Origin of the sequence: Vibrio sp. T3Y01, from assembly GCF_013114525.1 — a bacterium.
Taxonomy (GTDB): domain Bacteria; phylum Pseudomonadota; class Gammaproteobacteria; order Enterobacterales; family Vibrionaceae; genus Vibrio; species Vibrio chagasii_B.
In genome coordinates, this window is the sequence record NZ_VTXJ01000032.1 from 1 (window position 1) to 47,161 (window position 47,161).

Sequence of the window (47,161 nt, forward strand, 5' to 3'; positions counted from 1 at the left end):
CTCATAAATCCGTCGAGCAACAAGACATCCAATCTCTTATTCGAATGAGACGTCTGCTCGTCACTGAAAGAACTCGCATCGTTAATCAAGTGCGTGGCCTCATATCTGAATACGGCATCATTATGCCCAAAGGAGCCGCTGCCTTCAGAAAGGCCATACCCGAAATACTCGAGAACGATGAAAACCAACTGTCTTGTATATTAAGAGAGCTGCTATCCCATCAGTACGAACGATATTTATACATCGACGAACAAGTAAAATGGTTCGACGATAAACTTAACCAAACCATCAAGCAGTTCGAAAACGCAAAGCGACTCATGTCTATTCCAGGCTTTGGGCCACTCACTAGCCAAGCCGTTGCGGTATGGCTTGGCTCCGGACAACAGTTCAAAACCGGTAGAGATGCCTCCGCCGCAATGGGCCTTGTGCCGAAGCAAGATACCAGCGGTGACAAAGTCATTCTTCTTGGGATAACCAAAAGAGGCAACACGTATATCCGCTCCCTACTCGTTCATGGAGCAAGAGCAGCGCTGAGACGCGCCAAATTTAAATCCGATAATCTCAGTAAGTGGATGCTTGAACTCCAAGAGCGACGAGGACCAAACAGAGCCGCTGTCGCCTTGGCAAACAAACTCATGCGCATAGCGTGGGCCGTCATCACTAAAAATGAAGAGTATCGACCAACACAAAGCTAATGAGGATCACCAACCCTTTGCAAAGTACGTAGTAAGATGAATAACAGGACAAATCCTACACGTTGAAAACCTTATGCTCACACTGTCTTATAAAGTCGATAAGGTGATTAGGACTTCGTGTTCGACTTCCTCATCTTGGCCAAGGCAATAGCCGACTACTAAACCTAACGCAAAGTAAAAATGCCACGCGTTACGAATCACTCTTAAGCAACTTGTTAGCATTGTCCCAAAGTTTAAGCTCAACACTTTTGACATACTCATTGTCGTAAATCGTTAATAGCTCTTCTGCATATTTGATACTATGGGTGTCTGTCACTCTATAATATGCAACTCTGACCAGCATTCCACAAAATGCTGCCGAGACAAAACAGACAATCACGTTTGCCACACCGAATGTCGTTTTGAAAGGTTCTCCATCTAAAACTAGATAGAGTGATAACATACCTAATGCAACTGCTGGTAATGCTGCGATCATGTATAGAGCAAAATTTCGGAATGGTCTTACTACATACTCTTTCATTCGTTTTTTGGGGTCACGATACTTATAAACGAATGTAAATTTTTCACCATCACAATCCAAATATGTATGACTATCTTTATAAAGCTCGACTGCTTTTGTAGTTTTTGATGCTGATAGCAATAAACAAATATCCTCGAAGCTAGCAGAATATTTAAAAACAGAGCAAAACTGCTGCTCTACCATCAACTTCATAGAAGGGTTATTTGGCTCTCCGAAGCTTTGATGCAAAAGCTCTAAGTGTTTAACTTTAAAATGCTTATTAGACGAAATTAGCTCATGAAGAAACTTAATTAAGGGTAGAGTACTGACAGCAAGTGCAACTAAAGCACTCAGAGTCACCCAATCTTCATTGAAAAAGGACATTCTCTATCTCCAGAAATGCTAACGCTTTGTTAAGGTGTGACAAACGCTTACACATAACCAAAATGAAAGTGCCATAAACACAAAAAGGTGATTCAAACTGCGAATGCCACGCGTTTGGAATCACCTTGAACAATTTGTTATATGACTTTTTACTTAGAGTACTCTGGGTATGCCTTTCTAAAACGAATAGCCTCAGCTAACCATTCTAGAACGATAGGATTTGGATCACCATCAGGCAAATCTTTTGTAAGACGATGAGCCCCTTTTTCAATTAGAGCAATTAGATAAAAGACATGGATGCCGTTTGACTCAAAGTATGAGTATACAAGGTAGCTATTGGAGGTACATTCCCATTGTACTTTAGGACTTCCATCTTCATCTAACCATTCACAGTCATCGGTAAACAAATGTAAATGCGTGAGATCATCCTGCCTAGCATGTTGCGGATTTTTGAAAAAACGATCTCGTCCAAACTCTGCGATCAAACCTTCAGTTTCTTCTTGAACTTTACGGGAAGGAGTGGCGATTTCGTGGGGCTCACTGTTTTCTTTATAGTATTGGAATTTATTGAATAGATCGATAAAATCTGGGTCGTCAGACACTTTGTTTAAAGTGTCTGACAGACAAAAATCAAAAGACGACATTTATTGGATAATACCTTTTTCTTTTAATGACGCTAGCTCAAGTTGACTTGTTTTCTTAACTAACCGACTCATTTTAGAGCCAAAAACCTTCATCGAAGTAACATCACCGACACGGTTTGCTCTAGTCTTTTTCACTTTATTTTGTGTTTTGGCAGTCATAGTCTACCTCTCTGTTCCTTACAGGATGTATCGTAATGTAATAATGATACTGAGGTAATTTTAACTGATGTTCATGCACTAATCAATTTTCGAGTATTTTTTTCACGACATCAGTCATATAACGCCGCGTTAAGTAGTGAGCAACGCTGACCACCCAACCTAAACCATTGTGCCGTAAACACTAAATTCAAAGCAAACCGAAAATGCCAAGCGTTGGGAATCTGTCTTAAACGCTTTGTTAAGTGCCTGTTATCGCTTTAGTAAACCCGTACATATCAACTACTTTAGCTTTTGTATAAGGTAACGTAGTATCAACGCCTGAATTAAAGTCAACTGTCATTCTCTTTGATGAAACTTGGTCTATTACAGGTTTGTTTGATTGATAAAACCGACTTAAACAGTCCAATGACTTTGTATTAATCCTGCTGAAGCCACATTCGCCTTTGAAAATGTCTCCGAAAGTCTGTTTGAAAAAGCGATCATTTGCTGGCACAGAACCAAAAACACCAAGCATTATTTTTGTAACTAATGTCAGGTGGCTAGTATTTTGAGGAACTAAGATAGTTCTAATCTCGTTGTATTGTTCTAATAGAAACTCAATATTTTCACTAGTATAAGAGTCAACATCAATAGACCAAGCACACGAGTCTTGTGATGCTATATAACCCACTAAGCTTTCAAAGTTCTTCGCACTTTTCTCTAGCATAAAGCTTGAACCACGAAACATTCCCCAACTTGCGAGATAAAAACCAAGAGCTAGGCAACTTTTTTCCATATCACCCAATAGATCGTTCCCACTGCTTGGATGGAAATAGTTATAGCAGTAATCAAACGATGCATATCTCGCATACGGGTCATGCCTTTCCTCAAACCTTGAGACAAATTCTTGAATGTCACTTCTTTCTAAACTCATGTATTCCCCCAAGTCAATAAAGGCACTTAACGCCCAATTAAGGTGTGAGCCACGCTACCACGACACTCAAATTGAACGCCGTAAACACTGAATTTGACCCAAACCAAAAATGCCAAGCGTGGGGAATCACTCTTAAATTGTTTGTTATAGCGCATTTTCAAAGAAGCATGAGAAACAAATTCCACTTTTGCTATCCTGTAGCGTGCCCTCACAACCCAATTCTTCACAGTTACGCTCTATCACTTTGCCCTGATGGCTACATAGCTTACACAAATACTCATCAGAATCAGGTAACCTTTGGTAAGTTTTAGCACAATCATGAATGAACTCGTCATCCCAGAAATCCATGCGAGACACGGTATTAGCGCAACGAGGACAATGTAGGGACCTCGATTTCTTGTCGTAGCCTAAATAACTCTTGCATGCAGCAGGAGGCAAGACATCAGTAGCTAAGCGATAGTCAATTAAAAGTGAGTTGACTATATGCGACTCGTAATCTTCGTCGAGCTGGATACTCTTCATTGAGTTTACTGGCGTATTTTCAAGATATTTTCGTCTTGATTCAAACCAACACAATGAGCCTTGAAAGTAACTATGGGTATATAGAATAAAGCTGACCACTTCTTCAGGAGTTACAGTCAAAGACTTATCAACTGTATGCATCACCTTATTTCTAATTGTTCGCAAGTCATCATTCCATTGAAGGAACTGATCAGTAAAACGGTCGGGACAAACAGTGTCGTGAACTTTTATTAAATCTTGCGCATCCAAAGTACGAAATGTAGAAAATTCTATGTCCCTTTTGTTACACCCTTTTGGCCATGATTGTGGGTTTCCAGAAATGAGTAAATAAGGAGAAACATTAACGATTCGCCCTTTGATGTAAAATTCTACCGCTTGCTGTACTAATGCCGTAGCACTGACTAGTGTTTGCTTCGCAGAAGCCCAATAGCGTTTACTCTCATTTTCGTGGTCGCTACCATCAATCACACTATATAGGGTTTCAAATTCATGTAAGTGCGCAGTCACAGAATCCCATGAAGCATTGAGAAAACCATTGGCAGCACTATAAAAATCTTCTTTTGTTGGAAATTCTAAAATCACAAAATGCTCCGAAACTTGTTCTGCGCTATAACAGCTATTAGACAGAAAAATTCTGCATTTAAATACAGAGTTATTCTATCTAGTTTCATATGCATAGCACTCTAGCACAATTAATTTCATTATTTCAGTGACTTAAAACATAGATGAATGCATCGAATGACAAAATGTGGAATATTTCCATATAGTATGAATCCAGCGAAAACCCTCTCGCACTGTATGTACTCCCAGATCTACTAACCATGTTGAAAGCACAAAAAAGCCTGCCATCTATGCGAACATAAATGGCAGGCTTTATACGTTTATTAAGCTTTTGAGTGGCTAAATTACGCGGCTTCGAATGCGAGAGCTTTTTTCTCTACTTGGCGGAAGAGCAGCGTTAAAATGCCGTTTACTGCTAGGTAGAATGCGCCAGCAATGCCAAACACAGTAAGCGTGTCGTAGGTTTGGCCGTTAATACGCTGCGCATAGCCCATCAAATCCATAATGGTGATGGTACTTGCCAGTGATGTACCTTTGAAGACTAGAATCACTTCATTCGAGTATGCTGGAACAGCGCGGCGCAGAGCGTATGGCAATAGCACTTTAAGGGTCGCGATTTTGTCCATGCCTAGTGCACGACATGCTTCCCACTGCCCTGCAGGAATCGCGTTGAATGCACCTCTGAACAGTAGCGTGCTATATGCCGCCGTGTTCAAAGCCAATGCTAGCATTGCGCAGAACCAAGGTTGGCTGAGCCATGTCCACATGAAGCTTTCACGGATCCAATCGAACTGACCTGGGCCGTAATACACCAAGAAGATCTGAACCAGTAATGGTGTACCAGTGAACAAGGTGATGATGCCGCGTGTTACCCAGTGAATCGCTGGTAATCTTAGGATCAGTGTTACCGTCATCAGCAGCGACAAGATACAACCAACAAGCAGTGACGCGCCGGTGAGTTGAAGACTGGTCGCTAAACCTTCAAGCATTTGAGAGAGGTATTGTTGATTCATGCCATTGCCCCTTTGTTACCCAAACCTTGAATAGAGAACTTACCATCAATCACTTTTACTGCTCTTTGCGTAATCAATGTGATGATTAGGTAGATAGCTGCCGCCGTTGCGTACCAAGTAAATGCTTCGTGCGTTGCTGCTGATGTTAACTGCGCCTGCTTCAATAGATCGGTTACTCCAATCAGTGAAACCAGTGCGGTGTCTTTCAATAGAACCAACCACTGGTTCGTTAAGCCTGGTAGTGCGTGTCTTACTGCTTGTGGTAAAACAATTCTGAAGAATGCGTGCGATTGTGGAATACCCAATGCACTCGCCGCTTCTCTCTGCCCTTTACCTACCGCTTTCAACGCACCACGAATAGTTTGTGAAGCGTATGAAGCGAAAATAAGTGACAACGCAACAACACCAGATAAGAACGGGCTAACTTCAACAAAGTCACCAGTGATCATGAAGAGCACTTGTGTTGAGCCAAAGTAGATAAACAAAACCACCAAGATTTCTGGTAGACCACGTACGATCGTTACGAACGCGGTTGTCGGCCATTTGATTGCAATGCGACGAGACATTTCGCCGCCAGCAAACATTACCGCTAAAACTAATCCAACCAATAGGCTTACGAACGCAAGCTGAATAGTCATCCAGCTTGCCTCGACGAGCCCTAAAGAGTAACCCGTTAATTCCATAAATTACTTACCGAAGTACTTGTTGAAGATCTTGTCGTACTCGCCGTTTGCTTTAACTGCTGCAAGTGCTGTGTTCAGTTGTGCAACTAGCTCTGGGTTGCTCTTGTTTACTGCGATACCAAAACCATTACCAAAGTACTCTTGGTTTGTTACTTGGTCGCCAACGTACGTTAGGTTGTCTTCTTTCTTAAACCATTCTGCGACTACCGCTGTGTCACCGAATACTGAATCGATACGACCGTTTTTCATGTCGATGAATGCATCTTGGTAGCTTGAGTATGGAACAGCTGTCACACCTGGCAGTTGCTCCAGAAGGTAGCTTTGGTGAGTAGAACCGTTTTGAACACCGATACGCTTGCCTTCTAATGCTGCTTGGTCTGCTACTTTGCCTTCAATAGAGATGAATGCTGCAGAGTTGTCGTAGTAAGCGTCAGAGAAGTTTACTTGTTGAAGACGTGCTTCAGTGATGTCCATTGCAGAGATAGCCGCATCGTAACGTTTGAATTTAAGAGCTGGGATCAGGCTATCGAATGCTTGGTTGTGGAAAGTACACGTTGCTTTCATCTCTTCACAAAGTGCGTTTGCTAGATCAACGTCGAAGCCTTGGATTTGGTTGTTCTCATCCATGTATTCGAATGGTGCATAAGTCGCTTCCATTGCGAATTTGATTTCTTCTTGCGCTGCTGCATTGAAAGAAGCAAGGCCGATAAGTGAAGCTAGTAGAATCTTTTTCATTTTGTTACTCCGAATACTGTGTAATAGCGGCCTGTGGCCATTCTTATAATTTGATTGTTTTAATCGATGTTGTGTTTAGGTAAATCTAGTCAGTGACTTAGTGAGTCAAATACTCAGCAAACTCTGGAGTCTGCGGATTGATAAATGCGTCGCTGGTGCCGTGTTCCACGATGTAACCCTTCTCAAGGTAAAGAACGTGGCTCGCAATCTTCTTGGCGAAGTCTACTTCGTGAGTCACTACCACCTGAGTAATTCCAGTGCCGCTTAGCTCTTTAATGATGCTAACTACTTGGTTAGTGATCTCTGGGTCAAGAGCCGCTGTTGGTTCGTCAAACAGCAATACATCAGGCTTCATCATAAGAGCACGAGCAATGGCAACACGTTGTTGCTGACCACCTGATAGCTGTAACGGCCAAGCGTCTGCTTTATCTGCAAGCTGTAAAGTTTTCAAAACTGTTTGCGCTTGTTCGATCGCTTCTTGCTTATCTAGGCCTGCAACCTTTGTTGGTGCTTCAATCAAATTTTCCATTACCGTCATGTGTGGCCACAAGTTGTATTGTTGGAAAACCATGCCGACTTTACGACGTAGCTTAAGCCCCTGCTTCTCTTGGATCTGGCTTGAGAAATCAAATTGCTCGTTAGCAATGTTCAGTTCGCCATCGTCTGCGATTTCTAGCAGGTTCAAAACACGCAGTAGTGAACTCTTACCGGCGCCGCTTGGGCCAAGCAGGACCAAGGTTTCACCACTCTCACAGTTAAAACTGATGTCGTGAAGAACTTGGATATCGCCGTATGATTTATTGATGCTCTTTACTTGAATACTCATGCCAAAATACTGCATTAATTGTCATTTGTTGGTTATTCTATTTAAACTGAACTTTTATGCAAGAAAAATGTATAAAAAATTAATTTGTTGAATTTTTGTAACAAACATTGCGCAAAAAACAGCCTCATTAACTGCTCCTACCTCTTTTTCATCCAAGCTATTGAAAACTCGAATATGACACCAAAAAGCAAACGTTTTTATAAATCCCCCCCCCCTTAATCAGCGAAGGTAGTAGACTCTTAATTGAACCTATACACCTGAATAAAAATCAGGGATAACCACCCTATTATTACGCTGACAGCAGCGAATAAGTGTGCTTAATTTTCCTTTTGTTTAGCTTTCTACGTACGCATCGAATACACACGAGTTATTGAAAATTGAGTTTCCTAGGAAGCGTGACGCTCCAATAAATGCTTTAATGGCATCTATTCTCAATAACTAGCACTTGCCAGCGAACAAGACGTATTACAAGTAACCAGTCATCTATTCTTAAAGCGACAAACACTAAGGCAATCATATGCAAAACGATGTCTCTTCCACGCTTGAGGCTACTCAGCGACAGACTCAACAGAATCCAGAATCAAAACCAGAGAAGAAAAGCCTCAGCATTTTGCTTGAGCTGATTAAATTTATTCAACCTTACAAAGGCCGCGTGATTGCAGCTCTGATCGCTTTGATCTTCACAGCGAGCTTAACCCTTTCAGTGGGACACGGTATTCGCCTTCTTATTGACCAAGGTTTTAGCCAACAATCGTTATCAGACTTAGGTAGCGCAATCCAATTCATCATGGTTGTGGTGGTATTGATCTCTATTGGTACCTTCTTCCGCTTCTATTTGGTGTCTTCTGTAGGCGAACGCGTGAGTGCAGATATCCGCCTATCCGTCTTCAATCACGTGGTAACACTCCATCCGAGCTACTTTGAAACCAATGGCAGTGGCGACATCATGTCGCGCATTACAACAGACACCACCCTGCTTCAGAGTATCATCGGCTCTTCGTTCTCGATGGCGATGCGCAGCGCGCTAATGTGCCTTGGTGCAATCATCATGTTGTTTGCCACCAACATTAAACTCACGCTTATCGTGCTGGCATCGGTGCCGTTTATCTTGATTCCAATTTTGGTTTACGGGCGTCGTGTAAGAGCGCTATCACGTAAAAGCCAAGATTCGATGTCAGACGTCGGCTCTTATGCGGGCGAAGCGATTGAGCACATCAAAACCGTGCAGAGCTACAGCCGAGAAGCTCAAGAGAAAGCATCATTCGCGCTTGAAGTAGAAAAGGCTTATGAAATTGGTCGTCAACGCGTAAAACAGCGCGCGATTCTTATCTCTGGCGTGATTGTTATCGTGTTCAGTGCGATTGCAGGCATGCTTTGGGTGGGTGGTACTGATGTTATCAACGGCACAATGTCCGCCGGCGATCTGGCTGCATTTGTCTTTTACGCGATTATGGTCGCTTCATCCCTAGGGACAATTTCTGAAGTGATGGGCGAACTGCAACGTGCGGCAGGTGCCACCGAGCGTTTAATTGAGATTCTGCAAGTGGAAAGCCACATCGTTGCCCCAGTCGAGAATCCAACATCGCTCGATAACTTAACGCCAGAAGTCGCTTTTGATAATGTGACCTTCTGTTACCCGTCTAGACCTGATCAACCAGCAACAAGCAACCTGTCGTTAACCGCGCACGAAGGTAAAGTATTGGCGTTAGTTGGCCCATCTGGTGCAGGTAAAACCACCCTATTTGAATTACTGCAACGTTTCTACGACCCTCAAATAGGTAAAGTGACGCTTGGTGGTGTGGAACTGAATCAGTTTGACCCGAATGAACTAAGAAAACAGATGGCGCTTGTTCCTCAACAACCCGCTCTGTTCAGTAACGATGTATTCCATAACATTCGCTACGGCAACCCAGAAGCGACCGATGAACAAGTGATTGAAGCCGCGAAAAAAGCACACGCACATGAGTTTATTCAGAACCTACCCGATGGGTATCATAGCTTCCTCGGTGAGCGCGGTGTAAGGCTTTCCGGTGGTCAACGTCAGCGCATTGCGATTGCACGTGCCATCTTGAAAGATCCTAATATTCTGTTGTTAGATGAAGCGACAAGTGCTCTAGACAGTGAAAGTGAGCATCATGTTCAGCAAGCATTGGAAGAATTAATGCGTGGCAGAACGACGATCATCATCGCTCACCGTTTGTCGACAATCAAACACGCAGACCAAATTGCGGTGCTCGATCAAGGGCAGCTTGTAGACATCGGCAACCACCAGTCGCTCATCAACAGCTGTGAACTATACCAACGCTTGGTTGAACTCCAATTCAAACACCTGAGTGACGAACCAGCTAATAGCTAACAGCCAAGTCTCTGACAACGTGTGATTTCTAGCTTCAAAAACTTAAATCACACGTGTTGCAGTTTTGTTAAATTAGCGGTAGGGTTTTTAATCCAATGAAGGATAAATAACAATAAGAGAGTTCGCATGGAAGCACTATTATCTGACTACCCGGTAGTAACAGAAATCCCAGTCGCTTGGGGAGAAATGGACGCACTCAATCACGTCAACAACGCTGTGTATTTTCGCTACTTCGAAACCGCTCGCTTAGATTTCTTTAAGCACGTAGAGCTGATGGAAGAGATGGCAATCACCAAGGTTGGCCCTGTTCTTGGCGATACTTATTGTAAATATTTCCGACCTGTCACCTACCCTGATACTTTGATGGTGGGTTCACGAGTCACCGACATACAAGACGACCGCTTTACTATGGAATACGCGATCGTCAGTAAAGCCCAACAAAAACTTACTACTGTTGGTACAGCGACTATCGTGATGTTCGACTTTGCATCGAACCAAAAAGCGCTGCTGTCACTGCGCCTGACCAGTGAAATTGAACGCATGAATACGCTTAAAAGCCCATGCTTCAAACAAGAAGCAGTAACGGAATAAACGGTTCATTAATTCAAAACGAATCAGAAAACTCAGATATTAAAAAAGCCACTCGATTGAGTGGCTTTTTGTTTCTTTGTTCACAGCGCTTATAAGCGGTTAAGCCTTATAAACCTTGGACCCTTATAAGCCTTGCACGCTATAAACCTTGGACCCTATAAGCCTTGAACACTATAAACCTTGAACGTACTGAGCGTTAGTACGAATCTCGACAAGTTGCTCTAGGTGTTGCTGTGAGCCTTCAACGCCGTTGATTAAACCTTCGAAGTGCTTAATCAGCTCTACCTTGTCTTGAACTTCTTTTGAACCCGCGCCGATGTTGGTTAGGTCAATGAAGAATTCGTCAAACAGGCCAGAGAAATCCGTTACAGCGTCATGGTTTAGGAACTGCTCGTGGTTGTAAATGCTTGGGTAGCCACCCTTCTGCTTATCAACAGCGAACGAGATACCTTTCACGTTAGTAATCGTGGTAGCTTTCTCACACTTCAACATACAACCCGCTTCGATGCTTGGTTTGTTACAGCCTACTGTTCTTTGGAAGAAACATTGGCGGCTAGTCATCATCAAGATTGGGTGGTAAATGCTGTAGAACAGTTTGAAGTTCTCTGGGCGGCGAATATGACGAATCTGACCTTTGTTGATCTCGTTCGAAATGAACGCGCCCGCACAGTTTAGCTCTTCTTTAAGCGTCACTAGTGCGTGAGAGTTTGTCGTGTTCATGAATGGACCTGCAACCCACTCGATACCCATTTCGTAAGCCTTGTATGCGATACCCGTGTTATTAGTCACGATGCGAGCAGGCTTAACGACTTCCAGGATACGAACGGCTTCGTCGTAGTCCTTACCGATCAATACTGCAGGGAACCAAGGAATCAAACGTGGGTTTGCCGCTAAGATATCGATGTACTTGTTACAACGCTTTTTAAAACTTTCTGGTAGCTTGAAGTAAACGTCCGCATCCGTCACATCACATAGGTGCAGGTCTGCAACATCAGCGATAAGCATTGACATAGTCGGCTTTTCGTTCACTTTAGGATGCTGTGGCAGTGCTGGCACTTCAACGTGCTTAATCACTTCAACAGAGCCATTTAGAATGAAGTCGATCTCGTCTTTAAGGTCAGACACTTCTTTCAACGGAATCACTAGCCCAGAGTCCACTTCGCTGAAATCTTGGCTTTCTAGTGTGTGAACCGCACTCTTCACGTTTTTGAATCGCTTCTCAAGTAGCTCCTGAGTGATCGCTTTCTCTTCTGTTGCTGTAAGCAGCGATTTAGATTGCAGGGTGAAGTTCTCTTTTTCTGTCTTCACTGTCACCGTAAATGGCTGACCTGCTTTTGCGCTGAAAGACATAGCAACCGGCGTTTTACGGATATCAAGGAACTTAATCTTGTCACGCATTTCGTCACCAAGTACATCTTTCGCTTCATGCAGCTGTACTGTCGCTTCTTGAATCTGAACCACTGAGATTTCGTTGTTCTTCTCTTTCGCCTGCTCAACCGCATAGTTAATGCTGTTATCACGAGGGTTATCGATGAACATGTCTTTCGTTAAGTTGCCCTTAAGGAAAGAGTTCGTGAATTCACGGTTGAATACTTTGTGTAGGTTAGCATCGTCTTCAAGCAACAAACCCTCTTGTACAAAGCTATCGATCTGCTTACGCCACGTATCTACCACGGTGTAAACGTAGTGTGCGCCTTTAATACGACCTTCGACTTTAAGCGAGTCTACCTTTGCGTCTACCAGTTCTGGCAAATCGTAATAGGCAGAGTTGTCTTTTAGGTTCAGTGGAAAGCGGTTACCCGCATTGGTGATTTCATATTCATCACGACATGCTTGGCTACAACGACCGCGGTTACCTGAGTTCCCCACACTTACTGAGCTTGAGTAACATTGACCCGAAAACGCGATACACAGTGCGCCATGTACGAACACTTCTGTTAGTACATCATGGTCGTGTGCGACTTCAGTCAGCATTTTAATTTCAGGTAGGTTCAACTCACGAGATAAGTTAACGCGCGATGCACCAACCTTAGACAGGAACTTAATCTGACCTTCGTTGTGTGTGGTTAGCTGAGTTGAAGCGTGAACATCTAATGATGGGAAGTGCTTCTTCACTAGGTTAAACAAGCCCAAGTCTTGGACAATGATGCCGTCTACCTTGGTGTTCACCAGCTGGTTTAATAGCTTAGTAATGCTCTTCGTTTCGTGCTCCAGCAACACTACATTAAGCGTTAGAAAGATCTCACAACCGTATTCATGAGCAAGGCGGATTACCCCGTTCAACTCATCTAACGACAGGTTAGAAGCTCTGTTACGAGCGTTGAAGGTATCTAAACCGCAATAAACTGCATTTGCTCCGGCTACGATGGCTGCTTTAATCGCTTCTACATCGCCACCAGGGGCTAATAACTCAATTTTTCTGCTCATTTTTGAAGTCGCTCACTTACTTATAATTTTTAAGCCGCGTATTCTACCCACATCACGATCTGTTTACCACTGTACAACACTTTTCAAACTCAATGACCTCAACAATGCCTAATCCTTCAGCTTTACCTGTCCTGTACTCTCTCCGCCGCTGTCCTTACGCCATGCGCGGGAGAATGGGCATCGCTTTATCCAAACAACAAGTACTACTGAGAGAAATCGTCACCAAAGACAAGCCTAGTGAACTACTGGCCAGTTCGCCAAAAGGTACGGTTCCAGTATTAGTGTTATCCGATGGCAAAGTTATTGAGCAGAGCTTAGATGTGATGATGTGGGCGCTTCAGCAGAACGATCCTCAAGATCTTCTGCGTTCGAGTAACCCTTCACTCAGTGAACAAATCCACCAACTCATTCAACAAAACGACAATGAGTTTATTGGTCACTTAGAGAAATATCGCGCTTCTGTTCGCTATCGCAATGACGACATCGAGCAGCGTAGAAACTTATGTGAAACCTTTATTAGCGAGCTTGAGGCTAAGCTCGCCAACCATGACTATTTGTTTGGAGATTCCCCTAGCCTAGCCGACTTTGCTGTGATGCCATTCGTCAGTCAGTTTGTAAGAGTAGAAAAGAAATGGTTTGTGCAGTCTGAATACCAGAACGTTGGGCGTTGGTTACGGTCGCACCTTGAAAGTAAACTCTATACCCAAGTAATGAAACAGTACCCATTATGGAATGACACCAAGCAAGATTGTCTTTTTGGATAACAAAAAAACCGCTCATAACGAGCGGCTCTTTTACTTCATAAACTTTTACACGATGCGTCTGCACTCAAAGATTATTGAATCGCAATTGAAATCTCGACTTCAGTTTCGCCTTTGTACAGCTCAAAGTCGGTTGTGTACGCTCGAGTATGTGGACAATCTGTGGCGTTAAAATACGCCCATACTTCTCCCCACAGATCGATCACCGCTTGTGGCAACTCGCCTTGTGCAGAGAACGTTAGGTACTTACCCGCCTCGATATTGGTTTCAACTAGATCATCCATAGCGTTATCAGTAAGCGCATTGGTACAAGCAATCACATCAAAGTCACCCGTAAAATCTGACTCGTAGTTGGTGTATACGCCGTAAACCTTGGAGTCCGGAGTCAACTTTGGAAAAGCTTGTTCGAAAAAGCCTTGCCATAATTGCCCTATTTTTGCCTTAGCTGGGTCAACTTCATCGGTATTGTTGGTTCTTACCGAAAAACCATATGCCTTTACCGCTCCTAATATTTGTTCTTTCACTCTTCTATTTCCTAAGCCATTTTATTGCGTCAACTGTTAAGCCAACTCGATTCTAGTCTTGGATTTCTTTGTGTCCGCACTTTTGACAAACAACATGGCGAGAAAACTCATCCATAGAGGCGATAAAAGGCCCAAGAAGCCATCCTTTAATTACGCCTGCGATAAATTCATGCCGCTTTTGGTTTGGCTTGCCTGCAAATGCACTCTCCTTTCTAACCAAAACAACAACGTGTTGCGTACGATCACGACAAGATGTGCAGTAGCTTTGCTCTATTGAATTACTCATATGTCACCCTATGACGTTTTGAAAGATTTTTGCTTAAAATGAGGGTTGTCGACACACACTTCTAATTCAGTAATTCCCGTCAATACAACAAGTTGTTCTTGACCAGAGACACTTAGCTTAATGCATTCTTCTTTGTCTTGGTTACGCTGGGTATCTAATGCAACACCCTCGACCTGTTCGCCAGAACGTAAAGTGAGCTTAATTGGGTATCTGTGCATACACACAATTTCAATATAATCGTAATCACTGCAACTAATCATAATGCCTCCCATTCATCCATCACGCTAATGCGACATGCCATTCTATGCAAACTGTTTATAATCAATCATTTACTCACGTCACATTGAAACAGCATATACACAAGATGCTCATGGGTTTAATCATAGTCCCACTTTGGTTATTCACGTTTCTTCTACCCACACCCACTTATTCTTACGTTGTTAAATAACCATGAGAACAAGACAATGAAAACCACCAAACACATAGCCCTTTTCATTTTTTGTTTAATGGCGTCAATCATGTCATTCACCGCGAGTGCCGCGACAGCGAATGATGCGAGCCACTTCGCCAACGGCAAGACCAAATATCGACAGCTTTGCCAAGCGTGTCATGGTGACAAAGGTTTCGGTGATGGACCAACAGCCGCATCTCTGCCAAGCAAACCCGCCAATATTCCCAATAAGCTTGGCGAATTCTTTACGACAAAGAACTCCTTGGTTGATGACATTTTAGAAGGTGACATTGAAGAGGGAATGCCATCGTGGCAAGGAGTGATTACAAGACAAGATGCCATTGATATTCTTGATTATGTCGAAATGATCCAACGATAATTGCTAATCGATTCAACTTTTAAACGCTGAACTTACTTAATAACGTTCGTTTTATTGCGCTATCTATTCGTTTGATTACACTGAAGTTATTGGACAGTGAATAATACGGAACGTTATGAACTTAACACCCCTAGCCACAAGTGCTCTCGTGCTCGTATCTACAACAGCAGGTGCGGTGAGTTTTATCGACCAAATCGATGGTCACTTGGACATGGGTGAATACCTAGCTGAAAATGCCTATGGCTTTTTACCCGTCCCGATTTTGATCACAGAGCCAGCGGTTGGCTACGGTGGTGGTTTCACCGGTATCTTCCTTCATGAATCAGAAGAACAGAAAAACACACGTAAAGAGCTAGCAGAAAAATCGATTGATGGAGGCGCACAACTCTTAACACCAGCAATCACCGCAGTCGGTGGCTTTGCGACAGAAAACGGCACTTGGATGGCATTTATTGGTCACAAGCGAAGCTGGAAAGAGGATTCGATACGCTACCTTGGTGGTTTGGGTTATGGCGATATCAACATGACTTTCTACCGACAAAGTTCTCCCAATGCCCTTTCACCACTCGCTCCAAATGAAGGTATCGAGCTTGGCTTAAAAGGCATGGGAGGGATACAAAAGCTTCAATTTAGAATCCAAGACTCACCATGGTTAGTTGGCCTATCTCAACAGTTTTTTGCACCTAAATTGTCACTCAATAACCACCCCAAAGCACAAGAGATCCTAAACAATATTGGTAATACCTCACCAACTTCATCAGGTTTGGGCTTAATCGCTGAGTATGACAGTAAAAATAGCTTTCTAAATCCTACTCAAGGCTATAACTATGTCGCTGAGTATCTATGGTTTGGTGATGGACTTGGCAGTGATTACAACTACCAAACGTTCAATCTAGAGGGACTGAATTATTGGGAACTCAACAAAGAATGGAATCTCGCTTTGCGCGGACAATACAAATCCTTGTCGACTGATGAACGCTTTCTATCGCCTCAATACTATCCAGACATTCAGTTGAGGGGTATTGCAAGAAACCGTTATCAAGGAGAGCATACCTTTGCGGCAGAGGTGCAAGTAAGCAAACAATGGACGCCACGTTGGTCTACCGGTGTGTTTACTGGGATTGGTTATGCTGGCGACAGTGACAGCGATATGTTCGACCAAAGCTCACAGTCAGCGTATGGCGTTGGATTTCGTTATCTTATCGCAAGGCGTTATGGCCTGATTTCAGGGATTGATATTGCGTTCAGCGAAGAAGATACCGCACTCTACTTTCAAGTCGGAGCCGGTATCTAGCTAAATAACGATTCGATGTACCAAGCAGAAGATACTAGGCGAAGGTCTTCCAATACTGGTACAAGCCATCGATATCAGAAGAGCACATCAAGGACATCGCACCTTTGATCTGCTCTTCATTCCATTCCCACCACTTCATTTCTAGCAACTGCGCAATTTCAGTTTCACTAAAACGATAGCGGATATGACGAGCTGGGTTAGAACCAACAATTGAGTACGGCTCAACATCTTTGGTTACAACTGCGCGGCTAGCGATAATGGCCCCATCGCCAACCTTTACGCCACTCATGATCATCGCCTCTGTGCCTATCCAGACATCATTGCCAATCACAGTGTCGCCTGAGCGTTCAAAGCCGTCGATTGCCCCTTCAAATTTTTCATCTTCTTGGTAGAAAAATGGGAATGTACTCACCCACTGGTTTTGGTGACCTTGATTGCCTGCCATCATAAACACGGCACCAGAACCAATCGAGCAGTAGCTACCGATGATCAACTTGTCGATATCGTTTCTGTCAGGGAGCAGGTAGCGCGCACAATCATCAAAACTATGGTTGTGATAGTAGCCGGAATAGTAACTGTGCTCGCCCACGATGATATTTGGGTTGGTTACTTGTTCTTTAAGTGATTTACCCACGAATGGGCTTTCAAAATAGTTATTCATATTTGTACTCTTAGTTTCGTTCTTTTAGTTGGGTACTCTTTATTGCGCTATGATTCTAACTAATTTCTATTTTTGCGTAAAAGCCTTACTTTTCCTAACGCCCACCGGCAATATCAATAAATGACCCTGTCACATAAGAAGCTTCATCTGACAATAACCAAGCGATAGAGTTCGCGACCTCTTCTGGCGTGCCACCTCTTTGCAACGGAAGTTGTGAAGCCAACCTATCCACTCTTCCTGGCTCACCACCATCGGCGTGCATTTCAGTATAGATACAACCCGGCCTTACGCCATTGACACGGATGTTTCTTGACGCCAGTTCAAGGGACAAACCTTTAGTAAGGGAGTCCATTGCACCTTTCGAAGCTGCATAATCTACGTATTCGAATGGCGCTCCGGTACGTGAAGCCGCAGAGGATACATTCACAATCGAGCCAGCACCATCCGCTTGCTTGATAAAGGCTTTACTGCAGAGGAAACAGCTCGACACATTTGACTTCATTACCTTTTCAAAGCGATCAAGCTCAATATCTTCTAATGCAGATTGAGTGAATAAGATGCCCGCATTGTTCACCAAGTGAGTCACAGGCCCGAGTTTATTGCGTGCAATTTCAAACAAGGATTTAACGTCTGATTCAACCGATACATCAGCACGCACACTGATAGCAGTGCCGCCTTGTTCTCTAATTTCGTTAACTAGCGCTTCAGCTCTTGATTCATTTTGGATGAAATTGACACAAACCGCATAGCCTTGTTTTGCTAAAAGCTTAGATGTTGCAGCACCAATACCTCGGCTTCCTCCAGTAACGATTACGACCTTGTTCATGAACTCTCCTAACTTGCTGACTTTCAATTTATCTGATTGTTGTTATTCACGTACGCTACTGTGCGCTCGTGTTGTGGCATTTGAGGTTATTGATTGAGTGATTCAGGGCTGACTAACTGAACCCATTGTGAGCGCCACTCTTGCGGAGCAAAGCCATCTGGCCAAAACTCGATTTGCTTTTTGATCAAGCCATCAACCACGGTATGGAAGGTAATCACGCGGTCATTAAGAACACTGTCAGTCACCGACACATCGGTAACAATAGTATCACCCTCACATACAATCGAGTTGAGCGTAAATTTCCATACATCATTTGCTGGGTATTCAGAGTTGATCGCTGTGAAGTTATCTCGCCCGACGGTTAGCTCTGATGACTGTGGCCAATAACCTTGAAAATCTTCCGCCAACCACTCGCTCGCTTTTGCAAAATCATTGGTACGCATGGTTTCCCAAAAACCTAATACCACTTCTTTCGGTGTCATTGTTCTTCCTTAAATTTATCGAATTACTTGGTACTTGTTGATTACGCATATTTGCCAATGATCGCCAAAAGATCATCAACATTACTAGCGATGTAATCGGGTTTAGTCTGCCACTTTTCTGGTTCAGAACGGCTGTATCCCGCGGCAACAGCAACCACTTTAGCTCTCCCACCAAGTGCAGCCTCGATATTGCGTGCAAAATGAGTATCCGCTTCATGATCACCGATATACATTAAACAAAGCTCGTCGGTTTGACCTTCACCAAAAATATTTTCTACGCACTTAATACCACCAAATGGATGTGGCTTTTGGTTGCCATTTGATACGTCATCATAACCAACAACCGCTTTAAACAACTCACCAATGCCATAGCTATCGAGTACACCGCGAATATTCAATTGAGCGTTTTGAGAACAGATGCCATGAGGAAGATGTGCAAACTGGTTTATTACCCGTTCCATACCTTCAAACAACTCGACTGGCGTTTGGTTCTTCTCTTGATGTTCTGCCCACATCCCACCAGCAACCAACATTTCATCATGAGACATGCCGTAGTAGTCGACATATAAAGCTTGCCAGTTTTTAGCGCCGTGATTTGCTTCGTGATAAAGCGCCTCGCTCGTTAAGTACTTTGGCAAGTTTTCTCCAGAGAGGTGCGGTGCAACCACAGAGATAATGTCCTTCGTTATGGCAATATTCTTTGGCACCGAATTGACTAAGGTTCCATCATAGTCCCACAAGATAGCATCTAGCTTCATTGTTTATCTCTTTGTTTAGATTAGATATTTGAATTTACCACTCCTATGGCTGCAGAGTGAAATATAAATATCTCTAACTTCAAACCTAATCCACACAAAAGCAAAAATTTAACGGATCATATTGGGTATTTCTGTGTAAGGGCAAGCCTATAAGCCTTTGATTAGATCATTGCTTTATCAATTGGAATATATGCGTATAATCCCCCGCTCCATGCGCCATCAACATGAATATGAGCGCAATTACACTATTTCTGAATGAGTACCCCATGTCGAAACTATTTTTCAAAGGCCGTATCGAAACAAGACAAAACCACGTTCTTGCAGGCTATAACGTAAACCGCGATGTAAAAGCGGGTACTGAAGAATCTCCAATCTCTGCAATGGTTCAAACTGAAGCTCGTAAAGCAGAAGTTGAAGCACTGGCTGCTGAGCACGCTATCTTCGTTAACGTAACAGTAGACGCAGAGAAAGAAGAGAACACGATTGAGCTTGATACTGTACTAAACAAGCCAAAAACAATGACGTTCGAAAAAACGCCTAACCGTAACGATCCATGTTCTTGTGGTAGCGGTAAGAAATATAAGAAGTGCTGCGCTTTAGACTTCTGAATTGAATTACCAATAGCAAAACGAAATACAACGGGAAGATCGCTGAGATCTTCCCGTTTTTATTTACCCAAACCCTTCATCAATCTAGATGGTCCGGCGTCTCTAGGTAGGTACCGCATCGAGTACATTTGTAGTCTCCCGTTGCACCATTGGAAATAAACCCGGACAAGATTTGCATCAGCAAGCCTGGTTTCTTCTCATCTTGTGGCGCTTTTTGCGCTTGGCTACTGAACAAGGTGTATTTGTGCAATGTTAGCGCTTTGCAATTACAACAAAATGCTCGCGTTTGTTCACTTCCATACATCGTATCTACAATCCTATTGATAACAGAGACTTAAGATATATGAATATGACATAGCTTCAATTAATCTCAAGGCATTTTATAGAATCAAAGATGCATATAACAAATATGGCAACCGTGAAAAAGTCAGTCAATCAGTTACTTGTTTATGCACAAAGCTGTTTAACTCGCTCACACTTCTTATGATGTGAAGCTCTTACTCTTTCGCACGTAGTTCTAAGCGCGACCTAATCAAGATTTCGTTTTAGCAACCGTCGCCTCAGACAAGTTACTAAGCACACCTGAAATCTTCTTAATCACCTCGTCACAGCCATTTATCGCGTGACGCTCTACCAAGTAATTAGGATCGTTGTAAGACAACCATACTTTCTTATTAGAATCCTCCGTGACTAACACCTTCTGCGGTAAATCTATCGCGACTTCTTGAGCGCATTGCATTAATGGTGTCCCTACTTTCGGGTTACCAAAGATGATGACTTCCGTTGGTCTCAATTCAAGATCGACCTTACTCGCGTTTTTCTGATGGTCGATTCTTGCAAACAAGGTTAAACCTTTGCTTTTGGCCATTTCTTCAAAACGGTCTGCCGTCTCTTTCACTGAGTAATTACTTTGGTACTTTATCAAACCATCGGAAGCGGCAACTGAAAAGGATGCAGAAAGTAGAATGGCCCATAGTGGTAGTAATTTTTTCATCGTCACCTCTGAGATTTAACCTAATCAAACTTACATTCATAGCGCCATCTAAGGTCGTGGCGTAACCTAACTCAGTATAGACAGGTTTATAAACTCAGTTTGCCGAGAGGATCACCTTTCCAATGCATCCTATTATCAGTGTTAATACATGTACCCTAACCAATCGACGTTCCCAGATGGCCAACTGACACCGCTGATCGATTTGACATACAGGTCGTCAACTTCCTCGACCGCGATGCCATAACTTAGATGCTCATTGAGCCTTAGCCAAGAATGGTCGGCAACGACTCGGTTGTAACCGTGCGATGAATAAAAGCTGTGTAACTCGGAGATTAAGATAATGAAATCAACATCCCTCTCCTTTGCATAAGCATCGAGTTCAGAAAGCATTGTTGAACCAAGACCTTTACCTCGAACGTCCTCGGCGATACAAAAATCAATAACACCTAGAACTTTAAAAGCATGACCGCCAACGTTGATCATTCGATAATCAAGGCCAAGATAACCAACCAACTGTCCTTCATGGTGTTTCAGAGCGCGCATATGAGGGAGTTGTTTGTAGTATGAGCGTTGAACCTGATGCTCTGGGAATGCACTGTTCCTGAGTGTGGTAATCGCTTGATGCTGCTCTTTACTTACTTCAATTTCAGATATGATTTCCATGCACTTCCTTGCTCCAAATAGATTCCCGAGACACGATGAGACTAGAAGTTAGTAACCCAAGGTCCCCGCAGCTCAAAGGTCTGATTATCAAAGTCGATACTCCCTTGAACGCCTAGTGGTGTGACTAACATTGGATGAGTGTGGCAGCTATCAAATCCATACAGTATCGGCACGCTTTTACCGTTTAACACTTCAAGAAGCACATCGAGTGGCGTTCGTCCGGTCCCTTTATTATCGAACAACTCATGCTTACCTAAGATGATGGCGCCCACCTTATCAAATACTCCGCAAGCCAATAGGTGTGCAAAAGACCGCTCTACGGTTTCAATACCCTTCAATGAGTCCTCGATAAGAAAAATATCACCATCGAGAATTTCGGGCATATATTGGCTACCCCATATCCCAGCCATCGTACTCAAGTTACCACCAATCACTCGGCCATTGGCTTTTCCTGCGCCGATGAACTTCCATTCATTGTTGTAGACTGGCTTCGCGGAGTTTTGAGTTTCCCAGTCGTGTTTAATATCCGTCCATACCTTAGGCATGGTGTATTGATGTTGACTTGTACTCTCGCACAACAACTCACTGAATGATTGGAACGTTTGATCAACCAGCGGCGGAAACTCACCAAATGAAGCAACAAGTGCCGGGCCATAAAACGTTACTAAGCCAGTTTGGGCATGAATCGCCAATAGCAATGCGGTTACGTCGGAGTAACCGATGATGATCTTTGGATCCTTTTTGAGTGCCTCATAATCAATATACGGTAATAACGAGTTGCTATTATTGCCGCCAATTGTAGACATAATGCAGCGAACTTCAGGATCTCGAATCAGTTGGTTTAGCTCTTCGGCTCTTGCTTGAATAGAGCCAGAACGATAGCCATCAGACTTACCCGTCAATGTGCCTTCAACTAAGGTGAAACCTTTCGATTCCAAGTAATTTTTAGCGCGAGCAAACCGATTGGGAGCGAACACTGTCGCAGGGGAAGACGGTGAGAAAAAACCAATTTTGTCACCGATGTTTACAGCCTTTGGGTAAATCACTTCCTTTGCCCTCCATAACAAAAAGGAAACGGCATAATGAGCCTTATTAGATGAGGTTATTTAGTCTTGCCTTTGTTCTGCTTAAACAGTGCTTCCAGCACAATTAAAGTTCGATATACAGCCTCAACATATCTTGATGTTGAATACCGTTTTCAAAGATGGGTTCTGGATAATGGTCGATAAAGTGGTTTTTAACCACGCGATCAACCCTAAAACCAACTCGTTGATAATAAGTTAGTTGATAACCAAACGTACCCGTTCCCAGTTCAACACGCTTAATTCCTTGATTAACCACTTGCTTGAGAGCGAAATTTAAAACCTGAGACCCAATGCCTTGCTGTTGATGTTTAGGGCTGACTGACACGTTAAAAATCTCTGCAGTATCGTCACTGATTCGTTTAACAACACAGACACCTAGAATTTTATTATCTCGTTTCGCTGCATAACACCATGATTCGCTTAAGTACGATGCAATGCTTGATTCAGACGGGTCTGCTTCAAGTAACAATGACATTGGGACTTGCGTAGCATCGACGACGACATATTCCATTTTAACCTCAGGACATAGGCACACTCACATAGTCAGGCTACTGTAATCTAAGATACCGATCAGCTGAAGTTTTAGATGCTAAAAGTTAGGTATCGAATGAAACCAAATCCAATAATATCAATGCCATGACTTGGTGCCGCACTTCTCACACTGATATTGATATTCTTGGTCTATGAAAAAGCCAGGCGTGTCTTTGTCGTCTTTAAAGAGCAGGTTTACGATATACTCCACCAACATCCCTATTTTCCACTGCCTTGCTTCTGATTCCGCTTGCTCCTTTTGCTCCTCAACAGAGCTGCTCATAGCAAGGTGTGGAGTCATTGAGTTACAGTTTTCACAGTAGTATGGGTGTTTAATGTATTTACTATCAATCATTTATATAAGCCAATACACATTTATAAAGTTGATTGCATAGTAACAATCTAACGTTGGATTATCTAACTTATTATATTGATCAACGTCTCATGGCATGTAGTTACGCAGCAAGAGGCGACGAGAGTGCCATGGCTAACGTGTCAACTTGCTAATGAAGATTAATTATAAATCGAGCTTCTTAACTGTGACGGAGTATGTCCACATATCAGTATCGCCATCACCAAAGCTCATACTCGCTTCACCACCCTCATGCTTGAGCACGAAGTCTGGCATCTCACTGTAGCTTGATCCACTTTCATAAGTGCATGACATCGTCGCCGATAGAAGAATCGTGTTGTCGTCATCTTCAGAGAGCGTTCCAGTATACGAACACTCATCAACGCTCGTGGTAAGCGTCTGGCCAAGGTAATCAAACTTAACAGATGGAAAGTCGTGCTTTAGGGATTGCTCTTCCACTGCAACGGTCATTTCATAACTACTGCTTGGTAATTCACTGTCAGCGAATACACTGCTTGGTAATTCACTGTCAGCGAATACACTGCTTGATAGACCAAGCAGCGATAACGCCAAGATTCTATTTTTCATTAATTTATGTGTTCCTTTTAAACTTGAGGCTCTTTGCATAACGTCATGGTAGAGCCACAAGTTTTTATTACATACGCTTGGGTGGAAACTTCTTTGTCATGCCTTGGCTAGCAGGAGATACAAGCTTATAACCGAGTTTCTCATAAAACACCGGTTCATCAGCAATCATGGAAACATACGATCCTTCCAATGCCACAGACGATAGGTAATTGTCGATGTATTCCATCACTTTTCTACCTAAACCCTGCCCTTGATAGGTTGGATCGACTGCGACATCAACCACTTCAAAATTACACGCGCCATCGCCAACAACACGCCCCATCGCAATGAGTTGGTCACCATCTCGAATAGAAATGCCGTATAAACTATTTGGTAAAGCGATTGTGGCTGCCTTCAGTGACTTCGGTGATAATTTTGCTTTCACTCGCATCTCACAAAACTCGGCTGGATTTGGGACTTTTTCTTCGTAATTGAACGCCATTCTTACTACTCCTTTTAATGAGCTGTGAGAATACACACGGCAACTGTATAAATAAACAGTACCTCGATATTTTGATGAGAATGTCACAATCTAAAGGGCATATCAGCGCCTAAAAGGTGGGGATGATGTCATCCCTTTTCCATCACCCTTGGCAAGCTGGATGTAAATTTACTTCAATAACCCTTGATCGGCGGCCGCTTCAAGTTGAACTTCTAGTTCACTCCACAGTGCCTTGCTGCCTTTAGAAATGCGTTCACCGTTAAATGTCAGTACCTTATCTTTAGATATATTGTGCTTCTTCCAGCTATGGCCGCCGCCATGGATGTTATGAAGTAAAGGTGGCACTCTATCAATCGCTTTACCGAATCGCGCTTCCGGTGACTCACCCGCTTCAAACTCTAGCCATAACTCCAAATATTCGGATCTTAGATGGCTCGGCAATGACTCAAGCAAACGCTCGACACAGTTTCTCTCTTTAAGTTTGTTTTCTTCCGTTTCACTGGCGTAGATGATCGTGTCACCCGCATCGATTTCACCGAGATCGTGTATCAGCAGCATCTTCATCACTCGGGTTATATCGATCTCTTCATTCGCGTAGTCTTTCAACATCAGAGCACTCAAACAGACATGCCAGCTATGCTCAGCGGAGTTTTCATAGCGATCCAGACCAACTGGCTTCGTTTGTCTATGAACATCCTTCAACTTTTCCACTTCAGCCATGAATTGCAAAATGCCTTTGATTTCTTCCACGATACGCTTCCTTAACTTGAATTGATGTTTAGATATACGACTGATGCACAGGGTTACAGTGAAAGTCTTTCCCCCCACCGAACCGACATCTTGTAGTAAGAGACTCCTGATTTTTGGAATTCAACGCCTTCAACCTGCATCTCAAACCTTTGATAGAAACCCAAAGCGGTTGTGCGAGCATCACACCAAAAATAACTCACTTTATCCGCTTGTAGTTCTTTGATGATGTGCGCGATCACCTTAGAGCCAACACCCTGCCCTTGGTATTCTGGCAATGTAGCGAACTTACGTAGCCTGGCTTGCTTCCCTTGAACGTAAACAGACGCAACACAAACTAATTGGTTATCAATATAAGCACCATAATGCGAGGCATGCTCATCGCCTTCTACCGCACAAAACGACATTGGTTTGTTTGGCCAGAGTACTTGGTGACGAATGGGGAGCACGTTATCCGCTGAAATTTTGGTTATGTCCATGTTGCTCCGGTGCTATTTGGTGTTGGCTTGTAAGATTCAGGTTTATCGATTTGCCATTGGGTGGTCTGGGTTTAATTGCAGAAGATCCCATAGGTTTCCATAAAGGTCTTCGAATACCGCCACTGTTCCGTAGGCTTGCTCTTTCGGCTCTCGAACGAATTTGATTCCCAGAGACATCATGCGTTCATAATCACGCCAAAAATCATCGGTATTTAAGAAGAGGAACACACGGCCACCAGCTTGGTTGCCGATAAAATCCAATTGCTCGGGCTTGGAGGCTCTCGCTAATAATAAGCTCACACCGTGTGAATTAGGTGGAGCAACAACAACCCAACGCTTATCTTCTTCTGGTAAGTAGGTATCTTCGATAAGCTCAAACTTGAGTTTGTTCACGTAGAAGTCTAGGGCTTCATCGTAGTCTTTTACGACAAGTGCAATATGGACAATATTTTGTTTCATAACGTACCTTGTTATGGGTTAAGCAAGACCAAAATCATGCCATGCCTTTAGTTCATACTCTAGAATAGATTCCTTAAAATAGAGAAAAAGCTTCCTGGTGCGCAGCTTAAAACAAACCATATTGTTCTGAATTACAAGTAATTGGGCGCCTTGTTATAAGCTTCTAACTCGATTGGAGCCTCACCGTAACCAAACACCGCTAACTGCAATAAATACTCCTTAGTAAACGCCTCTATCCCAAGATCTTCCGCCTGTTTTACATGGATCAACTCATGAGCAAACAACAACTTATCCCCTTTGGCCCTATTCGCAATCCAAATACCATATCCGAAAGCCGTTCCCGTAAAATAAGGAGAATCTAAACCCAACCTTTGCATCTGAAAACGTAGCGACTCATTTTCAGGTAATGGCATTTGATCGACATAAAGAACGCGTATTTTTTCTGGATGTTGGATACCGATGTCGCGAGCAATTTTTAGCTGTTGGGGGCGTAAAGGGACACCTTGAGACAAAGCGATTTGCTCATGCTTTTTCACATACTTTATCGAAAGCGGATAATACGCGTCGATCTGCTTAACAAGGTTAGCTGGTGGATTAGCGTAGATATCGGCTTTGTCTTTACAAGCAAATAGAGCGAGTGAAGCCAACAAGAAAGTTGCCGTTTTAAAACGAGTCTTCATATTGGTTGAGCTCCTTTCTTTTCCCGCAGTTAAGACCGCACTACTCTAGAACATAACCTCATGACCTTGTTGCGAGTAACACCCCACATGTCGCCAAAAAGCCGCCCGATACCTTGTTAAGGATGTCGGATGTAATTGACATGTTCCCTCCTTAGAACAAATGCCATTTTATATTCTATACCTTTGGTCAAACGACCAGCTACAGCTGCCAAAAACCGAGTTCAACATCACTTTGAATAACAATGGCACACATTCCGTGACGTGGTAACTCCATTGGTGGAACGGCAACTTCAGCACCCAACTTTTCAGCCGCGTTTACTGCGGCTTCAATGTCTTTTACCAGCGTGTAATGGCGAACGACTGGCTCCTCAGTTTCACGGAGTGGTCCCCTCACACCAATCACTCCACCATTTGAGAGCTTAGCGGTACGAGCGCCACCTAAGTTCACATCGGCATCACTGAACTTCACATCGTAGATCTGCGCGTAAGTTGCACAAACCGAATCTACTTCAGGGGTAACAATTTCAAGATATTGAACTTTCATGGCCTTGCCTTTTGATAAACAGATTTAAGTTAAGCGCTGATGGCTCCACGCATAATGAACTGTGGACCGGCAGCGCCGCCTAGGTACTGTTCATTAGTATCTTCAAAGCCACCTTTAACATAGCAGTTATAAGCTGCGGGATTTTTACAATTAACCGTTAAGTAAATCCAGTCATATCCTTCGTAGTTGGCTGCTAGATAAGGAAATAGCGCTTTCACCGCGCCAGTACCTAGCCCCTTTCCTTGTTGGTTTTTATCAAGAGCAAATGCCCTTAAGCCAATACTACCTTCAGGACAAAATTTGTAGCCAGCGGGGTAAGCAACATCAAGCTTAAAGAAGCCCACCACCTCACTGCCATCTTTGATAATGTGTAGATGCGTGGTCTCGCTGCCGTCTGACAAAAAGTCCGTTGCTGTTCCTGCGAATTTAACCTGCTCATCTGCGAGCTGAATTTCGTTAACTTGCTCAATATCAGCATCATTAAGTCTTTCGATAGTGATCATTGTTATTCCTTTATTCGCTATCTAGTCGTGTCTCATTACAAGCGATATTTTTACGAATGCCGCGTAAACCAATCAGATTTCCAAAAGGGTCCTCGACTTGGCACATCGTTAGTCCGCCCTCAATTTCCATTGGACCTCTGTATAACTGAGCCCCAGTTAACTGAAAATGCAAAAGTGACTTATCAAAATCCTCTGTAGACCAATAAAGCACTGTTCCCTTTTTGCCAGAGCCAACTTTCTCATCCGCTTGTACAATCTCAATAGAAAAACCATTGATATCTAGAGTCGTAAAGTCAGAAGACGGATGATAGGTGGCGACAGACTCAGGAAAGGCGGCTTGATACCAGCTGAGTCCCTGCTCGATGTTTGGAACATGAATGAGAATTGCTAGTGGTCTGGTCAAGTTTGCCTCCTGATTGATTTGGGTCTATCACCCTTGAGTCTGCAGCGTCATTGTTAGCTCAGACACCGACTCACCATCAATTCGATAGTAGTCTTCCATTTCGCCGACAACCGTAAACCCCGTTCTCAAATAAAGATTTTTAGCAGGAAGGTTGTTTGACAGTACATTAAGGTCCAGCCAATCAATCGCTTCGCTCTCTCGGCAATATTGAATCGCCACATTCATTAGTTTCGAGCCTAAGCCTTGCTTTCTCACGCTGCTGTCGACACCCATACCAAGTAACACACGGTGAGAGCAGTAATTGCCATTATGATGGCGCAAGTCGATATGGCCACAAATAGCACCATTCGAATCTTTAGCTAACCAAATTTTTCGCCAGCCGTTCGCACCAAACTCAAATTTAAACCCATCAGAAAAGCGAGCCTTATGTGCTTCCGACATTTTACAATCTGACTTTGAGACTGGCTGGAATAGCGGTGTTTCTTCTAATGCGATTTCTGACAACTGTGTATCCAGATACACGAACAAACTTTCTAAGTCAGAGTGTTTTGCTTCTACTATTTTCATTATTACTCCTATTCCAACTTCGCCTCAAATGGCAGAAATGTTTTATCGGGTTACTCATTGTGCATCGTTAATGCCAAGCCTTAAGAATCAACACCAATCCAAAGCAATGCCCCACGTGTCAGTTAAAACTCGTCACAAGTATCTCTTGAGCTCCTATCTGGAAAATCGAAATTAAGATTATTATCGTCTTCCAAGATAAACAGGACACGCCCATTCTCAACGCCCGTTTCATTTCTATCTGAACACCCAAGGAATAGTTCCCAGTCGAACGCATATTCAAGACGATACTGGTTATGATTCACATGTTGCACACTTTTGATTTTGATTCCGTTGACCACATGTGCCATATCATCGATGTACGACAGGTCTGGAACCAGTTGGTCCTCAAATTTACTCTTATTGTCAGCTAAAAAATCGGCCAGCTCAGAGCAGATAGCTGAGCCATGAACCAAAGGTTGAGATTTATGGATAAACAACATTTCCCAATATTCCTGTAGCGAGTTGGAGTGAAGGTACAAAGATCAGCGTATAAAATGCGACTTCCAGCCTGTTAGACAACGACCTTTCCGTAACTATTTCTGTCCATATCAACCACCTCAACAGTGATCGATGCTCTGCTGAGGGACAAAGACAGCAATTGCGTCATCACTGTCTCAGAAAGCATTGCTTTGTCTGTGTCACTTCGGCCAGACAATATACGCACAGTCACATGGATAAAATCTTCTTTTTCTGTACCCGTTTGGTAGTTCTCATAAGCGATACTTCGAACTTTAATGTCTCGTCCATCGGCTTCGAATAACTCTGAGTTCAGTGCTCCTAAAAACACTTTCTTGTTCAGTTGCTCGGCGTTAATTGTCGACGAGTGTTCGATAATACAATGAGGCAAATCTTGCTCCTTTGGTTAACCTGGTATTAGTTATGTGCCGCTTTTTCTGACTATATCGATCCGTTAGGCGTTACTGTTACCCGAGCTATTAAACGAATACATCCGCACTTCATCACGTGGAAACCAGCCTAACTTTTCATAGAATTTCTGAGCGTTAATATTATCGTTATACACGAATAAATGTGTCTTGGGGACACCTACCCCAGCCAATGCGTTAACCGCTTCAGTTACTAGTTGGCAACCTAGATTTTGTCCTCTAAATTCAGTACTGACCGCTAGATGCTGCAAATATCCACGACGGCCATCCGTCCCTACTAACACCGCACCAACCACGCCTTGTTTAGACTCTGCAACGAAGCTCAAGCCGGGGTTACGCTCGAGATAAGTTGCAATGCTCTGTTTTGAATCTGCATCGCGAATGCTCATACCTTCGGTTTCGCACCATAAGTTAATCACAGAATCATAATCGGCGATGCACATCTCTCGAATATTAATCACTTCACTTTCCTTGTGTCTGTTTGTGTTCATCCTTGCCCTATATGATTACTCTGTTAGCGACTTGGTGAGAAACGCTAATGATGAGTCTAGAGGATAATTCTCAAGCACCATTTGGCATTGGTAGCCATGCTTCTCATAAAAAGGTTTGGCCTGAAAACTTAACGTGTCGACCAGTGATGACGTACAGCCTTGAGACTGTGCGTACTCTTCTAATCGTTGCAGCAACTGGCTGCCGACCTGCTTGCCTCTCATTGAGTCATCGACCCAAAGAAACTTGATCAATAGCCAGTTTCCCCAAAGATCCGCAATAACACCACCGACCTTAACACCCTCTTCCATGGCGTAATAACCCACTTGAGATTTAGGTATGCCTTCAAGAAATGGCGTATTGTGTTTGATTAGACCAGCGCGAACTTCGTTGATGTCACTATCTGATGGGTCGGTATCTAACGTGTATTCCATTTGCTACGTACTCCTAGTCTGTCGAGTTGTATAAAATGACTCATTCATTATTGAAATTTCTGCCGGGGCAACAAGCCAATCTTCAAACTTTTTGGCGATCTCTTGCGTAGCTTTGGGTTTGGGCACCTGACGATAAAAAGGTGATGGAACAGATTAGGGTTACAGTCCATATGGTTGATAGATGCTCAAAGAGACATTTCTTCATATGTGTTGATAATTTTAATGGTGTCACTTAGGTCATTCTTTCCATTGAACTCATGCTGGATTGCAACAACATCACAACCACTTGCTTTACCTGCTTGGATACCTGCAGCTGAATCTTCAAACACAATAGTCTGTTCTGGTGAAACATTAAGCCCAGACAAAGCAAGATTGTATGCTTCGGGATCTGGCTTATGCTTAGTCACATGTTCCTGTGTGATAACTAGGTCAAAGGTATCTTCAAGCTTTAACGAGGTTAAGATATTTTCAACCATCCAAGTTGCCGCAGAGCTCACCACACCGCATTTTTTGCCAGCAAGTTTCAAGCTGTTGAGATAAGCCTTAGCACCATCATTCAATTCAAGTTGCTCACTTAGCATTTGCTCATAGTGTGAACGAAAAGCTAGATTAAACTCTGCCAAACTTGGAGCGATATCAGCATGCTTGAAAAAGTGGTTTGTCACCACCTGCCAACTTTCTCCCATCACCTCTTTGTAAATATTGTGGTCTACCGTTGCACCATAATCTAGACATGCTAATGCTAGAGCCTTGCCTTTTAGAGGTTCTGAATTAACCAATGTACCGTCCATATCAAATAGGTACACTTCATACATTTTCAATTTACTCTCCTTGTGTAATTTGCTCATCATTGTACTTTCTAGTTGTCGCTAATCCTCGAGGTAAGAATATGATCTTCCCATTTCCCTGCGATTTTCAGGTATTTCCTGGCGTAGCCTTCTTTTTCAAAACCAAGCTTAAACAACACTTTTTCACTCGCTTTATTACGTGGCATATAGGTCGCCATAACTCTATTGAGACCAACAACGTCAAACATGTATTGAAGTGTGACCTCAAGAATCTCAGTCATAAAACCCTTACCTTCATATTTTTGTGCCATGTGATAGCCCAAAAAGCATGCTTGAAAAACCCCTAGAGCAATGGCGGTGTAACTGCAAACACCGACAACTTCTCTCGTTTCTTTGTCGATTGCGACAAATTTAATTTCTTTCCCGCTCTCGAATAACGCTTCACTGGCATGACAAAAGTCTTCCCAATACTCCAAGGTATAGAATTGCTCGTCGCGCATGGGAGACCAAGGAGCTAAATGGCAGCGATTTTCTAGATGATATTGTAAAAGCGATGCCGCGTGTTGCTTACCCATTGCTACAATCTGAGTTCGTGTCGTTTCTAACATTTCAAGTGCTCATCTTTTTTGGCGTACCAATCCGCATTACTTTTGTCCGTTTAAGCAATCCAATGTATTAGGCTTATAACCCAATGCATCTAAATCGATACCTTGCTCTGACAGTAACTTCTCAAATAAAGGTAATAATGGACCTAGATTTTCATTTAAAGTATCACGCACCGTGTCGACAACAACTTGAGTACCACGCTCGATTTCGATATTGACGAAATTACCTACTGATTTCGATGAAAAGACGGTCATTCGACGGGTTTCTGGGATCAACCAAACCTCAAACCACCCTTCGACTTTATTAACGTCAGAAACGGTTAAGCTTGCCCCATTGATTGCAATATAACCTTTTGGGAATACATATCTTTTCCACTCATCAGGAAGAGCTAAGCGCACGCAGTAGTTATCTTCAATTTCGGATATTTGGATAATCGCAACATTAAAATCAACGTGACCAGAAAGTGGGTGACCGCCAATTTCAGCACCGTCTCTTGCCGCCCTCTCAGCGTTCACTGATTGTCCAATGTCATAGTTGCTTAGCGTAGTAATTAATAAGCTTTGCAGCATGACGTCAAACTTTACTCGAACATCTGACAGCAACTCAGTAACGGTTAAACACACGCCATCAATTGCGATACTGGCACCAATTTCCAAGTCGTCACAAAAGCCAGTTGGAAACTCTATGACAAACGTTCTTATTCCGTTGTTATCGCTGACTTCAGCAATGTTAGCAACGGTTTGTACAATACCGGTAAACATATCTTCCCTGTTATTGTGTTTAGTTTTGGCACAAAGTGACGTTTGAGTAATACCCAACGCCACTAGCCTAAATGGAAAGTCTGTTACTCAACACAGAACGGCTTACGCACAAAGCTTGGGTTGGTTAATCTCAGACTTTATGTTTTTTGTAAGCGCGGTGTCATTCAATTGCTGATTGATTAAGTAAGTTATTGGTGTGCAATTTTCGGGTAGCTCATCACGGTCAAACCAGCGTAACTCTTGGCATAAATGGGGCTCAGCATTCTGTATGTCGCCAGCCCATTCATGGCATAGGTAGAAATAGTGACAAATGGGTAGCTCCGGGTCAGAGACAATCGCGAACAATGTTAAGTTCCCAACGTCAACCGCAACCTCTTCTCGCGCTTCTCGCTCTGCTGCGGTTCTAGGCAACTCCCCTTGCTCTATTCTTCCGGAAGGAAATCCCCAGTATTGGTCGAACGCATCTGTGTTTTGACGAAAGCCGAGCAGAAACTTAGAGCCCGACACAAAGATAATTTGAACTACATTCTTCATGAGTATCACAGTGTCGATTGGTAATATTTGACCATATCGTCTTGATTGATCGCAGGGCCTTCTAAACTCTGTTGATCTTTCATGATCTGTGCCAGTGAAGGCAGAATAGAACGCTCAACTTTAAACGTATCAGACCAAAGCTTGCCTCTCATTACCGCCTTGGCACAATGAAAGTACATAGACTCTACAGCGATTTTAATCACGACTTTTGGGGCTTTCTTCCCGTCAGGACAAGCGGCAAGCAAATTTGGATCGGTATGGATGCTCGCTTTACCTTTAAGACGTACCACTTCATCAATCCCATTAACCATCAGCAGTAATCCAACTTCAGGGTTGTTGATGATGTTTTTTAAACCATCAATTCGATTGTTTCCCGAACTATCAGGTATTAGGACCGTAGACTCATCGACAACCTTAATAAAACCGGGCTCGCCGCCTTTTGGAGACAAATCGCCAAATCCGTGCGAGTCTGTCGTCCCCAACACCGCGAAATGGCAATGATTGATCAAAGTAATCGCATGGGCATCCAGTGCTGGAAGTACTTTATTTTTAGCCCTTTTACTCGGCTCGGCATAAAGCTCATTTAATTGTTCTAATGTTTTTATTTCACTCATTGTTAAGCCTTTTCGTGCACTTTTGTGCATCTAGTTTTTACTATAAATTACAAGTGTTTTAATGACTCGCGCAGTTTCTCCATACTTTGGATACCGAGTTCACTACTCTGCCAACCGAACTGATCGCCCTCAAATCTTGGAAAGATATGCAGGTGGTAATGAGACAACTCATTAAACTCACCGTTATTTTGCAAGAATGAAATACCATCAGGTTTAAACGCCTCTTCAATACGTCTATATACCTGCCTAGCGACAAAATGAATTTCAGTAAGAACACCTTCTGGTAGATCGATATAGTTGGTGTACGGATGTGTCGGACAAATCAAAACATGCCCAAAGTTGATAGGATTGTGGTCAGCAAAAGCAATCACGTCATCGGATTCATAAACGATGACGGCTTCTATTTCACGGCTAACAATTTTTTCAACTATTGTCATTTCAAACCTCTAGGTTTCAGTGTTGAGCATTAACCTTCTTAAAGGGCTATAGACCATAGAGCGAGCTCTATTACTTTTTAAGTGATTTGTACATGATATAGCTGCTCACGGCCCCTAATTGCGGATGCTTATAGGCCTTAGGAATCGATCCGATAATACTAAAGCCAAGCCTTTCCCAAAGCTTGATTGCCGTTTTGTTCGTCGACACGACGCTGTTGAATTGCATCGCCTCAAAGCCTAATTCAATCGCAACTTGTTGAGAGTGTTCGCACAAAGACCGCGCGATTCCCTGCCCCCTGGCCTCTTCGGAAACCATGTAACCACAGTTGCAAATATGACCGCTTGGACCCATTGCATTAGGCTTTATGTAGTACGAGCCTAAAACAACGTCATTCTCGGTATAGACATAAGTTTTTGATGGCTGTTCACACCAAACCGAAAAGGCTTGTTCCATCGTCATTTCCGGATCAAATGCGTAGGTTTCTTGTGCTTGAATCACAGCCAAGAAAGTAGGCCAAAATGACTCAAAGTCAGATTTAGACATTTCCCTAATCATGAATTTCCTCCTGAACCAAATTTATGGCAAAACGGATTCTACTACCGCCAAGTTGACACATTGATGTGGTACTTATTTGTCGGAGGCGCCCTGTTAATAATTAGTATGCTACGAAAGGAGACCACAGCAGCAAAAGGTCAAACTGAGTGGTTAAAAGAAGTTATAAACCTTCGCTAACTGGCTAATACATTTCCTTAACGTACTGACTACCATAGCAAATATGCCTCCAGTCCGGATAGATGCGAAAGTGCGTAGTGATACACATTATTAACAAAGACCTACTATAGATAAAATGTTTTATAACCCTGTTTTCAGGTAAGCCGAAAACTAACAAGCTCCGACAGCAGACTATCTTGGAGCCTCTTCCTCAGTGAAGTTTGTTTTGAAGGTAAATGCGTAAGGAGAGTCTCCCGCTTCTCTAAGGTGCTCCAAACGTTCAATCGCTTCATTAAGAGTTGGGATGTGATCATCCTTAACCCACCAAAGCACATACGTGTCTTCCGCTAAGCGATGAAACCATTCGCCCTTTCTTCGCATAAAGTCGCGGTGGTGAGTACGAAACATGAAGTTCTTTAACGCGTCGACCGATTCCCAGACAGACATATTGACGATCATATTCGGGTCATCAAACGCTTTTATGTTGGTTGCATCGCCAGATTCATCTTTAAGGCGCCACACAAACCCTTCACTACTTTCGGCAATGCCATTTACTAATTCCAAATTATCGACGAAGTCTTTAATCTCTGGTGCGTCTAAAGGGTATTTCGCGAGTGCTATATTTAATTGAGCGAGTTTCACAATGCTTCTTCCTTGAATGATTATGATGGAACCGTTAAGCCTTTTATTAATGCCTAGGTTGTCTGCTGAACCCAGACCACATTTTCATTTGAGGTTGGTATTTCAAACCAAGACCAGAACAACGCTAGCATATCAGGCGTCATTTCATACGACTTTCCGTTCAGATCTGCGTTGCGCTTCAATGCCCTCTGCTTACATGTGTCAAACGATACATCGAGATAATGAACTTCACTTTCAACACCAGCAGTCGATGCCCATGTTATAAAAGCATCGCGATCTGCTTTATTCCAAAAACCAAAATCGAAAATAACAGGGACATCGAGAGAAAACAGCTGAAGCGCAGATTCTTTAAACAAGTCTTGCAGCGTAGCGAGCCGTTTATCGAAAACGTCACGTTCCATGTGCTCGCCATATAGAGGGATCATCCACTCATCAATCGAGAAACGAAAAGCGCTATGTTTGTCCGCAAGCTGCTTGGAATAGGTTGTTTTCCCTGAACCAATAAAGCCACATACGAAATAGATTTTAGCCATAATTCCTCGTCAGCTTGTGTTGTTGGATGATTAGTAGGAAGCACCATTAATCTTACGTACAGGAATACTCGAAAGCATTTCAATATCGGCCATTCTCATGTTTACAGCCAAGATATCTTCGGAACATTGCTGCGTTGTCACGTAATGCGTTAAACAGCCGCAATTATTACAACGATGGAATTTAACTTCTTTGTCACCCCAACAATAAAAGTCCGTATCTTCCTTCGTATCGACTTGAACTTGGTTTGGAGAAAAGTATGCCCAAGCTGCGGCATAACGACGACAAATCGAACAGTTGCACTCACCAACCTCCTCAGGAAGTGAGCTCAATACCAAGCTAACATTCTCGCAGTGGCACTTTAATTCCATTCAATGCTTCCTTGTTCTGACTTAAATCTAATAGAGGATTAGAAATGATAGAACGAATCGATCCTCATCCGTTCACAACACCTTGCTGTGAAGTTTACCCTGCTCTGGCACCGTTCGGCATTTCATTCTCTGGGCAAGCTAAACATGGCTGTAATTTGTCTTCATAGCCGATATCAAACAACATACCTTGAGACACTTCACCAGCCATCTTACGTTCAGGCAGGTTAACAACGAACAACGCTTGCTTACCTTCTATTTCCTTCGGGTTTTCACGTTCTTGCTTTATACCGGCTAAAATCGAACGTTGATGATCACCAAAGTCGACTATTTAACTTCATCAGCTTATCGGATTTAGCAACGTCGGCAACCTCAATGATCAAACCCACACGAATATCGACTTTTGCAAAGTCATCAAATGTGATTTCGTCTTTAATTGGAGCGTGTTTCATGCATCTGTCCTCAAATATATTCGGAACGTATAAAGCTACATCAAGTAATGAATAGTACTACGGTCTAACATAAAGCACTGTGCCATTAACGCTAACCCGGAGACAAGACGAAAAATGCTAAGGGACGGTGCAATGTGGGATAAGAATAGAACCAAAATTAACTATTGAAGCCATAGTCGTTTGTTATGTGTAATTTAGTCAAAGCGATCACCGCAACTTTGGCACTTTTTAACGGGTAAATAGCCACTTTTCCTGATGTTGGTTTTTCCACACGAAGGACAAAATCTCAAAGAGCGACTATTGTAAATAGTTACTAGCACTATAAGCGGCAACCAAACCACTAAATACCCACCAGACACATAGACGAAAGCAAACATTAGAAATGCACTTACAACATTAAGTGACTTCCACAGATAATTTTTGCTACTACTTTTTTTAGTGAAAAGAAAAAAGAATGAGAAAAATATACTGGCTAACAGTGCAAGTACAAATAGCTTAGCGAGCATTTCTTCCTGATTCATATTTTCTCCCTTACACATAACGCCGCGTTAAGTAGTGAGCAACGCCTACCACCTAAACTAAACCTTTATATCGTAAACATCTAACCCAACTTAGAATGCAAAACAACACGCGTTGGGAATATGTCTTAAACGCCTTGTTATGCGTTTCTTCCAAACTCCAAATCTAAACCTAACTTACGGCTTAAAACGAACATACAACTGACCAAAATACCTATCTCGAAAAGCTGACATAGAAAAGATGCGGTCTTAAACACCAGACCTGAATCCATCCAAGGCATTGCTATTTCGGTTAACACCGCGATTAGAACCAAGATATACCCAACCCGTTGATGCCATTTACCTAAAATTGGAGAAAAATGATGGAAAGCTAACAGATAGAACACCGAAAAAAAGGGCATTATAAACCAGGTAAAATACTCAAGAATGTCAATCAACGAACTACGACCTTCACCCAAAGTCGCCATTAGAATCGGAATAACAAAATTCAGTATCATGTAAAGAAATGGATAGATAAGAATACCCAAAGCAAGATACCGAACTGATTTAATAACTCTACTTTCCACTTGTACTACCTTCTCAAGTTGGAGTAACGCATAACGCTGCATTAAGTAGTGAGCAATGCTACCACTAACCTAACCTAACCTAACCTATTGTGCTGTAAATACTAAATTCAAAGCAATCCGAGAATACCGAGCGTTGAGAATCTGTCTCAAACACTTTGTTATGTGCCTGATTTACGATGAACTAGTCTTCAAATAACTCCAAGTTTTCATTCACATATTCCATGATTTGATCGTAGAAGAACTCATCAATTTTACCTGCGACTACAAAACAAAGCAGATAAGACGATACAAAATGAAACTTGTACTGTTTTTTCGAGTTAGAATCGAATGACCAATCTGTTTTAACTTGTTCATCAATTTCGTTGTTCATCATTTCAAACAACGCATCATTGTTCATATGATTTCGTTTAGAGTAAAAAATTGATGCTAGTTGATACATATTTTCCTTCGGAATTTCGCCAGAAGAAATAGCATGCAGTGCTTCATCCAACGCTTCATTCACCTCTATCAACCACTTTTCCATAGATTATTTCTCCATTGCCCGAACTGGCACATAACGCCCAATTAAGGGGTGAACAACGCTTCCCCCAAAACCTAAACATACCACCTTAAACACTAAAACCAACGCATAGAGAATGCCACGCATTGCGAATCAATCTTCAACAGCTTGTTATGTGTCAGATTTTAAACACTAATTTTTGTATTTGCGCAATAAGTTCAACATCTTTGTGTGGTTCATATTTCCATTTTGACAACGCTTGTACGGCTGCCTTGTCAAAGATCCCTTTTGGATTGGACTCAACTACAACAATATTAGTCACATCCCCTTGCTTGTTGATATTAAACGTCATGACCACATACCCTGATAGGTTGCTTTCCAATGCAACTTTGGGATACCTCGGAAGTACAAACTTTGTTGGTTCTAGATCTAAATATTCAGATGAGAGACTGTTTTCTACAGAACTTGAACAGCCTGCTACTAAAATCAAGACAAGTAGTTTCAAAAATCTCATAATCTCTCTCCAACACGAAACGCTGGGTGTAACGCGTCACCCTTGATACCTTGTTAGGTACGTGTTACTCAAAGTACTTTGTATACAACACCTGAACCCAAGGATTTGTTAAAGCATTATCAACCGATACCGCCTTAGAAAATCCGGTAGGTTCACTACCTACAACGAAAGCAATTGGCTCATTTTTATAATTCAAAGCCACTGAATTGCCATCACATGACCATTTAAAGGAAAAATCCGCTTCACTGGTACCTGTTATTACTGCTTTTTCAGAGGCAAACTTTGCAGGCAATAATGGTGGTTCACCCTCAGAAGCAGCGGCTTTCCAGTCAAAGTTAACCGGTGGTTTTACGCGCATATATGCGATCGCATCGTTTGACGGTGACTGCTCTCCTGGCTTTGTGAGGTAGAGAAACGCTACTTTGTCAGTTTCGTCTAGTATCGCGAACCGATTAGAAACAGCACTGTGTGAATGTATAAAAATGCCTTCGGCCATACATGTTCCTGTAATTAAGACACCTGTTATTGAGGTTAGTATTCTTCTCATAAGCAAATAACTCCCTGTTAAGGGGTGATCGACGCAATCCCCGAGCTAACGATATCACCTTAATCACTTGAACCAACGCACAGTCAAAATGCTGCGCATTGCGAATCTGATTTAAGCGCCTTATCAGGTTTATCGGCAAAGCAATCTGATGTTTCCTGTCTTTTCATCATATTCATGGTTTGGAATAAGCAGTGGTAGTTTTGATAACTCCAAAGCTTTTGACTTTGGTCCCCATTTAACAGGCCTACCTGTTGTGTCATAGTAAACTTGATTATCGTAGTCGATAAAACCAGGCTGCCATCCATCGCCAAGGTAACTTAGGTCTTCTGATTCATCGAACCATTCTGGACTAATCAGAGTTACGATCGCTCCATTGATAGGACTACGGTCCCAAAAAACAAAATACTCAGGAACAACTGAACGTTCTGCTTCAGAAACGTACTTGAGAGGATATTTGTCACTAGGCCACCAAGAAGGATATCGTTCATCAAAAATACTACCGCTATGTTTTTTAGCCTTAACGATTTCCACCTCACTTCGTCTGTAAACATTGACCCTTAGTTCTCCTTGCTGAACTCTCACCATTTGACCTGATTCCAATCTATTTGATTGGATAAATGCCTTTGAGCAATATTCTGAAGTTGCGGGATTACCATGCGCTATAAATGCAGCAAATACTCCCATCAATACTAGTAATCTGTTGATAATAACTCCTTAAAACCTAACGCTAAGTTAAGGCGCCACACCGCTAATGGCACTACAATTCGGGAAGAAAAAGTGCCATGCGTTAATGATCACACTTGAACACCTTGTTAAAGGTTATATCTTTCGATAGGCCATTTAGCGAAAGCAAATATCCATACTGCTACAACATTGATAACAGGGATAAGCATTATAAGTGACCACCACTTTGAAAATCCTGCTTTCTTAAGAATCGGTCCAAATAATAAATATGGGAGCAATACTATTATGGATAGTATTAGTAACTGCCAAACACTAATGCCTGCCATAATCAATTATCCTCCACAATTTTAGACGTATTCCACTTCGAAAAAACTAAAACTAATGGGCAAACGAGGTAACCAATAAATGGGATGAATATGGTGAAGCTTAAATTAGTGTTAAGCCCCGCTCGCTTAAAAATTAGGAACACAGGGTAAAAGAACACTACTAGAGTAAGTAATGTTTGAAACAATATCTGTTCGATCAAATCAATCTCCTTTATTGATTGTGATATGTACAAATCACGTTTAACGTCGCGTTAAGTTGTGAGCAACGCTACCACCAAACCTAAACCTTTACACCGTAGGCACTAAACCCGACTTTGAATACAAAGCGCAAAGCTTTAGGAATCTCTTTTAACGCTTTGTTAGTTGCAGTTTTACCAACGTTATTTGTTCTCTACGTATATTTCTACACCACTTTGGTTTGATACGACGGACGAAGGGTATACGGTACTTGGAATTCCAATGACAATATCACCGGCATTACGCCATGAGATATCAATGACTTCATCAGAGTTATATACTGACTCGTAGATAAGTTGATACCTAGTCACAGTTACATCAGGTTGAAGCCACACTTGCATTATATTGTCACGGCCTGAACACTGCGAAAACTGTGCATGGATTGCTCGATTTCCCTCTGGGCTAAATACTTGATCGCTTTCCGCAGTTAAGCACCCGTCTGGACGCTCAACAACAGTGCGTTGCTCGTCGATTCCTAGGCTAGCGGACACCGACAGATAAACAGTTGAAACACCGATAACAGCTAATACATGGATAATCGCCAGATAAACTTTTTTGCACACTTCGTATATTCCCAATATTTTTGCTCATTTATACTCAAATGCACCTAACGCTCTGCTAAGTGGCTCACAACATGCCACAAAACGTAAACAAGCCACCGTAATCACAGAGTAAACTTTGAGGTAAATCTGCCGAGCGTTGGTAGCCCGTCTTAAGCAGTTTGTTAGCTGCTAGCCTGTGACAATGATTTTCGGATTACCCAAATGTAGAGTAATGCGAGTAAGTCGATTTGAATGAACCCTAAACTATACTGGCTTGAGTACTGCAAAAGTGAACCACCAAGATTAAAAGACACTGATAACCAGTTATAGGTATCGCTCATCCAATCTAAGGTTAAGAAAATGCCTCCAACACCATAGTAGTTGAAATAGACACCACCAACCCCAAACGCGATAACTTGGAGCCCAATATTCAAATAAGGAAGCAAGTAATAACGCGACAAGCGTTTATATAACACTACACCTGATAACACGTTGATTAGAATGACAAAACACAATGCGACTATTTCAAGTACCGTAACTCCAGCGTTCGAAAGAACAAGCATGATTAAGGCAATCAATCCAACCAGTAGTTGATTAACACTAATGAGCGAAAGCAGACGACTCCATCGTAATTTTTTGGCACTCGCCTGTTGTGCATAATAGGCTTGTATTTCGTGTTCTCTAACAGCAATTTCTTTAGTTAGGTTTTTGTAGTTTTCTGGATAGGCTTCAGCATCTATGTTGCCTAATGCTTCAATCAGCGACTTTGCATTGTAATTTGTATAGTTAATTTCCATTTATATACTCTGTTGTCATTATGCAGTTAACGCCGAATTAAGATTTGAACAACGCCAGCCCCAAACTTAAATCATTGTGCCATAAACGTTAAACTGACTTGAAGTGAAGGCGCCAAGCGTTGTGAATCCCTCTTAAATTGCTTGTAATATGCCTTTTTGACACGGCGATAGAATTTCGAGTTCTTGGCTAGGTAAATATTTAATTTCCAAACAAGTTAACTGCCAAGTACTTTCAGTCAATTCAGCTTTGAATTCGAATAGGCCTTCACCTTGTGGGCCTTCAATCTCGTACTGCATATCCGCAGAGCCGGAAACTTCATACCCTCGAATAATTCCTTGGATTAAATCAATGTCGTAAGGCGTACCAATATTTGCGAGAAACTTATCCGAACCCTCTAGAGTACGAAGTGCTAACTTAGTTGAACCAGACTCTTCAAATGAGCTATTCATGCTGATAGTTAAGATGACCGCAAAGAGAACACCACAAGTCAACATTATCGCAGCTGCAACAGACCACTTTCTTTGAGAATTTTTAAACTCTTCAACACTACTCCACTGGTTATGCTTCCAAGCCCACTCATTGCCTTTGAAGCCAAGAATAAATGGCATCACAATGTTGACGAACGGTACCAAAACTAACAAAGCGCGATAGGTACGAAAGCGAATACCCCATATCCAATTGAACGCAAATGCCCCCCAATTCCAACCTTTAATCTGTTCAGGGATTTCTTTACTATTTTCCATATATTCCACTAATTCTATTCGGGTACATAACGCCCTGTTAAGAGGGAACAACACTACCACCCAACCTAAAACATTGTGCCATAAACACTAAATTTGAAGTAGAAGCAACAGCGGCAAGCGTTGGGAATCTGCCTTAAACGCCTTATTAGTTTGCATATAACTTAGGCAAAAACCATTTAAAATCTGCTGATGCTTCAGAATCCCAAGGCCAAACACCAGAAGTATCCGGATAGATGAACTGAAGGACTTTGAAATCATTGCCCTTGTAAAGCCAGCTAGCCCAACCAAAGTACTCAGCGTAGTATTCTGGACTTACTTCTTTGAAAGTTATATCAAACCCTTCAAGGAAGCCTGAATAGTATTCATCTGGTTTAAATATCTCACCAGCTTTAGCTCTATTGTTGTATTCGTTTGCAATCCAATGTGCTGCTTCTTGATTTAAACCAGTCATTATTATCTCTGGTTGACTACTTGTTTTCTCTATACCTATTGAATAAGAGAATCCTGGGTACTCATCCTCTTCCATGATATGGAGAATATGACATCCGCACTGCTCTATATCTTTAAGCGCTTTTTCTTCGTATTGGGCCATAATCTACCTTTGCAAAACTAACGCCAAATTAAGTTGTGAACAACGCAAACACCTCAGCTAAGCCATTATGCCATAAACACTAAACTGGCTTGAAGTGAAAGTGCCAAGAGTTGTGAATCACTCTTAATTTATTGTTATGTGAGTTCTATTACGAGCCTAAAAGAGGCAAATGTTTACGTTGCTGATAGGTTAAAGCCAACTCTAAACAAGACCTAATCACTCTTTCTGACATCGGTTTCGATAACGACAGAACTATTGCTCTATTTCCCTGAAACACCAGTTCTTCACCATACAACTCCCGGAATGTATCGACGAGCTTGGTTTGGCAATTAAAGAAAAGGTAATAGTTGTCTGGAGACTTGAGTTTCCAGTCCATTCTTAGCGGACTACCTGTTTTTACACTGTAGCTTGGTTCACCCCATTTTAAAGTTTCTTCGACTTCACCAAGTTCCAACTCCGATGCTATTTGAAAGACTAGATTTCGTAGCTCCGCTAACCTAACACGAGCATTCTCAGGGTATTCATCGAAGCGTTCTTTGACTACCTTGTTCATTGAAATCTCCTATTCACATAACGGCCTTGTTAAGGGGTGATCAACGCAAAACAAAAACTACCGCATACCCGCCTAAACACTTAAACCAACGTATAGTAAAAGTACCACGCATTGCGAATCAATTTTATACAGTTTGTTATGTATTTTGGTTCCACAAATTTAATAGCAAACTTTATATAGAGAATTTCGGACACTACTTCCTAAGAAACCTAAAGAATAGAGAAAGAAAAGCAAATGCCAAAAGACTTGAGTAAAAGTGCCATTTAACTTGTTCGACATTAAATTTATTTATCCTATGAAGGCCATCAGAACTCGAAAGAAGAACTTCATCCCCAGCCTTAACATAAACAGGATAATAAATATTATCTACATGCGTTTTAACCAGCCCGACACTCAGATTTTTTGTATCTTTACGTGAACCATAGCCTAGGGAATAGTCATGATTTATCGAGTTAAAGTCATACCCTTGAACTTTAATATCGTACTTGTATTCTTTATCGAAAATAATTTGATAAGTTAATCCACGACCAGCTGCACCATGTTTACCTGTTACTTCAGCTTTATGGTGTAACACATCGTTATCAGTGTATGGACCCTCAATAACTCTATTTTCTACAACACTTATCGACATAATAAAAATGGCTATGAGAACTCCAGGAGTATAATATGACCCGCATATTCTCTTAATCGTTCGAATCATGCTTTTACTCGTATCTAGTAGCATTGATATTAGCTCCAACATTAATTAGTCAGTTATCACTAACCTACTGTTTAAAATACATGACGCCGCGTTGAGTGCTGAGCAACGCAATACCTAAGTTGCTGCATACCACCTTAACCACTAAGACCAACGCATAGTGAAGTTGCCACGCGTTGCGAATCCCTCTTGAACAGTTTATTAAATTGATTTATCACGAAATTTATGACGGAATAAAATTCTAGCCAGCCTAACCGCTAACAATCCAGACAACCCAACGGCCATACCAACTGCAGACAGCCCGTATAAATCCCCTTGAATAATGCTTAAGATTAAATGTACCAGTACCTGTACTATGACGAACCAAACTAAAAAATGACAAAAAACTAAGGGTTGACTTAAGGTAAAAGGATTAATGTCCCAAGAAGGTTCAATCCATACTTTATCAGAGAAAGGATTAACAGTTTGAAAACCAATTACTAATAAGAACCCTACCAAAGCAGCTGGAACAGCAAAAAATAAAGATTTGACTAGCTCACTTTGTGTAAGACTCGTAGCCTCTGGGGTATAGTTTGTAGCCGAAAGTAGGCCAACGCCAAAAATAATAGCTATACGAATAAATCGCCAATTCATGTTCATTCCAATATCAATTTAACGCCCTGCTAAGGGGTGAGCAACGCAATACAAAAGCCGCCGTAAACCACCTTAATCACTAAAATCAAGGCATGGTAAAAATGCCACGCGTTGCGAATCCCTCTTGAGCAGTTTGTTATATCTAATTTTTTATTTGGTTTGAAATTGCTGTGATACAGCGTTTTGCCGAATTACAAACGCCAGACAACTGAAAGAAACCATGAATCACACCCAAATAACGTTCGCAGTAAGCCTCAACGCCTTGTGAAAGCATCAACTTGTATAAGTGCTCACCCTCATCACGTAGCGGGTCAAACTCCGCGGTAATAATAGTAGTGATGGGCAGACCGCTGAAGTCACTGTTTAAAAGGTTAAGCTCTGGTTCAACAATTTCTTTAGAGCTACAATTCGCGTATAACTCGAAACCAGAAAGAAGCATATTTGCCGTTATAATATAATCTGAACCATTTTCTCTGTAGCTTTTCGAATTGCCTGTTGGATCCAGCATTGGGTAAATAAGAATTTGCTGACGAGGCAACCACTGCTCTAGCTTTTTCAATCTAAGCGTCGTAGCCAAAGCTAATTGCCCCCCGGCGCTATCGCCAACAAATACTAATTGCTCTGAATCACCACCATACTTGTGCGCTTGCTCCTTAATACCGAGTACAGCTTGGTATACATCATCGTGTGCTGCTGGATAAGCATGTTCAGGTGCAAGCCTGTATTGAATGCAAATAACTATCGAGTTGGATAGAAGAGCAATTTGTCTTAGCTGAGCATCATGTGTACCAAAGCCACCACTGATGAAACAGCCTCCATGAAAATAGACCATTATAGGTAAGTTCACTTCATCTGTAGGCTTGTAAATCTTAACCGGAATACTATTAATTACATCTAAGTATTCGCTTTCAATTTTAGGACTTTCACCAGCTAGTACAGTGCTACCAATATAGCCAGCTCGGCGATCAGCGATTGTTTGTGCTGAAGGGCAAGGTTTACCATTAGATTGAAATTCTTCGACTAGCTCTCTGATGCCAGCTTCTAGGTACTTGGTCATTTTATAACTCTATAACTAAAAAACCGGTGAACAATATAACAACACAAAGGCATGTACATCCATACAGTTATAAATGTGTGATGTAAATTAGATATAACGCCCTGTTAAGGTGATGAGATGGTCTCCCCCTACCACTTCACATGACGGTAAGCCATGCTTGGAGTGTTCAGGTCCGAAGTAAAAGGAGAAGACCATGACTCAGCATAAAATCATCGGCATCGATTTAGCAAAAAATATCTTCTTTCTTTTT

At 42.3% G+C, this 47,161-nt stretch carries 68 protein-coding genes and 1 pseudogene; 7 read left to right on the forward strand and 62 right to left on the reverse strand.

What is annotated here, in order from left to right; genetic code table 11:
• Positions 1-695, forward strand: a 695-nt coding sequence (locus tag F0232_RS23235; protein ID WP_171751035.1) for an IS110 family transposase, incomplete at its 5' end; no start/stop codon positions are given.
• Positions 696-885: 190 nt separating this feature from the next.
• Here F0232_RS23235 and F0232_RS23240 read toward each other — a convergent pair.
• The 9 genes from F0232_RS23240 to artP form a co-directional block, all read right to left on the reverse strand.
• Complete coding sequence (locus F0232_RS23240) at positions 886-1,578, reverse strand: hypothetical protein (protein WP_105057128.1); 693 nt, start codon at positions 1,576-1,578, stop codon at positions 886-888.
• A gap of 149 nt (positions 1,579-1,727) precedes the next feature.
• Entirely contained in the window at positions 1,728-2,222 is a 495-nt protein-coding gene (locus tag F0232_RS23245) for a type II toxin-antitoxin system YafO family toxin (protein WP_052437295.1), read from the reverse strand.
• Positions 2,223-2,381, reverse strand: coding sequence for a hypothetical protein (locus F0232_RS23250; RefSeq protein WP_156145316.1), 159 nt, complete (start codon positions 2,379-2,381; stop codon positions 2,223-2,225).
• A gap of 238 nt (positions 2,382-2,619) precedes the next feature.
• Complete coding sequence (locus F0232_RS23255; protein ID WP_105057127.1) at positions 2,620-3,294, reverse strand: hypothetical protein; 675 nt, start codon at positions 3,292-3,294, stop codon at positions 2,620-2,622.
• 144 nt (positions 3,295-3,438) lie between these two features.
• Positions 3,439-4,398, reverse strand: a complete 960-nt coding sequence (locus F0232_RS23260; protein ID WP_080536230.1) for a hypothetical protein — start codon at positions 4,396-4,398, stop codon at positions 3,439-3,441.
• Positions 4,399-4,721: 323 nt separating this feature from the next.
• On the reverse strand, positions 4,722-5,390 hold the full coding sequence (gene artM, locus F0232_RS23265; protein WP_105057126.1) for an arginine ABC transporter permease ArtM: 669 nt from the start codon (positions 5,388-5,390) through the stop codon (positions 4,722-4,724).
• On the reverse strand, positions 5,387-6,073 hold the full coding sequence (gene artQ / locus F0232_RS23270; RefSeq protein WP_105057125.1) for an arginine ABC transporter permease ArtQ: 687 nt from the start codon (positions 6,071-6,073) through the stop codon (positions 5,387-5,389). The genes artM and artQ overlap by 4 nt, the downstream gene beginning before the upstream one ends.
• 3 nt (positions 6,074-6,076) lie before the next feature.
• Positions 6,077-6,808, reverse strand: a complete 732-nt coding sequence (locus tag F0232_RS23275) for an arginine ABC transporter substrate-binding protein (protein ID WP_102424729.1) — start codon at positions 6,806-6,808, stop codon at positions 6,077-6,079.
• 97 nt (positions 6,809-6,905) lie between these two features.
• The gene (artP, locus tag F0232_RS23280; RefSeq protein ID WP_105057844.1) at positions 6,906-7,634 is read right to left on the reverse strand and encodes an arginine ABC transporter ATP-binding protein ArtP; all 729 of its coding nucleotides are present in this window, start codon (positions 7,632-7,634) and stop codon (positions 6,906-6,908) included.
• Positions 7,635-8,151: 517 nt separating this feature from the next.
• On the opposite strand from artP, the gene F0232_RS23285 reads away from it, so the two are divergent.
• Complete coding sequence (locus tag F0232_RS23285) at positions 8,152-9,990, forward strand: ABC transporter ATP-binding protein/permease (protein WP_105057124.1); 1,839 nt, start codon at positions 8,152-8,154, stop codon at positions 9,988-9,990.
• A 126-nt stretch (positions 9,991-10,116) separates the two neighbouring features.
• Positions 10,117-10,581 (forward strand): thioesterase family protein, encoded by a 465-nt coding sequence (locus F0232_RS23290; RefSeq protein ID WP_008217785.1) that lies wholly within the window; start codon positions 10,117-10,119, stop codon positions 10,579-10,581.
• 171 nt (positions 10,582-10,752) lie between these two features.
• On the opposite strand, the gene F0232_RS23295 is transcribed toward F0232_RS23290, so the two are convergent.
• Positions 10,753-13,008 carry a peptidase U32 family protein gene (locus F0232_RS23295; RefSeq protein WP_105057123.1) on the reverse strand — a complete coding sequence of 752 codons (2,256 nt, stop codon included), beginning with the start codon at positions 13,006-13,008 and terminating at the stop codon, positions 10,753-10,755.
• Positions 13,009-13,112: 104 nt separating this feature from the next.
• Between F0232_RS23295 and F0232_RS23300 the strand changes: the two genes are divergently transcribed.
• Positions 13,113-13,772 (forward strand): glutathione S-transferase, encoded by a 660-nt coding sequence (locus F0232_RS23300; RefSeq protein ID WP_105057122.1) that lies wholly within the window; start codon positions 13,113-13,115, stop codon positions 13,770-13,772.
• Positions 13,773-13,843: 71 nt separating this feature from the next.
• Here the strand turns inward: F0232_RS23300 and F0232_RS23305 are convergent, their stop codons facing one another.
• From F0232_RS23305 to F0232_RS23315, 3 genes are read right to left on the reverse strand one after another with little or no spacing between them, the layout of a single operon-like run.
• Positions 13,844-14,293 carry a GyrI-like domain-containing protein gene (locus F0232_RS23305; RefSeq protein WP_061031355.1) on the reverse strand — a complete coding sequence of 150 codons (450 nt, stop codon included), beginning with the start codon at positions 14,291-14,293 and terminating at the stop codon, positions 13,844-13,846.
• A 52-nt stretch (positions 14,294-14,345) separates the two neighbouring features.
• The gene (locus F0232_RS23310) at positions 14,346-14,579 is read right to left on the reverse strand and encodes a hypothetical protein (RefSeq protein ID WP_105057121.1); all 234 of its coding nucleotides are present in this window, start codon (positions 14,577-14,579) and stop codon (positions 14,346-14,348) included.
• An 8-nt stretch (positions 14,580-14,587) separates the two neighbouring features.
• A complete protein-coding gene (locus F0232_RS23315; protein ID WP_105024956.1) occupies positions 14,588-14,839 on the reverse strand; it encodes a Rho-binding antiterminator in 252 nt (83 codons plus the stop codon).
• 204 nt (positions 14,840-15,043) lie between these two features.
• Here F0232_RS23315 and F0232_RS23320 point away from each other — a divergent pair, with 204 nt between their 5' ends.
• Both F0232_RS23320 and F0232_RS23325 read left to right on the forward strand, forming a co-directional pair.
• On the forward strand, positions 15,044-15,409 hold the full coding sequence (locus F0232_RS23320) for a cytochrome c (RefSeq protein WP_061031358.1): 366 nt from the start codon (positions 15,044-15,046) through the stop codon (positions 15,407-15,409).
• Positions 15,410-15,524: 115 nt separating this feature from the next.
• A complete protein-coding gene (locus F0232_RS23325) occupies positions 15,525-16,703 on the forward strand; it encodes a BamA/TamA family outer membrane protein (RefSeq protein ID WP_105057120.1) in 1,179 nt (392 codons plus the stop codon).
• A gap of 34 nt (positions 16,704-16,737) precedes the next feature.
• Here F0232_RS23325 and catB read toward each other — a convergent pair whose 3' ends face one another.
• The 4 genes from catB to F0232_RS23345 form a co-directional block, all read right to left on the reverse strand.
• A complete protein-coding gene (gene catB, locus F0232_RS23330; RefSeq protein WP_061031360.1) occupies positions 16,738-17,364 on the reverse strand; it encodes a type B chloramphenicol O-acetyltransferase in 627 nt (208 codons plus the stop codon).
• Positions 17,365-17,458: 94 nt separating this feature from the next.
• Positions 17,459-18,190: a glucose 1-dehydrogenase gene (locus tag F0232_RS23335; protein WP_105057119.1), complete on the reverse strand. Its 732-nt coding sequence runs from the start codon at positions 18,188-18,190 to the stop codon at positions 17,459-17,461.
• An 86-nt stretch (positions 18,191-18,276) separates the two neighbouring features.
• Positions 18,277-18,672, reverse strand: coding sequence for a nuclear transport factor 2 family protein (locus F0232_RS23340; protein WP_105057118.1), 396 nt, complete (start codon positions 18,670-18,672; stop codon positions 18,277-18,279).
• 41 nt (positions 18,673-18,713) lie between these two features.
• Positions 18,714-19,430, reverse strand: coding sequence for an HAD family hydrolase (locus tag F0232_RS23345; RefSeq protein ID WP_105057117.1), 717 nt, complete (start codon positions 19,428-19,430; stop codon positions 18,714-18,716).
• Between the two features lie 266 nt (positions 19,431-19,696).
• On the opposite strand from F0232_RS23345, the gene F0232_RS23350 reads away from it, so the two are divergent.
• Positions 19,697-20,038, forward strand: coding sequence for a PBPRA1643 family SWIM/SEC-C metal-binding motif protein (locus tag F0232_RS23350; RefSeq protein WP_105057116.1), 342 nt, complete (start codon positions 19,697-19,699; stop codon positions 20,036-20,038).
• A gap of 79 nt (positions 20,039-20,117) precedes the next feature.
• Here F0232_RS23350 and F0232_RS23355 read toward each other — a convergent pair whose 3' ends face one another.
• The 45 genes and pseudogenes from F0232_RS23355 to F0232_RS23585 form a co-directional block, all read right to left on the reverse strand.
• Positions 20,118-20,342: a hypothetical protein gene (locus F0232_RS23355; protein WP_105057115.1), complete on the reverse strand. Its 225-nt coding sequence runs from the start codon at positions 20,340-20,342 to the stop codon at positions 20,118-20,120.
• Between the two features lie 228 nt (positions 20,343-20,570).
• Positions 20,571-21,032 carry a DUF302 domain-containing protein gene (locus F0232_RS23360; RefSeq protein WP_105057114.1) on the reverse strand — a complete coding sequence of 154 codons (462 nt, stop codon included), beginning with the start codon at positions 21,030-21,032 and terminating at the stop codon, positions 20,571-20,573.
• A gap of 141 nt (positions 21,033-21,173) precedes the next feature.
• Positions 21,174-21,695, reverse strand: a complete 522-nt coding sequence (locus F0232_RS23365; RefSeq protein WP_105057113.1) for a GNAT family N-acetyltransferase — start codon at positions 21,693-21,695, stop codon at positions 21,174-21,176.
• A gap of 41 nt (positions 21,696-21,736) precedes the next feature.
• On the reverse strand, positions 21,737-22,741 hold the full coding sequence (locus F0232_RS23370; protein WP_105057112.1) for a S66 peptidase family protein: 1,005 nt from the start codon (positions 22,739-22,741) through the stop codon (positions 21,737-21,739).
• A 103-nt stretch (positions 22,742-22,844) separates the two neighbouring features.
• The gene (locus tag F0232_RS23375; protein WP_105057111.1) at positions 22,845-23,291 is read right to left on the reverse strand and encodes a GNAT family N-acetyltransferase; all 447 of its coding nucleotides are present in this window, start codon (positions 23,289-23,291) and stop codon (positions 22,845-22,847) included.
• A 117-nt stretch (positions 23,292-23,408) separates the two neighbouring features.
• The gene (locus F0232_RS23380; RefSeq protein ID WP_105057110.1) at positions 23,409-23,666 is read right to left on the reverse strand and encodes a hypothetical protein; all 258 of its coding nucleotides are present in this window, start codon (positions 23,664-23,666) and stop codon (positions 23,409-23,411) included.
• Between the two features lie 162 nt (positions 23,667-23,828).
• Positions 23,829-24,251: a hypothetical protein gene (locus F0232_RS23385; RefSeq protein ID WP_105057109.1), complete on the reverse strand. Its 423-nt coding sequence runs from the start codon at positions 24,249-24,251 to the stop codon at positions 23,829-23,831.
• A 67-nt stretch (positions 24,252-24,318) separates the two neighbouring features.
• On the reverse strand, positions 24,319-24,732 hold the full coding sequence (locus F0232_RS23390; protein ID WP_061031371.1) for a GNAT family N-acetyltransferase: 414 nt from the start codon (positions 24,730-24,732) through the stop codon (positions 24,319-24,321).
• 168 nt (positions 24,733-24,900) lie between these two features.
• A complete protein-coding gene (locus F0232_RS23395; protein ID WP_105057108.1) occupies positions 24,901-25,482 on the reverse strand; it encodes an HD domain-containing protein in 582 nt (193 codons plus the stop codon).
• Between the two features lie 53 nt (positions 25,483-25,535).
• The gene (locus F0232_RS23400; RefSeq protein WP_105057107.1) at positions 25,536-25,958 is read right to left on the reverse strand and encodes a GNAT family N-acetyltransferase; all 423 of its coding nucleotides are present in this window, start codon (positions 25,956-25,958) and stop codon (positions 25,536-25,538) included.
• A 42-nt stretch (positions 25,959-26,000) separates the two neighbouring features.
• Positions 26,001-26,417: a VOC family protein gene (locus F0232_RS23405; protein WP_061031374.1), complete on the reverse strand. Its 417-nt coding sequence runs from the start codon at positions 26,415-26,417 to the stop codon at positions 26,001-26,003.
• Positions 26,418-26,548: 131 nt separating this feature from the next.
• The gene (locus F0232_RS23410) at positions 26,549-27,097 is read right to left on the reverse strand and encodes a hypothetical protein (protein ID WP_105057106.1); all 549 of its coding nucleotides are present in this window, start codon (positions 27,095-27,097) and stop codon (positions 26,549-26,551) included.
• A 199-nt stretch (positions 27,098-27,296) separates the two neighbouring features.
• On the reverse strand, positions 27,297-27,641 hold the full coding sequence (locus tag F0232_RS23415) for a VOC family protein (protein WP_105057105.1): 345 nt from the start codon (positions 27,639-27,641) through the stop codon (positions 27,297-27,299).
• Between the two features lie 29 nt (positions 27,642-27,670).
• Complete coding sequence (locus F0232_RS23420; protein ID WP_105057104.1) at positions 27,671-28,144, reverse strand: GNAT family N-acetyltransferase; 474 nt, start codon at positions 28,142-28,144, stop codon at positions 27,671-27,673.
• A 10-nt stretch (positions 28,145-28,154) separates the two neighbouring features.
• Positions 28,155-28,547: a VOC family protein gene (locus tag F0232_RS23425; RefSeq protein ID WP_105057103.1), complete on the reverse strand. Its 393-nt coding sequence runs from the start codon at positions 28,545-28,547 to the stop codon at positions 28,155-28,157.
• A 27-nt stretch (positions 28,548-28,574) separates the two neighbouring features.
• A complete protein-coding gene (locus F0232_RS23430) occupies positions 28,575-29,114 on the reverse strand; it encodes a GNAT family N-acetyltransferase (RefSeq protein WP_105057102.1) in 540 nt (179 codons plus the stop codon).
• 122 nt (positions 29,115-29,236) lie between these two features.
• A complete protein-coding gene (locus F0232_RS23435; RefSeq protein WP_105057101.1) occupies positions 29,237-29,593 on the reverse strand; it encodes a hypothetical protein in 357 nt (118 codons plus the stop codon).
• Positions 29,594-29,664: 71 nt separating this feature from the next.
• A complete protein-coding gene (locus F0232_RS23440) occupies positions 29,665-30,000 on the reverse strand; it encodes a 5-carboxymethyl-2-hydroxymuconate Delta-isomerase (protein ID WP_105057100.1) in 336 nt (111 codons plus the stop codon).
• A gap of 63 nt (positions 30,001-30,063) precedes the next feature.
• Positions 30,064-30,498 carry a GNAT family N-acetyltransferase gene (locus F0232_RS23445; RefSeq protein ID WP_102425903.1) on the reverse strand — a complete coding sequence of 145 codons (435 nt, stop codon included), beginning with the start codon at positions 30,496-30,498 and terminating at the stop codon, positions 30,064-30,066.
• Positions 30,499-30,543: 45 nt separating this feature from the next.
• Entirely contained in the window at positions 30,544-30,960 is a 417-nt protein-coding gene (locus tag F0232_RS23450; protein WP_105057099.1) for a GNAT family N-acetyltransferase, read from the reverse strand.
• A 185-nt stretch (positions 30,961-31,145) separates the two neighbouring features.
• A complete protein-coding gene (locus tag F0232_RS23455) occupies positions 31,146-31,775 on the reverse strand; it encodes an HAD family phosphatase (RefSeq protein WP_105057098.1) in 630 nt (209 codons plus the stop codon).
• 44 nt (positions 31,776-31,819) lie between these two features.
• The gene (locus F0232_RS23460) at positions 31,820-32,356 is read right to left on the reverse strand and encodes a GNAT family N-acetyltransferase (RefSeq protein ID WP_105057097.1); all 537 of its coding nucleotides are present in this window, start codon (positions 32,354-32,356) and stop codon (positions 31,820-31,822) included.
• Positions 32,357-32,392: 36 nt separating this feature from the next.
• The gene (locus F0232_RS23465; protein ID WP_105057096.1) at positions 32,393-33,115 is read right to left on the reverse strand and encodes a riboflavin synthase subunit alpha; all 723 of its coding nucleotides are present in this window, start codon (positions 33,113-33,115) and stop codon (positions 32,393-32,395) included.
• A gap of 102 nt (positions 33,116-33,217) precedes the next feature.
• On the reverse strand, positions 33,218-33,649 hold the full coding sequence (locus tag F0232_RS23470) for an NUDIX domain-containing protein (RefSeq protein ID WP_105057095.1): 432 nt from the start codon (positions 33,647-33,649) through the stop codon (positions 33,218-33,220).
• Between the two features lie 5 nt (positions 33,650-33,654).
• Complete coding sequence (locus F0232_RS23475) at positions 33,655-34,263, reverse strand: pyridoxamine 5'-phosphate oxidase family protein (protein ID WP_105057843.1); 609 nt, start codon at positions 34,261-34,263, stop codon at positions 33,655-33,657.
• 47 nt (positions 34,264-34,310) lie between these two features.
• Positions 34,311-34,700, reverse strand: coding sequence for an HIT family protein (locus F0232_RS23480; protein ID WP_105057094.1), 390 nt, complete (start codon positions 34,698-34,700; stop codon positions 34,311-34,313).
• Positions 34,701-34,770: 70 nt separating this feature from the next.
• Positions 34,771-35,256 carry a GNAT family N-acetyltransferase gene (locus tag F0232_RS23485; protein ID WP_105057093.1) on the reverse strand — a complete coding sequence of 162 codons (486 nt, stop codon included), beginning with the start codon at positions 35,254-35,256 and terminating at the stop codon, positions 34,771-34,773.
• 348 nt (positions 35,257-35,604) lie between these two features.
• A complete protein-coding gene (locus tag F0232_RS23490; protein WP_105057092.1) occupies positions 35,605-36,054 on the reverse strand; it encodes a DUF3291 domain-containing protein in 450 nt (149 codons plus the stop codon).
• 53 nt (positions 36,055-36,107) lie between these two features.
• Complete coding sequence (locus tag F0232_RS23495; protein WP_061031391.1) at positions 36,108-36,587, reverse strand: ATP-binding protein; 480 nt, start codon at positions 36,585-36,587, stop codon at positions 36,108-36,110.
• Positions 36,588-36,617: 30 nt separating this feature from the next.
• Complete coding sequence (locus tag F0232_RS23500) at positions 36,618-36,956, reverse strand: GFA family protein (RefSeq protein ID WP_105057091.1); 339 nt, start codon at positions 36,954-36,956, stop codon at positions 36,618-36,620.
• A 94-nt stretch (positions 36,957-37,050) separates the two neighbouring features.
• A pseudogene (locus tag F0232_RS23505) lies at positions 37,051-37,405 on the reverse strand (tRNA-binding protein).
• 194 nt (positions 37,406-37,599) lie between these two features.
• On the reverse strand, positions 37,600-37,926 hold the full coding sequence (locus tag F0232_RS23510; protein ID WP_061031393.1) for a hypothetical protein: 327 nt from the start codon (positions 37,924-37,926) through the stop codon (positions 37,600-37,602).
• A gap of 137 nt (positions 37,927-38,063) precedes the next feature.
• The gene (locus F0232_RS23515; protein ID WP_061031889.1) at positions 38,064-38,489 is read right to left on the reverse strand and encodes a hypothetical protein; all 426 of its coding nucleotides are present in this window, start codon (positions 38,487-38,489) and stop codon (positions 38,064-38,066) included.
• A 181-nt stretch (positions 38,490-38,670) separates the two neighbouring features.
• Positions 38,671-39,012 carry a hypothetical protein gene (locus F0232_RS23520; RefSeq protein ID WP_061031394.1) on the reverse strand — a complete coding sequence of 114 codons (342 nt, stop codon included), beginning with the start codon at positions 39,010-39,012 and terminating at the stop codon, positions 38,671-38,673.
• A gap of 154 nt (positions 39,013-39,166) precedes the next feature.
• Positions 39,167-39,502, reverse strand: coding sequence for an energy transducer TonB (locus F0232_RS23525; RefSeq protein ID WP_061031395.1), 336 nt, complete (start codon positions 39,500-39,502; stop codon positions 39,167-39,169).
• A gap of 64 nt (positions 39,503-39,566) precedes the next feature.
• Positions 39,567-39,998, reverse strand: coding sequence for a hypothetical protein (locus tag F0232_RS23530; protein WP_061031396.1), 432 nt, complete (start codon positions 39,996-39,998; stop codon positions 39,567-39,569).
• A gap of 180 nt (positions 39,999-40,178) precedes the next feature.
• Entirely contained in the window at positions 40,179-40,733 is a 555-nt protein-coding gene (locus tag F0232_RS23535) for a hypothetical protein (RefSeq protein WP_171751038.1), read from the reverse strand.
• A 706-nt stretch (positions 40,734-41,439) separates the two neighbouring features.
• Entirely contained in the window at positions 41,440-41,859 is a 420-nt protein-coding gene (locus F0232_RS23540) for a hypothetical protein (RefSeq protein WP_171751037.1), read from the reverse strand.
• A 161-nt stretch (positions 41,860-42,020) separates the two neighbouring features.
• Entirely contained in the window at positions 42,021-42,635 is a 615-nt protein-coding gene (locus tag F0232_RS23545; protein ID WP_105057089.1) for a hypothetical protein, read from the reverse strand.
• A 132-nt stretch (positions 42,636-42,767) separates the two neighbouring features.
• Complete coding sequence (locus F0232_RS23550; RefSeq protein WP_105057088.1) at positions 42,768-43,379, reverse strand: cytochrome c oxidase assembly factor Coa1 family protein; 612 nt, start codon at positions 43,377-43,379, stop codon at positions 42,768-42,770.
• 145 nt (positions 43,380-43,524) lie between these two features.
• Entirely contained in the window at positions 43,525-43,971 is a 447-nt protein-coding gene (locus tag F0232_RS23555; RefSeq protein ID WP_105057087.1) for a DUF4262 domain-containing protein, read from the reverse strand.
• Between the two features lie 148 nt (positions 43,972-44,119).
• Entirely contained in the window at positions 44,120-44,524 is a 405-nt protein-coding gene (locus F0232_RS23560) for a DUF1801 domain-containing protein (RefSeq protein WP_105057086.1), read from the reverse strand.
• Between the two features lie 193 nt (positions 44,525-44,717).
• Positions 44,718-45,248, reverse strand: coding sequence for a hypothetical protein (locus F0232_RS23565; protein WP_253821984.1), 531 nt, complete (start codon positions 45,246-45,248; stop codon positions 44,718-44,720).
• Between the two features lie 174 nt (positions 45,249-45,422).
• A complete protein-coding gene (locus F0232_RS23575) occupies positions 45,423-45,854 on the reverse strand; it encodes a hypothetical protein (RefSeq protein WP_105057083.1) in 432 nt (143 codons plus the stop codon).
• A 142-nt stretch (positions 45,855-45,996) separates the two neighbouring features.
• Positions 45,997-46,911: an alpha/beta hydrolase gene (locus F0232_RS23585; protein ID WP_105057082.1), complete on the reverse strand. Its 915-nt coding sequence runs from the start codon at positions 46,909-46,911 to the stop codon at positions 45,997-45,999.
• Between the last annotated feature and the right edge of the window lie 250 nt (positions 46,912-47,161).

Excerpts from the sequence above, each read along its gene's own strand:
- F0232_RS23360 (WP_105057114.1), bottom strand. The coding sequence starts at position 21,032 with ATGAAAAAATTACTACCACTATGGGCCATTCTACTTTCTGCATCCTTT.
- F0232_RS23310 (WP_105057121.1), bottom strand. The coding sequence starts at position 14,579 with ATGAGTAATTCAATAGAGCAAAGCTACTGCACATCTTGTCGTGATCGT.
- F0232_RS23390 (WP_061031371.1), bottom strand. The coding sequence starts at position 24,732 with ATGGCGTTCAATTACGAAGAAAAAGTCCCAAATCCAGCCGAGTTTTGT.
- F0232_RS23475 (WP_105057843.1), bottom strand. The coding sequence starts at position 34,263 with ATGAGTGAAATAAAAACATTAGAACAATTAAATGAGCTTTATGCCGAG.
- artQ (WP_105057125.1), bottom strand. The coding sequence starts at position 6,073 with ATGGAATTAACGGGTTACTCTTTAGGGCTCGTCGAGGCAAGCTGGATG.
- F0232_RS23550 (WP_105057088.1), bottom strand. The coding sequence starts at position 43,379 with ATGGAAAATAGTAAAGAAATCCCTGAACAGATTAAAGGTTGGAATTGG.
- F0232_RS23525 (WP_061031395.1), bottom strand. The coding sequence starts at position 39,502 with ATGAGATTTTTGAAACTACTTGTCTTGATTTTAGTAGCAGGCTGTTCA.
- F0232_RS23560 (WP_105057086.1), bottom strand. The coding sequence starts at position 44,524 with ATGAACAAGGTAGTCAAAGAACGCTTCGATGAATACCCTGAGAATGCT.
- F0232_RS23315 (WP_105024956.1), bottom strand. The coding sequence starts at position 14,839 with ATGATTAGTTGCAGTGATTACGATTATATTGAAATTGTGTGTATGCAC.
- F0232_RS23375 (WP_105057111.1), bottom strand. The coding sequence starts at position 23,291 with ATGGAATATGTCGTCGTCGATGCTACGCAAGTCCCAATGTCATTGTTA.
- F0232_RS23495 (WP_061031391.1), bottom strand. The coding sequence starts at position 36,587 with ATGGCTAAAATCTATTTCGTATGTGGCTTTATTGGTTCAGGGAAAACA.
- F0232_RS23240 (WP_105057128.1), bottom strand. The coding sequence starts at position 1,578 with ATGTCCTTTTTCAATGAAGATTGGGTGACTCTGAGTGCTTTAGTTGCA.
- F0232_RS23410 (WP_105057106.1), bottom strand. The coding sequence starts at position 27,097 with ATGAAGACTCGTTTTAAAACGGCAACTTTCTTGTTGGCTTCACTCGCT.
- F0232_RS23405 (WP_061031374.1), bottom strand. The coding sequence starts at position 26,417 with ATGAAACAAAATATTGTCCATATTGCACTTGTCGTAAAAGACTACGAT.
- F0232_RS23465 (WP_105057096.1), bottom strand. The coding sequence starts at position 33,115 with ATGTTTACCGGTATTGTACAAACCGTTGCTAACATTGCTGAAGTCAGC.
- F0232_RS23290 (WP_008217785.1), top strand. The coding sequence starts at position 10,117 with ATGGAAGCACTATTATCTGACTACCCGGTAGTAACAGAAATCCCAGTC.
- F0232_RS23325 (WP_105057120.1), top strand. The coding sequence starts at position 15,525 with ATGAACTTAACACCCCTAGCCACAAGTGCTCTCGTGCTCGTATCTACA.
- F0232_RS23460 (WP_105057097.1), bottom strand. The coding sequence starts at position 32,356 with ATGTTAGAAACGACACGAACTCAGATTGTAGCAATGGGTAAGCAACAC.
- F0232_RS23255 (WP_105057127.1), bottom strand. The coding sequence starts at position 3,294 with ATGAGTTTAGAAAGAAGTGACATTCAAGAATTTGTCTCAAGGTTTGAG.
- F0232_RS23510 (WP_061031393.1), bottom strand. The coding sequence starts at position 37,926 with ATGAATCAGGAAGAAATGCTCGCTAAGCTATTTGTACTTGCACTGTTA.
- F0232_RS23435 (WP_105057101.1), bottom strand. The coding sequence starts at position 29,593 with ATGTTGTTTATCCATAAATCTCAACCTTTGGTTCATGGCTCAGCTATC.
- F0232_RS23245 (WP_052437295.1), bottom strand. The coding sequence starts at position 2,222 with ATGTCGTCTTTTGATTTTTGTCTGTCAGACACTTTAAACAAAGTGTCT.
- F0232_RS23485 (WP_105057093.1), bottom strand. The coding sequence starts at position 35,256 with ATGATTAGGGAAATGTCTAAATCTGACTTTGAGTCATTTTGGCCTACT.
- F0232_RS23295 (WP_105057123.1), bottom strand. The coding sequence starts at position 13,008 with ATGAGCAGAAAAATTGAGTTATTAGCCCCTGGTGGCGATGTAGAAGCG.
- F0232_RS23555 (WP_105057087.1), bottom strand. The coding sequence starts at position 43,971 with ATGGCCCAATACGAAGAAAAAGCGCTTAAAGATATAGAGCAGTGCGGA.
- F0232_RS23480 (WP_105057094.1), bottom strand. The coding sequence starts at position 34,700 with ATGACAATAGTTGAAAAAATTGTTAGCCGTGAAATAGAAGCCGTCATC.
- artM (WP_105057126.1), bottom strand. The coding sequence starts at position 5,390 with ATGAATCAACAATACCTCTCTCAAATGCTTGAAGGTTTAGCGACCAGT.
- F0232_RS23530 (WP_061031396.1), bottom strand. The coding sequence starts at position 39,998 with ATGGCCGAAGGCATTTTTATACATTCACACAGTGCTGTTTCTAATCGG.
- artP (WP_105057844.1), bottom strand. The coding sequence starts at position 7,634 with ATGAGTATTCAAGTAAAGAGCATCAATAAATCATACGGCGATATCCAA.
- F0232_RS23415 (WP_105057105.1), bottom strand. The coding sequence starts at position 27,641 with ATGAAAGTTCAATATCTTGAAATTGTTACCCCTGAAGTAGATTCGGTT.
- F0232_RS23535 (WP_171751038.1), bottom strand. The coding sequence starts at position 40,733 with ATGGGAGTATTTGCTGCATTTATAGCGCATGGTAATCCCGCAACTTCA.
- catB (WP_061031360.1), bottom strand. The coding sequence starts at position 17,364 with ATGAATAACTATTTTGAAAGCCCATTCGTGGGTAAATCACTTAAAGAA.
- F0232_RS23355 (WP_105057115.1), bottom strand. The coding sequence starts at position 20,342 with ATGTATGGAAGTGAACAAACGCGAGCATTTTGTTGTAATTGCAAAGCG.
- F0232_RS23335 (WP_105057119.1), bottom strand. The coding sequence starts at position 18,190 with ATGAACAAGGTCGTAATCGTTACTGGAGGAAGCCGAGGTATTGGTGCT.
- F0232_RS23380 (WP_105057110.1), bottom strand. The coding sequence starts at position 23,666 with ATGATTGATAGTAAATACATTAAACACCCATACTACTGTGAAAACTGT.
- F0232_RS23575 (WP_105057083.1), bottom strand. The coding sequence starts at position 45,854 with ATGAATTGGCGATTTATTCGTATAGCTATTATTTTTGGCGTTGGCCTA.
- F0232_RS23400 (WP_105057107.1), bottom strand. The coding sequence starts at position 25,958 with ATGGACATAACCAAAATTTCAGCGGATAACGTGCTCCCCATTCGTCAC.
- F0232_RS23300 (WP_105057122.1), top strand. The coding sequence starts at position 13,113 with ATGCCTAATCCTTCAGCTTTACCTGTCCTGTACTCTCTCCGCCGCTGT.
- F0232_RS23565 (WP_253821984.1), bottom strand. The coding sequence starts at position 45,248 with ATGCTACTAGATACGAGTAAAAGCATGATTCGAACGATTAAGAGAATA.
- F0232_RS23350 (WP_105057116.1), top strand. The coding sequence starts at position 19,697 with ATGTCGAAACTATTTTTCAAAGGCCGTATCGAAACAAGACAAAACCAC.
- F0232_RS23365 (WP_105057113.1), bottom strand. The coding sequence starts at position 21,695 with ATGGAAATCATATCTGAAATTGAAGTAAGTAAAGAGCAGCATCAAGCG.
- F0232_RS23340 (WP_105057118.1), bottom strand. The coding sequence starts at position 18,672 with ATGACACCGAAAGAAGTGGTATTAGGTTTTTGGGAAACCATGCGTACC.
- F0232_RS23320 (WP_061031358.1), top strand. The coding sequence starts at position 15,044 with ATGAAAACCACCAAACACATAGCCCTTTTCATTTTTTGTTTAATGGCG.
- F0232_RS23250 (WP_156145316.1), bottom strand. The coding sequence starts at position 2,381 with ATGACTGCCAAAACACAAAATAAAGTGAAAAAGACTAGAGCAAACCGT.
- F0232_RS23455 (WP_105057098.1), bottom strand. The coding sequence starts at position 31,775 with ATGTATGAAGTGTACCTATTTGATATGGACGGTACATTGGTTAATTCA.
- F0232_RS23470 (WP_105057095.1), bottom strand. The coding sequence starts at position 33,649 with ATGAAGAATGTAGTTCAAATTATCTTTGTGTCGGGCTCTAAGTTTCTG.
- F0232_RS23585 (WP_105057082.1), bottom strand. The coding sequence starts at position 46,911 with ATGACCAAGTACCTAGAAGCTGGCATCAGAGAGCTAGTCGAAGAATTT.
- F0232_RS23420 (WP_105057104.1), bottom strand. The coding sequence starts at position 28,144 with ATGATCACTATCGAAAGACTTAATGATGCTGATATTGAGCAAGTTAAC.
- F0232_RS23430 (WP_105057102.1), bottom strand. The coding sequence starts at position 29,114 with ATGAAAATAGTAGAAGCAAAACACTCTGACTTAGAAAGTTTGTTCGTG.
- F0232_RS23345 (WP_105057117.1), bottom strand. The coding sequence starts at position 19,430 with ATGAAGCTAGATGCTATCTTGTGGGACTATGATGGAACCTTAGTCAAT.
- F0232_RS23450 (WP_105057099.1), bottom strand. The coding sequence starts at position 30,960 with ATGGAATACACGTTAGATACCGACCCATCAGATAGTGACATCAACGAA.
- F0232_RS23285 (WP_105057124.1), top strand. The coding sequence starts at position 8,152 with ATGCAAAACGATGTCTCTTCCACGCTTGAGGCTACTCAGCGACAGACT.
- F0232_RS23520 (WP_061031394.1), bottom strand. The coding sequence starts at position 39,012 with ATGGAAAAGTGGTTGATAGAGGTGAATGAAGCGTTGGATGAAGCACTG.
- F0232_RS23500 (WP_105057091.1), bottom strand. The coding sequence starts at position 36,956 with ATGGAATTAAAGTGCCACTGCGAGAATGTTAGCTTGGTATTGAGCTCA.
- F0232_RS23545 (WP_105057089.1), bottom strand. The coding sequence starts at position 42,635 with ATGGAAATTAACTATACAAATTACAATGCAAAGTCGCTGATTGAAGCA.
- F0232_RS23385 (WP_105057109.1), bottom strand. The coding sequence starts at position 24,251 with ATGAAAAATAGAATCTTGGCGTTATCGCTGCTTGGTCTATCAAGCAGT.
- F0232_RS23275 (WP_102424729.1), bottom strand. The coding sequence starts at position 6,808 with ATGAAAAAGATTCTACTAGCTTCACTTATCGGCCTTGCTTCTTTCAAT.